The following is a 48,108-nucleotide window of genomic DNA, read 5'->3' on the forward strand; positions in this document are numbered from 1 at the left end:
GCGATCACGAACTGGAACAATAGCACGGTATCGACATGCGCGCCGAGCGGGGTTGCGATCAACCGTCCGGCAATGAGGCAGAAGCCGATCGAGCCCGAGGCGATCAGCCAGTCCTGCCAGAAATCGCGGAAGACGAGGCGCTGGTCGATCAGGTCGATCACGAAGAAGCAGAGAGTCCAGAGGAGCATTGCATTGCCGAGCGGCTGGCCGCTGAGCAGGTCGTCGAAGAAACCGAGCGGCAGGGCTGCCCAGATCGGGAAGACCGCCGGGCGAGTCAGCCGCCAGCCGAGCAGCATCATCAATGCGAGCGGCGGCAGGATCGGGAAGCTGGTGATGAACGGCCAGATGGTGACCAGCGAGGCGAGCATCACCGAGGCCGCGGGCAGCATCCGGGCGGCCGCGGGCGGCGGGGCTGCATCGAACGGGCCCCGTGTCGGCGCTCTCATGGCGCCGGCGCTGATTTGGACGGGGGCGCGGGGGCCGGTGGCTCAGGCGGCATGAAGGCCTGCTGGACAAGCGCGAAATCGAGCGTGTCGGGCTGCGCATAGGTCCGCGCCAATGCTATATCGCGCGACCGCCTGATCACCTGGGCGACCGGCACGTTGGGCGAGTAGATGCCGCCCGCGCCCGAGGTGACGAAGACGTCGCCGGGCTCGAAGGCAATCGCCGCAGAGGCGGCGGAGCGGATGTCGAGCAGTCCGTCGCCGCGCCCGGCGGCAAGCGCCGGCAGGCCGTCCCGGGTGCGACGGACGGGTACGATGCTCTCGGGATCGGAGAGGAGCAGCACGCGGGAGCTGTTCGGGCCGGTCTCGAGGATACGGCCGATCAGCCCTTCGGGGCCGCGCACCGGCTGGCCGACCCTCACGCCCTGCCACGATCCGGCGTTGAGCACGGCATAACGCCGCGTGCTGGCGGCCGACGAGCTGACCAGCCGCGCAGCGACGACCGGGCCGGCGATATATTCGCGCATGTGGAGCAGGCTCTTCAGACGGCGATTCTCATAGGAGAGCGAGCGTGCGCGCATCAGCATGGCGTGGATATCGTCGAGCTGCTTCTGGAGCGCGACATTCTTGTCCCGGACAGCGACATAGCTGCCGATCGAGGAGGGGACCGAGGCGATGCCGCGGCCGACGCCGGCGATGCCCGAGGAGACCGGCGTGGTCACCTCGGCCATGCTGGCGCGGAGCGCGGCGAAGGCGGGGGGGTCGAGCGTGGCGAGGGCGAGCAGGACCGCGCCGACGAGCGAACCCGCAACGGCGATCACATAACCCAGGAAGAGGCCGTATTGCGCCCGCCGCGAAAAACCCGGGCGCCGGTTGCGAGACGGCGCCATCATTCCCCCATCCAACTGCCCGGGAGCCCCCTATGGGCCCAAGGGCTCAACAAACCATCAAGCGCTATGCAGGACGCCACGGAAGACCGGGTCCTCGAGCGCACGGCCGGTGCCGAGCGCGACGCAGGTCAGCGGATCGTCGGCGATCGTCACCGGCAGGCCGGTTTCGTCGCGCAGCACTTCGTCGATACCCTTAAGGAGCGCGCCGCCGCCGGTGAGCACGATGCCCTGGTCGACGATGTCTGCCGCGAGCTCGGGCGCTGTGTTCTCGAGCGCGATGCGGACGCCCTCGACGATCTGGCCGACCGGCTCCGAGAGCGCCTCGGCGATCTGGCCCTGGTTGATCTGGATTTCCTTGGGCACGCCATTGACCAGATCGCGCCCCTTGACGTGGATGGTGAGGCCGATCCCGTCTGGTGGCGGCTTCGCCACGCCGACTTCCTGCTTGATCCGCTCGGCGGTCGCATCGCCGATCAGGAGATTGTGGTTGCGGCGGACATAGGAGACGATCGCTTCGTCCATCTTGTCGCCGCCGACGCGGACCGAGGTGGTATAGGCGAGGCCGCGCAGCGAGAGCACGGCGACCTCGGTGGTGCCGCCGCCGATATCGACGACCATCGAGCCGATCGGCTCGGTGACGGGCATGTCGGCGCCGATCGCGGCCGCCATCGGCTCCTCGATCAGCCACACCTGCGACGCGCCCGCGTTCGAGGCGGCATCGCGGATCGCGCGACGCTCGACCGAGGTCGAGCCCGACGGCACGCAGATCACGATCTGCGGCCAGCGCAGGAAGCGGCGCTGCCCGCCATGGACCTTGTGGATGAAGTGCTTGATCATCTGCTCGGCGACATCGATGTCGGCGATGACGCCGTCGCGAAGCGGGCGGATCGCCTGGATGCTGTCGGGGGTCTTGCCCATCATCAGCTTGGCGTCCTCGCCCACTGCCTTGACGCGCTTGACGCCGTTGATCGTCTCGACGGCGACGACTGATGGCTCATTGAGGACAATGCCTCGCCCGCGGAGATAGACGACGGTGTTTGCGGTGCCGAGATCGATCGCCATGTCGTGCGACATCATTCTGAAGAACCGCGAGAAGAAAGCCATTTGTCGTTCCGTTCCAGGCCGGCCCATGCGGGTCGCGGCAATTCGCACTGTCTCCCCCGACACATTCACGACCGGCCTGCCAGAGAGGGAATTCCACGCTCTGGTTTCCGGTAGATGCGGGTCGCGGGATGCCGTCGCTTGGGCTAGAGCACCAATCATGTCAATACGCCGCCTCCCTGAACATCTCGTCAATCGTATCGCTGCCGGTGAAGTGGTCGAACGGCCCGCCAGCGCGTTGAAGGAACTGGTCGAAAACGCGATCGACGCCGGCGCCCGGCGGATCGCGATTCGTCTCGTGGCGGGCGGCACTGAACTCATCGAAGTGACTGACGACGGGCATGGCATGAGCCCGGCTGAAATGGCGCTCGCGCTGGAGCGGCATGCAACATCCAAGCTCCCCGACGAGGCGATCGAAAACGTCACGACGCTCGGTTTTCGCGGCGAGGCGTTGCCGTCGATCGCGAGCGTCGCACGGCTGACGCTCGAGAGCCGGATGCGGGGGGCCGAAGGCTGGGCGCGCGTGGTCGACAATGGCGCGCTGGTCTCGGAGGGGCCGGCCGCGATTCCGCCCGGCACGAGGGTGCGCGTCGAGGCGCTGTTCGAGCGGGTGCCGGCGCGGCGCAAGTTCCTGCGCTCGGGCCGTGCCGAATATGCCGCCAGCCTCGACGTGGTGCGCAGGCTCGCGATGGCGCGGCCCGATATCGGCTTTTCGGTCGAGCATGACGGCAGGCGGTCGCTGACCGTGACGGGCGGGGAGAGCCTGCCCGAGCGGGTGGCTGCGCTCACCGATCGCGGGATGAGCGAGAATGGGGTGGCGATCGATCTCGAGCGCGAGGGGCTGAGGCTCGGCGGGATCGCCGGGCTGCCGACCTTCAACCGTGGGGTCGCCGATCATCAATATCTGTTCGTCAACGGCCGGCCGGTGAAGGACCGGCTGCTGGTCGGCGCGGTGCGCGGCGCCTATGCCGAAATGATGCCGCGCGACCGGCACGCGATGGTCGCCCTGTTCCTCGAAGTGCCGGCCGATGCGGTGGATGTGAATGTCCACCCCGCCAAGACCGAGGTGCGGTTTCGCGAGCCGGCGATGGTGCGGGGGATGATCGTGTCGGGCCTCAGGCGGGCGCTCGACGAAGCGGGCCATCGCAGCGTGCAGCGGCCGAGCGAGAGTGCGCTGGCGGCATGGACCCAGGAACCGGCCGCCGCCGCAGCGCCCGATTTGTGGGACGCGAGCGGGGACGGCCGCCAATGGGAGGCGCCACGGCCCGCAAATCAGCACGCCGTGTTCGATCGCCGCGCCAGCTTCATCGCGCCCCCGATGGCGCGAGCCGAGCCGGCTTATGCACCGCCGCCCGACACCGTCTCCTTCCCGCTCGGCGTTGCGCGGGGGCAGGTGGCGAAGACCTATATCGTTGCCGAGGCCGAGGACGGGCTGGTGCTGGTCGACCAGCATGCCGCGCATGAGCGGCTGGTGCTCGAGCGGATGCGCAAGGCAATGGCGCATGGCGGGGTCGCCTCGCAGGCGCTGCTGCTCGCCGAAGTGATCGAGCTCGACGAGCCCGCCTGCGACCGGCTCGAGGCGCGCGCCGCCGAGCTGAATGAATTCGGGCTCGACCTCGAACGCTTCGGCCCGCGCGCGATGCTGGTGCGCGGCGTGCCGGCGATGCTGGGGCAGGGGGATGTCGTGGGGCTCGTCACCGATCTGGCCGACGAGCTTGCCGCGTTCGACGAGGCGCTCTCCCTGCGCGAGCGGCTCGATCATATCGCGGCGACCATGGCGTGCCATGGCTCGGTGCGCGCCGGGCGCGTGCTGTCGGTCGCCGAGATGAACGCTTTGCTCCGCGAGATGGAGATCACGCCGCATTCGGGCCAGTGCAACCATGGCCGGCCGACCTGGGTGAAGCTTGCGCATGGCGATATCGAGAAGCTGTTCGGGCGGAAGTGACGGCGGGAGCTGCTGCCGTCGGCTCCCTGTTATGGCGCCATAACAGGGAGGAACAGGGAGGCATTCTTCTTTTCGGCCGTTTCTCTGGCCATTTCCAGCCGGTTTTTTTCCGAATTATGTCCTTTGTTTTCAGTGCTATGGAAGCCATTCTCCCTGTTATACGGAACAGGGAGCCGCACGTGTCGGAACAGGGAGGCGTGTTGGAGATAACAGGGAGGCGCGACGCCGGAACAGCGAGGGGCGGCTGGGCGGTGTTTTGAAACGGTTGGCGTGCGGTGCGCATCATGGGCGACGGCGCTGGCATGAATTGGCGTCGAGTTGAATCGCGCCACCTCGCAGCAGGGCAAAACCAGTGTAGATGACGGCCATGCCAAGGGCGTTCGAGCGATTGTACGGAAGGCGCGCTTATTTCGGCGCGAGCCTCGTGTTGCTCGCAGCCGCGCTGCTCCTGCCGTGCGGCGTGGCGGCTCTGGGTGGACCGGGCTGGCTGGGCGCCCTGCCTGCACTTGCGTTTCTGATCCTGCTGACGATCATCACCTATGGCCGGCTGCGGGATGCCGGGCTCTCGGGCAGCTGGATCGTCTTGATGCTGTTCACCTTCGGGGTCGGCCTACCTGGACTGGTCCGCCGCCGCTCATTTTCCACCTCGGCGATCTCGTTAACCTGATACCGGTGATCCTGGGTTGGGCGGTGGCTGCCCGCGCGGCGCCGGAGGCTGACCCCGAAGCAGCGCTTCCGACGAGTGGCTGATCGAGGCGCCGAAGATCGGGTGCGCTTTCCTGCCGGGTTGCGGCGGTTCGTTCGGCGTTGCGGTGAAGATAATCCTGTTCGCCTGCAGCCAGAACCGGCGGCGTGGTCCGACCGGCGAGCGAATTTCGTGCATCACGCCGATCATCGGGAGAATCACGTAATGCCCGGCAGTCGCGAATGCGGAATCATGCGTCATCGATTTCGGAGGTGGAAGGCACGATGATGCATGCAATCATAATTGGCCGCGAGGGCGCCGCTGCCAGCGCTGCGGTGAACCGTCTATGGGATGCCGGGTACCATTCGATCTTTCGCGTCGATGAGCCGAGCGAGGCACCCGCGCTGCTCGCATGCGTTCACCCCGACCTGATACTGGCCCTTCCGGATTCGGTCGTGCCGGATTCGATGAATATGCTGCGCAGGATCAGCAAGGCCGCCGACGCGCCAGTCGTTGTCGCGAAGCTCGATGTCGAGCATGCGCTCGGATGCCTGGGGCCAAGCGAGGTCGAGGAATCCACCTATCTGCCGCCGCGTCGGGAATATGCGCTGCCTCTGGCGGCGTGAGGAACCGGCGCCTGGGCGTTCCGGCGCTCAGTGCGACACCTCGGTTTTTCACCTGTCCTGCAGGCAAGGAGCTTGGCGAACGACGTGCTGCCGCGCGCCGGCGGGCAACAAGCGGAGCACTTTCCTTTTCTGCTGAGCAGCGCGGCTGCCAACGGGCGCGTTCGTCCCTCAGTTCGGCGCAAGTGCCGATTGCATATCTGTTGAATAGGAATAGCCTCGCGCGTTGGGGGGTGTGCCGGCTGGCGTCACCCTGATGCGCCCGTCGTTACACCTCAGCTCAGATGCGGGAGACATGCGATGCCGTCCTTTGCCCTGCCCAATGCCGAGCTTATCGATATCCTGACGCTTTCCGACAGCGGCGATCCGGCGCCTGGCTGGGCTCGGGCCTGGGCCGAATCGGTTGCCGTCCATGCCCATGTCGAGGTCGGGCCGCGCCGCGCCGCGCGCCGCAACCTCTGGGCGCTGCGACTCGACGAGGCGGTTCGGCGCACCGAGCGGCCGGCGGTGATCGTCGCCTATGGTGTCAGCTGCTTCGCGCTCGCCTGGTGGGCGCGACTTTCGCCCACATCCTATGTCGAGCGGGTCGCGGGCGCACTGCTCGTCAGGCCGTTCGGCGCGAGCGTCGCGCTCTCCTCGCAGGGCGCGCGCGACTATGCCGGGCCGCGCACGCGCTTCTCCTTCCCCTCGATCGTTGTCGGCGACGGCGAGAGCGACACGCGCGCACAAGGGCTGGCGTCGTCCTGGGGAAGCGCCTTTGTCGGGTTCGACGGGTTCGATCGCGAGGAGGAGGGGCTCGGCGCCCATGCGCTCGGGATCGGCACCGGGCTGATCGAGCGGCTGGCCGGCACCCGGGCGGCGGCGCCGCCTCCCAAGCGCAGCTTTACCCCGCCAAACGAGCAGGCCGATTGCCCAGCCGCCCTTCCGTGACGCACAGACCGGGCGTGGGATTGGGTGTGGAATTGGGGCGGGGGCATGGGAGAAGAAGGATGTCCACGGCCGCACCCTTTGTCCCTGAAGCCGGCTTGATCGGATTCCCCGGGCGGCAGCGCCGGCCGTGATCAACCCGCTTTATTCGCTTGCCGGCCTGTTCATCGGGCTGCTGGTCGGCTTCACCGGGGTCGGCGGCGGATCGCTGATGACGCCCCTGCTGATCCTCGCTTTCGGCTTCCACCCGATCACCGCGGTCGGCACTGACCTTCTCTACGCCTCGATCACCAAGACCGCCGGGACGGCGGTGCACGGCCTGAGCGGGACGGTCGAGTGGAAGATCGTCCGCCGCCTGGCGATGGGGAGCGTGCCGGCGACGGCGCTGACCCTGCTGGTGCTCGCCTTTGCCGGCCGACGCTTCGACGGGACCGAGCATGTCATCACCGTGGCGCTCGGACTGGCGCTGATCGCCACCGCCATCGCCATGCTGTGCCGCCGCCGGATCATGGCCTATTTCGAACGCGGGGTAGAGCGGCTGACGCCGCGGCGGATCGGGCGGTCGACGATCGTGCTCGGCGCCGTGCTCGGGGTGCTCGTGTCGCTTTCCTCGGTCGGCGCCGGCGCGCTCGGGATGACCGTGCTGCTGGTTCTCTATCCCAAGATGCCGGTCAACCGGCTGGTCGGCTCCGACATCGCGCATGCGGTGCCGCTGACGCTGATTGCCGGACTCGGGCACTGGGCGATGGGCTCAGTCGATTTCGGGCTGTTGCTGTCGCTGCTGATCGGCTCGATCCCCGGCATCATTGTCGGCAGCCTGTTGTCGAGCCGGGTGTCCGAGCGAATCCTGCGGCCGGTGCTTGCCGGCACGCTGGCGATCGTCGGCGGGAAGCTGATTTTCTGAAGCCGGACGGGATGCGGCTCGATCGTGGTACGCCCGACCAGGCCGGAGCGATCCGCGATCTCACCCTGCGCGCCTATGCGAAATGGCTGCCGGTCACGCAGCGCAAGCCGCGGCCGATGACGGCCGATTATGACCTCGCGCTCAGCGAGCACCGGTTCGATTGCCTGTGGAATGGAGAGCGGCTGGCCGGGCTGATCGAGACGGTGCCGGAGGGCGACGCGCTGCTGATCGTGAACGTCGCCGTCGAGCCCGACTATCAGGGCAGGGGCCTCGGCATGACGTTGATGCGGCATGCCGAAACTCTCGCTCGCGCGGCGGGGCTCAGCGGCACGCGGCTCTATACGAACAAGCTGATGACCGAGAATATCGCGCTCTATGAAGCGCTTGGCTATTCGTTCGAGAAAGAGACGATCCATGATGGCGGCGTGGTGGCCGTCCATATGGTGCGGGAGATCGATCTGCAGTCGATATCGTGATGATGGTTCGCGCCGAGGCGCAGAGAGATTTGCGCGCGGCAAGGTCGTGCTTCTTCAGTGTCAGTGCGGCCGACCGGGTCGCACGGGCGCGGGTCGGCCGGCACCGCGTCAGATTCGGCCGAGCAGCAGCAGGATGACGACGATCACGACGATGAGCCCGAGACCGCCCGACGGCACATAGCCCCAGTTGCGGCTGTGCCCCCAGGTGGGAAGCGCACCGACCAGGGCCAGGATAAGAATGATGATCAGGATGGTGCCGAGCATGTCCGTGCCTCTCCGATTTTGGTTCGGATAGAGAACGAGCCCGGGGCGCCGGGGTTCCTGCCGAGGCTGAACGCGCCTTAGCGGCGGGCCGCGACGAATTTCGGCAGGTTCGGTCCGCCGTCCGGCGAGGCGCTGTAATCGATGACGCACAGAAAGCGGTTGCGCGGGTGAACGCCGCAGCCGACGCCGGCGTACAGGCTGCCCGGGGAAAAGATCAGCGCGCGGTGCCCGCGGCCGGGAAGGCCGTCATCGATGATCAGCTGGCGAACCACCGCGACCGGATCGTCATAGCCATAGGAGATCGTCTCGCCGACAAAGATGCCGCCGCCGAGCCGCTTGACCCGATCGCCGGGCATTTCGCCGTCGGCCGAGCGATGCCCGGTATAGCCGCTCGCGCCCTGCTCGTCAGCGAAGCCCCGGGCAGCGCGCGCGAGCAGGGCGCCGGGTTCGAGCGCCGGCAGGGGCGCCTGGCGATCGAGAAAGTCGATTGCCTCATCGACCGCATCGGTGCCTTCGTTCGTCATCTCGCCGACCGGATCGCCCGGCAGATGGACGACCCGGCCGTCGAACAGGTCGCGGTACCGGCGCAGATCGTCGGCATAGTCGCGCGGATGGGTACGGACGAAGTTGATCTCGGCGAGGACCGCATCTTCGAGCGTGTCGGATGGGGGAGGCGGGGGCGCGCTCGTACCGGCCAGCGTAAGCCAGCACATAGCGAGCGCCGCAGCGCAACGACCCGGACCCATCATCATCTGGCCCCCCGCGGGCCGACTCGTCGCGTGATTGCGACCTATTTCAACGCGTTAAAGCTGCTAACTCAGGGCAGGGAGAATGCAATTGGCCCACGCGCCGGAAACCCTGTTCCAGCGCCGGACGGTGGCGGGAAAGCGCCGAATGGCCCCGGGGCGACCCTGCCAGTCTCCGCGCCGTGCACGCGGCGGGCTCAATCCGGCGGTGCTGCCGGAGGGCGAGCATGGCGCGACCTTACTCCGATCGTCGCGGAAAAGTTCCGGCTCGTCGCAGAAAAATTCCCGTTCATGATCTTGAAACTTTTTCCGCACGCCGCACGTATGGGGCAAGACCCCTCGCATACGAAATGACCAGTCCCATGAAAAACGTCGTCCCGCTCTTCTTCGCGCTGATCCCGCTGATCGCCGTGGTCGGCGCCTGCGTCGCGGTGCCGTAACAGCGTCCTCGCGCCTCCCGACAAGGGGGTGAGAGTAGAAAAAGAAAGGGCCGCCCCGATTGTTCGGGACGGCCCTTTTTTCTTGTCCTGGCGGAAGGATCAGCCTTCGCTGGGCTCTTCAGCTTCCGGTGCGGCCGAAACCTCGGCGGTGGCGCCGGGCTCAGCGTTCGGATCATAGGCCTCGACGAAGCCGGCTTCGTCCTTTTCGAACATCGCGCTCATCACGTCGACGCCCTTGGCCTGCATCTCGGCCTCTTCAGGCGAGCGCGCGACATTGACCTTGATCGTCACCGACACCTCGGGGTGCAGCGCGACCTTGACCTCATAGACGCCGATCGCCTTGATCGGCTTGTTGAGCACGATCGCCGACTTGGAGACCTTGTGGCCTTCCGCCTCGAGCGCCTCGAGCAGATCGCGGACCGCGACCGAGCCGTAGAGCTGGCCGGTGTTCGACGACTGGCGGATCAGCGTCAGCGTGATGCCGTCGATCGTCTTGGCTTCGACCTCGGCCTCGGCGCGACGGGTCGCGTTCTCGGCCACGATCTTCTCGCGGTTCTTCTCGAAGACCTTGCGGTTTGCCTCGTTCGAGCGAAGCGCCTTCTTGTTGGGGAGAAGGAAGTTGCGGGCGAACCCGTCCTTGACCTTCACCACGTCGCCGATCTGCCCAAGCTTCTCGACGCGTTCCAGCAGGATCACATCCATGCGTTCCGCTCCTTACTTAACGATATAGGGCAGCAGGCCCAGATGACGGGCGCGCTTGATCGCCTGGGCGAGCTCGCGCTGCTTCTTGCCGCTCACCGAGGTGATGCGGCTCGGGACGATCTTGCCACGCTCGGACACGAAGCCCTGGAGCAGCCGGACGTCTTTGTAATCGATCCGGGGAGCGTCTTTTGCCGAAAAAGGGCAGCTCTTGCGGCGGCGGAAAAATGGGCGTGCCATGGTCTATATGCTCCTTATTCGCCGTCGAAGTCGCGACGGGGGCGGTCGCCCCGATCACCACGGTCCGGACGGTCGCCACGATCGCCGCGCTCGCTGCGACGCTCACGATCACGATCGCTCTTGCGCATCATCACCGACGGGCCCTCTTCGAGGCCGTCGACCTTGACGGTCATGTAGCGGATGATGTCTTCGTTGATCTGGACCTGGCGCTCGAGCTCGGCGACCACGCCCGCGGGCGCGTCGATTTCGAGCATGACGTAATGCGCCTTGCGGTTCTTCGCGATCTTGTAGGCGAGGCTGCGCAGGCCCCAATTCTCGGTCTTGACGACCTTGCCCTTGTTGTCTTCGATGATCTTGGTGGCGGTTTCCGCCAGCGTGTCCACCTGCGCCTGTGCCAGATCCTGGCGCGCAAGGAACACATGCTCGTATAGAGCCATGCTGCTTTCTCTTCTCTTGGCCGATCGCTGACGTGCGCACCATGCGCATGCCCCTCCGGCTATCGTCTTCAATGCAAACCGGGGCGAAAAGCGTGTGCTCTCCACCCCGATGGGTGGTGCCTGTAGCGGAAATCGGGCGAAAGGCAAGGGAGACTAACTCTCCATCGGGCTCAATCGACCGGCGCGGGTGGTGATAGCCATTGAGATAGGAGGATTCACGCGAAGGCGCGAAGAGAAAGTGGAAAGGCCCGGCTATCGGCAGGTGCAAAATCGAGCCTTTTCGTCGGGCACAACCTCTTCGCGCCTTCGCGCCTTCGCGTGAATATTAAAGACGCCGGCGAAACCGGGCGTCGAACGTCGATCCTAGAGGATGGGTTTCGAAATCAACGCCTCTTCAGCCGCGCAATTCTGCGGCTTGGGCGTCGCCGGATCGGCGCGCAGGGCTGCCAGCTCGGCGCGGGCGGCGGCGACATCGGCCTGGAACGCAGCCTGCCCGTGATCGGCGGCGAGCGTCGCCGAGGCAGTGATGCGGCCTGCCTCGACGGCGCTGGCATTGTGCGAGCCGCAGACGATCCGGCTTTCGCCATAGGCGCGGCCACGGGTGAGGATCGCGGTCGAGCGATCGGGGGCGAGCTCGGCGAGCAGCAGGGCCCAGGTCCAGCTCCAGGTGGCGTGGCCCGAGGGATAGTCATAGCTTCCCGTCATGTTGGCGAGCGGCTCGCAGACCGGGCCCTTGTCGATCACGAAAGGCCGGTCGCGCTTGAAATAATTCTTGGCGGTGCCTGCCTGGGTGGAGGTGTCGATCGCCGCCTTGCCGATCAGGGTCATGGTTTTCGGCGCGGCCTGCGGCGTCAGCGACACGCCGAGCGCGCAGCTGAAGGCGCCGAGCATCGTTGCCGGATCGCTCCTGACGTCATGTGTCGCCAGGTCGCCGCGCGGGGTGCCAAGCCAGTGGCGGGTCGCCCTGAAGATCGCGCGATCGGCCTCATATTGCGCGTCGCCCTTGTGCGGGGCGGCCTGCAGGATTGTCGTGATGTCGATCGTGCCCGAGGGCAGATAGCCCGAACGCGCCTGGCTGAGGCCGAGCCGGGGCACCGCCGCGGTCGTCGCGATGGCGAGCGATGCCGCCATGATCCAGGTTCGTCCGTTCATGCTGCCCTTTCGCTCGCGGCGGCGAGTCGGACGAGCATGGCATGAGTGACGATGCCGATAAATAGAAACTGCTGGAAAACCGGGTCCGGTTCCCGCACGAGCCCGCCCGCCTGGCCGCTTGCGGGTTCGGCAGGTTCGGAACGACGCCCCGGATGGCGATGTTCGACGGGAAAGTCGCACGGGCGGTTCGGAGCGACTGCCGCTCAGCGCGCCGGCCGGATTGCAGTGCGAGACCGTTACCGCCCGACGAACACGCGCTTCGGCAGCACCACGTGCACCCCCTTGTTGCGATCGACCAGCTCGGTGATCTCGACATCGCCGGCGACGCTGACCAGCATATAGGCGTCGTCGCGGGTCATGCCCCTGGCGCTCACGAGCCAGTCGATCATGTTGCGCAGGGCCTTGCGGGTGGCGTTGCTGAGATTGTCGTCAAAGCCCATGGCGATATAGGCGTCAGGAGTCTCAGCGCGGGGATAGGACGTGTGCTCGCCCTTGTGCAGGATGAACTGGAAGGTGCCCGTCAGCGAGGTTTCGAGCGCGGTGATGTCGACTTCGCCATTGCCCTGCGCGGCATGGCCGTCGCCGGCCTGGAACAGCGCGCCGGCGGCATGGACAGGCAGGAACAGGGTGGTGCCGGCGACCAGCGCCTTGTCATCCATATTCCCGCCATTGATTGTCGGCGGCGCGCTGTCGTAGCGGCCGAAGGCGGGCGGCGGCGCGACGCCCATGCTGCCGAAGAACGGGCGGAGCGGAATCTCGATGCCGGGAGCAAAGCGCCCGACCATGCGCTCGCGGTCGAGCGGCACGATCTTCATGCGGGCATAGGGGAAGTCGTCGGTCAGGAAGCCCGCGCCGTAACGGGACGCGTTATAGGCATAGGGAATTGCCAGGTCGATGCTGAGGATACGCACTTCGAGCGTATCGCCGGGCTCGGCACCCTCGATCGCAATCGGGCCGGTCAGGATATGGCCGCCGGGGCCGCGTGCGGCCGCGGGCACGCCGTCGAACACCGCGCGCAGCTCGGGCTGGACGTCGGCGGGCGCGACACCCGCCTTTTCCAGGCCGGTCGGGCTGTTGGTCAGCAGGGTGTGCATCACCACCGTGTCGCCCGATCGGATTGTCAGCACCGGCTTGTCGCTGGCGTCGTAATGGCCCCAGGCGACGGTCTGCGGCGTGGCGGGAAGGTCCCAGGTCTTGGCGGAAGCCGGGGCGGCAAAGGCCAGCGCGATGATGGGCAACAGGATACGGATCGGATTTCCCCCTTCAATAAGCCAGTGCACAGCCATCGGCGCGCATCTCGCTTGCCGCGGCATAGACCCGGGTGCCGCGATCGACGCGACGCTCGACGCATTCATAGCGGCCGAATCCGCCATCGGGTTGACCGATGGTCCAGCCGATCTCGGCAAGCCGGCGTCGCGTCGCGAGCGGTACGCCCGTTTCCAGCCGCAACAGGCCAGTCGGCGACAGGCCGGGCGAATCCTCCCCCATTGACTGTGAGGATCCCTCATGGTGCCAGCGCGGCGCATCGCCGGCGGACTGCACCTCGAGCCCATAGTCGACCCGGTTGAGGATAATCTGGGTCTGCCCCTGGGGCTGCATGTCACCGCCCATCACGCCGAAGCTCAGCCACGGGTCGCGCCCGCGCGTCGCGAAGCCGGGGATGATCGTCTGGAACGGCCGCTTGCCCGGCGCATAGAGGTTGGGATGGCCGTCCTCGAGGCTGAACAGCTGCCCGCGATCCTGGAACATGAAGCCGAGCCCGTCGGCGACCAGCCCGGATCCCATGCCGCGGAAGTTCGACTGGATCATCGACACCATCATGCCGTCGCGGTCGGCGCAGGAGAAATAGGTGGTGTCGCCATGGCTCGGCGCCTGGCCCGGATAGACAGGGGTGAGAATGCGGTCCGGGCTGATCAGCTTCGCCCGCTGCGCCGCATAGTCCTTCGAGATCAGCCACTCGACCGGAACCTTGCTGAAATGCGGGTCAGCGTAGAAACGCGCGCGATCCTCATAAGCGAGGCGCTTCGCCTCGGCCTGGAGGTGGATCGAGAGCGGCGACTGGAAGCCGGCGCCGGCCATGTCGAAATGCTCGAGGATGTTGAGCATCTGCAGCGTGGCGATGCCCTGGGTATTGGCGCCCAGCGCGTGGACGGTGACGCCGCGATAGCCGGTCTGGTGGGGCTCGACCCATTCGCTGTGGTGCGCGGCAAGATCGGCGGCGGTCATCCAGCCGCCGATGCGCTTGAAATAGGCGTCGATCGTCCGGGCGGTCTCGCCGCCGTAAAAGCCGTCGCGCCCGCCCGCTGCGATGGCGCGATAGGTCCGTGCGAGATCCGGGTTTCGGAACACGCCGCCGGGTTCGGGCGACGCGCCGCCCGGCGCATAGGTCCGCATGGCGTTGGCGGTTTCCTCGATCATCCCGCCGGCGCGACGAAAGCCTTCGAGATTGCGCCGGACATAATAGGCGATGATGTCGGGCATCGGTGCGCCCGCCTCGGCGAGCTCGATCGCGGGGGCGAACAGGCCTGCCCAGGGAAGCCGGCCATAGCGCTTGTGCATGGTCCACCACGCATCGACCGCGCCGGGCACCGAGACGCTGACCGCGCCGAGCGGTGGCAGCGCACCGTTCGCCGCGCGGGCGCGCACCGTCTCGAGCGTCAATCCGCGCGGCGAGGCGCCCGATCCGGCGAGACCGACGACCTTGCCGGCGGCCGGATCCCAGATCATCGCATAGGCATCACCGCCAACGCCGCTCGAAGTCGGTTCGAGCAGGCCGAGACAGGCATTCATCGCGATTGCCGCATCGACTGCCGAGCCGCCGCGCCTGAGAATATCGATCCCGGCCTGGGTCGCCAGCGGATGCGCCGTGCCGGCCGCGCCGTTCAGCCCATAGACGGCGCTGCGTGAGGCGAAGCTCGCCCCGACCGGTCGGTCGCCTGGGCCGACATCAGGGCGCAGGAAGCTCGGTTCGCCCGCCGGCCACGCCTGCGGCAGCGCGCCCGGCACATTGCGGGCGAGCAACGGTGCGGCGAGGGCGGCGGCGGGAACGCCGGCGAGGAAATGTCTACGGTCCAAACGGAGGCCTCCGGCGTCGATCGCTTCAGCCCGAGCCTAATGCGCGGCGCGGCCGTGCGGAAGCGCGTTGTTGCACGGGCCGGAAGCGCCCGCTTCAAATCGCCATGCGGGCGACGTCGATTACCGCCGTCGCAAATTCCCGAGGCGCTTCCTGCGGAAGATTGTGGCCGATCCCGCCGCTGATCGTGCGATGCTCGTATTTTCCGGTGAATTTCGCGGCATAAGCGGATGGCGGCGGATGCGGCGCGCCGTTCGCATCGCCTTCCATGGTGATGGTGGGAACCGTAATCGCGGGGGCTGTCGCGAGGCGCTGTTCGACAGCGTCATAGCGGCGTTCACCGTCAGCGAGCCCGAGGCGCCAGCGGTAATTATGGACGACGATCGCGACATGATCGGGGTTTTCGAAAGCGGCCGCTGATCGATCGAAGGTCGCATCGTCGAACTGCCATTTCGGCGAGGCGAGCTTCCAGATCAGTTTCGCGAAGTCGTGGCGGTTCTTCTCGTAGCCGAGCCGGCCGCGCTCGGTCGCGAAATAGAATTGATACCACCATTGCAGTTCGGCCTCGGGCGGCAGCGGCATCTTCCCCGCCGCCTGGCTGCCGATCAGATAGCCGCTGACGGAGACCAGCCCCGTGACCCGTCCGGGCCATAAGGCAGCGACGATGTCAGCCGTCCGGGCGCCCCAGTCGAAGCCGGCAAGGACTGCCCGCTCGATATGGAGCGCGTCCATCAGGGCAATAGCGTCCTCCGCCAGGGCGGCGGGCTGGCCGTTGCGGAACGTCTCGGCGGCGAGGAACCGCGTGGCGCCATAGCCGCGCAGATAGGGTATGATCACGCGGTGGCCGCCGGCTGCGAGGATCGGCGCTACCTCGACGAAGCTGTAAATGTCGTATGGCCAGCCATGCAGGAGGATGACCGGCGGCCCCTTCGCCGGGCCGAGATCTGCATAGGCCACCTCGAGCAGGCCGGCATTGATGCGTTCGAGCGGCGGGTACCCCCCGGCGGCAGCCGTAACGGGTTGCGCGACCGGGGTCTGAGCCCCGCCAGGCGCGCCCAGCAGGCCGAGCCCGGATGCGGCGAGCGCGATACCCGCCGTGCCGCAAAGCTGTCGCCGTCGCGTGTCGATGCATTCCTTCGCTGGATTCATGGTCATGTGAGCCTTCCTTTCCTGGTCTGCGGCCGCGCGCTCAGCGCAACGGCCGGAACGCGTCCCTGAGCTCGCGCGCGAGGATTTCAGGTTGTTCCCACGCAGCGAAATGCCCCCCTTTCTCCGCCATATGAAAATAGGACAGGGTCGGGTAGGCGCGCCGCGCCCAGCTCTCCGGCGCATGGTAATATTCGTCCGGAAAGACCGTGATCGCGACCGGGAGGGCAATCTGGTCGGTCTTCTGCGCTGCCGCGAAGACGATCGATCGCCCGGCATTCTCCCAGTAGAGCCGCGCCGCCGAGGTCGCGCTGTTCGTCAACCAGTAGAGACTGATGTCGTCAAGCACATCGTCCCGCGCGAGCAGGCGCTCGGGTTCGCCGTCATTATAGTCGTAGATGAAGGCAGCGAGCCCGATGGGAGAATCAGCCAAGGCATAGCCGATCGTCTGCGGGCGGGTGCCCATCATCGCCGCATAGGCCCTTTTCTTCTTCAGCAGCGCGTCGATTCCGTCGAACGCGGCACGCTCCTGGTCGGTCAGCCCGGCCGGGGCCGGTCCGCCGCTCGAAAGCACCGCTGCCACGTCCGGCGGGACCGTCGCCGGCAGGTTGATGTGGATGCCGAGCAATCCCGGCGGCGCCTGACGCGCCATTGCTTCGCTGACCGGCGATCCCCAATCGCCCCCCTGGGCGACATAGCGGGTATAGCCCAGGCGTTTCATCAGCTCGGCCCAGGCGCGGGCGATATGGTCGGGGTCCCAGCCGACGCTGGCCGGCTTGCCGGAGAAGCCATAGCCCGGCATCGACGGGATAACGACGTCGAAGGCATCCTCGGCCTTGCCGCCATACGCGGTCGGATCAGCAAGCGGGCCAATGATCCCGAGCTGCTCGATCACTGAGCCCGGCCAGCCATGCGTCACGATCACCGGCAATGCGCGCGGGTGACGAGACCGGACATGGATGAAGTGAATATCGATACCGTCGATCGTCGTCACGAACTGCGGCAGGGCGTTCAGCCTCGCCTCCACCCGGCGCCAGTCATAGCCGCTGCCCCAATAACGGGCGATTTCCTGCATCCGGGCCAGTTGATTGCCCTGCGACCGATCAGCGACGGTTTCCTTGTCCGGCCAGCGCGTCGCGCGAATGCGCCGCCTCAGCTCGGCCAGCGCCTCGTTGGGGATATGGACGCGGAAAGGCCGGATCGACCTGTCCTCAGCCGGCTGTGCGGATGCCGCTGCGCCGTGCATTGCCGTCCCGATCGCGGCATCATGATGTGCGGGGTGAGCGGCCGCTACCGTCGCCGGGAGGGCGAGCAGCAGCGAAACGAGATATTTGCTGGTCATCGCGATCCTCCTTCCATCGCCGGGCAATCGCGTCGCGGGCGATCCCCAGAGGGACCGCCCGCGTTCGGTTCAGCGCAGCGTGCGGAAGCTTGCCCGGAGTTCTTCCGTAAAGACTTTGGGCTGTTCCCAGGCAGCGAAATGGCCGCCCTTGGCGAGGCGGTTATAATGGATGAGTTTGGGATAGGCCTTTTCGGTCCAGCTGCGCGGGGCTGTGTAGATCTCGTCGGGAAAGGCGCTGACCGCCGCCGGGATCGGCACGCCCTTCGGGGCGAAGAAGGGAAGCTTGCTTTCCCAATAGAGCCGCGCCGAGGAGACCGCCGTGTTGGTCAGCCAGTAGAGCGTGACGTTGTCGAGGATGTCGTCGCGCGTCAGTCCCTCGGGCTGGCCGTCGAAGACGCGGGTGATGAGCGCATAGCTGCGTGCATCATGGTCGAGCATCCAGGCGGCAAGCCCGATCGGTGAATCCTCGATTGCGTAGAGAGTCTGCGGGCGGCCGCCCATTTCCTGGGCGTAGGCGAGGCCGTGCTTGAAGAAGAAGTCGAGCTGGTCCCAGGCATATTGCTCGTCGGCCGAGAGGCCCGCCGGCGCCGGGCCCCCGGCCGAGAGCGCCTTCGAGACGTCATCCGGCAGGGTGGCGGGCATGTTGGTGTGGATGCCGACCAGGCCCGGCGGCTTCAACAGCGCCATCTGCTCGGTGACCGCATTGCCCCAGTCGCCGCCCTGCGCGACGTAGCGCGAATAGCCGAGGCGCTGCATCAGCACGATCCAGGCGTGGGCGATCCGCACCGGATCCCAGCCGAGCATTGTGGGTTTGCCTGAAAAGCCGTGTCCGGGCAGCGACGGGATCACGACGTCGAATGCATCAGCGGCAGTGCCGCCATGCGCGGTCGGGTCGGTGAGCGGATCGATGATCTTCAGCTGCTCGATGATCGAGCCGGGCCAGCCATGGGTGACGATGACCGGCAGGGCATGGTCGTGCTTCGAGCGGACATGGATGAAGTGAATGTCGACCCCGTCGATCTCGGTGATGAACTGCGGCAGGGCATTCAGCCGCGCTTCGATCTTGCGCCAGTCATGCGTCGTCGCCCAATAGTGCGCGAGAGCCTGCATCGTGGCGAGTTGAACGCCCTGCGTGGCATCCGGCACCAGTTCGCGACTGGGCCACTTCGTCGCCGCGACCCTGCGACGAAGATCGGCCAGCGCTTCATCGGACGCATGGAAATGGAAGGGCCGGATCGACGGGTCGCCGCTCGGCTGCGCCAGCGCTGCCGCATCGTCGCCATTGGCAACCGCACCGGGAGAGGCAATGGCGTGCGCCGGCGCCGCGGTTTCCACATGTGCCGGAGACGGCGCTGTGGTTTCGGCGTGCGCGGCAGCGGTGGGAAGAATGGCGCCGATGGTGCCCATCATGGCGGAAGTGACCAGGAAATCGCGCCTGCCAATCAGCGCGTGACGCTTGGACATAGTCGTTCTCCTCATTCGATACAGGGCAATGCTGGAGCGGCGATTGCCAGTGCGAATTAAGTCGACGATCAAAAGGCTGTGCCCGGCAGTCCCCTGCCTCCAGCGGCGGAGCCTGTATCAGAAATCTGCCCGGTTTTTGAGTCGCGCGCGTAACGCGCATCTTTCGTAAACCACGAAAAGCGGCGGGGCATCGCTGCCCCGCCGCCCGCTTGTCGAAAGATGGATCGCTTACCGAATCGCGCCTGCGATGATCCCGGCGATCACGCCGCTGGTGATGCCGACCAGCACTGCATCATTGCCCGAGCGGACATAATGATAGCCGCGCGGCGGGGCCTTCAGGCGATAGCCGCGATAGTCATTGATCACCCGATAGTTGCGCGCCCGGCGATAGTCGAAGCGCTCGCCGCGGCGCCAGTCGTTGCGGTACTCGGCGCGATCGTAGCGGCTCACCGTGCGGTCGACGACCACAGTGCGGCCCGGCTGATGGCGTACGACCGTCTCGTGGCGCTGCTGCTGATGCGGATAGTCCTGCGCTGACGCTTCGCTGGCAACCATCGGGCTGGCGACCATCGACGCCGCGATGGCGGTCAGGATGAACTTCTTCATGATACTCACTCCTCGGTTCGGCGCGCTGTTCGGCGTCAAGACCTATCTGGGAGGCGGTTGTCGCAGGCCCGTACCAAGGATCGGGCAAAATGGTCGCCATTTGTCGCGGCTTGCCTAAGTTCGTTCAGCTTTCTAGTCCGCCAGCCCTGAACTGAAGGAACCGACCATGCGCGCATTCATCTTTCCGGGACAGGGCAGCCAGGCTGTCGGGATGGGCAAGGCTCTGGCCGAAGCGAGCACGATTGCCCGCGCCGTGTTCGAGGAAGTCGACGAGGCGCTCGGTCAGCATCTCTTCAAGCTGATGAGCGAAGGCCCCGAGGACGAGCTCCAGCTCACCGAAAATGCCCAGCCCGCGATCATGGCCAACGCAATCGCGACCTTGCGGGTGCTCGAGAAGGAGGGCGGCATCCGCCTCGCCGACAAGGCCGATTATGTCGCGGGGCATTCGCTCGGCGAATATAGCGCCCTGTGTGCCGCGGGGTCGCTTGATCTCGCGACGACGGCCTTGCTGCTCAAGCATCGCGGGCTGGCGATGCAGGCGGCGGTTCCGGTCGGTGTCGGCGCGATGGCGGCGCTGCTCGGCGCCGATGTCGAGAAGGCGCGGATCATCGCCAATGCAGCGGCCGAGGGCGAGGTGTGCACTGTCGCCAACGATAACGATCCATCGCAGGTCGTGATTTCGGGCGCGCGCGAAGCGATCGAGCGGGCGGTGAACATCGCCAAGGAATATGGCGCCAAGCGCGCAGTGCTGCTGCCGGTCTCGGCGCCGTTCCACTGCCCGTTGATGCAGCCTGCCGCCGACGCCATGGAAAAGGCGCTCGCCGAAGCGCGGATCGACTCGCCGCTGGTGCCGGTGTTCGCCAATGTCACCGCGCAGCCGGTCAGCGACCCAGACACGATCCGGCGGCTGCTGGTCGAGCAGGTGACCGGCATGGTGCGCTGGCGCGAATCGGTGCTGGCGATGGCCGACACCGGGGTGGAGAGCTTTGTCGAATTCGGCGGCAAGGTGCTGGCACCAATGGTTCGGCGGATCGTGGCCGACGTCGACGCAGTGAGCGTGATCACGATGGAGGATATCGAGGCTTTCGCGAAAAGCCTGTAATTCCCCCTCTCCCCTTGTGGGAGAGGGAAGGGGCCCGCGCCGTAGGCGTGGGAAGGGTGAGGGGGACACATGTCGTTGTCTCGAACCTCACTCCCCCTCATCCGGCGCTTCGCGCCACCTTCTCCCACAAGGGGAGAAGGGAAAGAGGAGAGAAGAATGTTCGACCTGACAGGCATGACAGCGCTGGTGACCGGCGCTTCCGGGGGGCTCGGCTCGGCGATCGCCGAGGCGCTGGCGGGGCAGGGGGCGCGGCTGGCGGTTTCCGGCTCGAATGTGGCCAAGCTCGAGGCGTTCCGGGCCGGGCTGGGTGGCGATCATGTCTCTTTGCCCTGCGATCTCTCCGATGCGGCCTCAGTCGATGCGCTGGTGCCGCAGGCGGTCGAGGCGCTCGGGAAGCTCGATATCCTGGTCAACAATGCCGGCGTCACGCGCGACAACCTCGTCATGCGGATGAAGGACGAGGAATGGGATCTGGTGATCCGGGTCAATCTCGAGGCCGCCTTCCGCCTCGCCCGCGCCGCCGCGCGGCCGATGATGAAGGCACGGTTCGGACGGATCATCTCGGTGACCTCGGTCGTGGGGACGACGGGCAATCCGGGCCAGGCGAATTATGCCGCGTCCAAGGCGGGGCTGGTGGGCATGTCAAAGGCGCTCGCGCAGGAACTGGCCTCGCGGGGCATCACCGTGAACTGCGTCGCGCCTGGCTTCATCGCCTCGCCGATGACCGACGTGCTGCCCGATGCCCAGAAGGAAGCGCTCAACGCGCGCATCCCGGCGGGGAAGATGGGCGAGGGCAGCGATATCGGCGCGGCGGTGGTCTATCTCGCCAGCAAGGAAGCGGGCTATGTCACGGGGCAGACGCTGCACGTGAACGGCGGCATGGCGATGATCTGATCGCGCCGATCACGGCTTCACCCCCTTGCAAGGGCACCACACGCGTTCTACGTGCGTTCAGGAATTCAAAACCCCCAGCGATAGAGGGACGATACAATGAGCGAGACCGCAGACCGGGTGAAGAAGATTGTCGTCGAGCATCTCGGCGTCGAGGCCGACAAGGTGACCGAGGACGCGAGCTTCATCGACGATCTGGGCGCGGACAGCCTCGACATCGTCGAGCTGGTGATGGCGTTCGAGGAGGAATTCGAAGTCGAGATCCCCGATGACGCCGCCGAGAAGATCACGACCGTCAAGGACGCGATCACCTTTATCGACGAGCACAAGAGCTGAGCTATGGTGATGGCGCATGCTGCGCCGGAACCAGCCCGAATTCGGGCCGGCACTGAATGATCGGCTCCCCGTCCCCGGGTAACCAAGTGGGTCGGGGAGCCGTTTCTATTTGAAGAATTGAAGAACGGAGATGGCCATGCGCCGTGTTGTCGTAACCGGGCTGGGGCTTGTGACGCCGCTGGGCGCCGATGTCGAAACCGCCTGGGCGAACATTCTCGCCGCCAAATCGGGCGCCGGCACAATCACGCGTTTCGACGCGACCGATTATGCCTGCACCATCGCCTGCGAGGTGAAGCCGGCCGACCATGAATATGGCTTCGACCCGGGCAAGCGCGTCGATCACAAGGTGCAGCGCCAGGTCGATCCGTTCATCATCTACGGCATCGACGCCGCCGGCCAGGCGCTCGAGGATGCCGGGCTCACCGAGATGACCGAGGCAGAGCGCTTCCGCGCCGGCTGCTCGATCGGATCGGGGATCGGCGGCCTGCCGGGCATCGCCAGCGAATCGATCGTGCTCCATGAAAAGGGCCCGCGTCGCGTCTCCCCCCACTTCGTCCATGGCCGTCTGATCAACCTGATCACCGGCCAGGTGCAGATCAAATATGGCCTGATGGGGCCGAACCATGCGGTCGTCACTGCCTGTTCGACCGGCGCGCATTCGATCGGCGACGCTGCGCGGATGATCGCGATGGACGATGCCGATGTGATGCTCGCCGGCGGTGCGGAGGGCGCGATCTGCCCGCTCGGCATTGCCGGCTTCTCGCAGGCGCGGGCGCTTTCGACCAATTTCAACGCGACCCCCGAAAGGGCCAGCCGGCCCTATGACAAGGATCGTGACGGCTTCGTGATGGGCGAGGGCGCGGGCGTCGTCTGCCTCGAGGAATATGAGCGGGCCAAGGCGCGCGGCGCGAAAATCTATGCCGAAGTGATCGGCTATGGCCTGTCGGGCGATGCCTATCATGTGACGGCGCCGCATCCCGAAGGATCGGGCGCGTTCCGCTCGATGGAAATGGCGATGAAGAAGTCGGGCCTGGCGCTGTCCGATATCGACTATATCAACGCGCACGGCACGTCGACGCCGCTCGGCGACGAGCTCGAATTGAACGCGGTACGGCGGCTGTTCGGCAACAATATCGACACGCTGTCGATGAGCTCGACCAAATCGGCGATCGGGCATCTGCTCGGCGGCGCGGGCGCGGTCGAGAGCATCTTCTGCATCCTCGCGCTGCGCGACCAGATCGTGCCCCCGACGCTCAACCTCGACAATCCGAGCGACAATTGCGCCGGCGTCGATCTCGTGCCGCATGTCGCCAAGAAGCGCTCGGTGAAGGCAGTGCTCAACAACAGCTTCGGCTTCGGCGGGACCAATGCCAGCCTTGTGATGCGAGCCATATAAGAGCGTGCGCAGGCTCGGTTGCTTCGCGCTGCTCCTGATATTGGCGGCGATCGCGCTCGGATTCGCCGGACTGCAATATTGGAGCTGGCACGGGCCGCTGAAGCATAACATCACGATCGAGATCGCGCCCGGCACGTCGCTGGCCACCGCTTCGACTCAGCTCGAAAAGGCCGGGGCGATCAGGTCGGCTCAGCAATTCCGGCTGTTCGCCAAGGTGCTCGGCTCGGATGCGCCGATCAAGGCAGGCGAATACCGGATCCCGGCGCATCTCAGCCAGTCCGACATCCTGAAGGTGCTGCAGGGCAGCAAGACGCTGCAGCGCTTCGTCACCATCCCCGAAGGCTGGCCATCAGTGATGGTGAAGGACGCGCTCGACAAGACGCCCGGGCTTAAGGGCAATGTGCAGGTGCCGCTCGAAGGCACGATCCTGCCCGACAGCTACAGCTTCCAGCGCGGCAATACGAAACAGTTCATGGTCGATCGCATGCAGCGCGCGATGGTGAAATATCTCGCTGATGCCTGGGAGAAGCGCAAGCCGGGCCTGGCGGTGACAACGCCGCGCGAAGCGCTGATCCTCGCCTCGATCGTCGAGAAAGAAACCGGCAAGCCAAGCGAAAGACGGCTGGTCGCTGCGGTCTATTCGAACCGGCTGAAGCGCGGCATGATGCTCCAGGCCGATCCGACGATCATCTATCCGATCACCAAGGGGCGGCCGCTCGGTCGCCGTATCCTCGAATCCGAGGTGCATGCGGTCAACGCCTACAACACCTATGCCATGACCGGGCTGCCCGCGGGGCCGATCTGCAACCCGGGGCGGGCGTCGATCGACGCGGTGCTCGATCCGGCACCATCGAACGCGCTGTATTTCGTGGCAGACGGGACGGGCGGGCATGTGTTCGCCGACACGCTCGAGCAGCACAACGCGAACGTGCAGAAATGGTATGCGATCAGGAAGTCGCGCGGGGAGATGTGACCTTCTCAAGTCCCTCCCCTGCAGGGGAGGGACTTTTAGCGGCGCAAGCCAGCCGCGGCCCGCGCCCTGGCTTCGACCTCGGCCATCGTCCCGCCGGTCACCCAGCTTCCGCCGACGCACAGCACGGGCGCGAAGGCGAGCCATTCAGGCGCGCTTGCCTCGGTGATGCCGCCGGTCGGGCAGAACTGGCATTGATAGAAGGGTGCGGCGAGGGCTTTCAGCGCCTTCAGCCCGCCCGATGCTTCCGCCGGGAAGAATTTGAAATGGCTGAGCCCGAGCTCGAGCCCGAGCATGATGTCGGCCGCATTGGCGATGCCGGGCAGGAAGGGAACGCCGCTCGCGATGATCGGCGTCGCGAGCCGCTCGGTGAGGCCGGGCGAGACGATGAATTCGACGTCGGCGTCCATCACCTGCTCGAACTGCTCGGTCGAGACGACCGTCCCGGCACCGACGATCGCGCCGGGGACCTTCTTCATTTCGCGGATCGCATCGAGCGCGGCCGGGGTGCGCATCGTCACTTCGAGCACCTTCAGGCCACCGGCGACCAGAGCTTCGGCCAGCGGCCGGGCGGTCGAGGCATCGTCGATCACCAGCACGGGAATCACGGCGCTGGTCCGCATGATCGCTTCGATACCGCTCATCGGGCATGCTCCTGGGCAAAGGCGGCCGCGGCGCCGAACAGGCCGGGCTGGGGATGGGTGATGAGCTTCACCGGTATCGCCTCCATCCGCGTCCGGAAACGCCCTTTCGCCGCGAAACGCTCGGCAAAGCCCGAGCGCGCCAGATGATCCTTGAGGCGGAGGCCAAGTCCGCCCGCGATCACAACGCCCTTTGCGCCATGCGCCAGCGCCAGATCACCCGCGACGGCGCCAAGGCTGAGGCAGAAACGGTCGAGCGCGGCGAGCGCGAGGCTGTCGGCGCCCTCGAGCGCCATCAGCCAGATCGCCTTGTCATCCAGCCGCTGCACCGCGCGGCCCTCGATCTCGGCGAGCGTCTCGTAGATGGTGATGATCCCGGGGCCGGCGACGATCCGCTCGGTCGACACCCGGTTATATGTGCGCCGTAGCCGCTTGAGCATCGTATCCTCGAGCGCATCGAGCGGGGCGAAATCGACATGGCCGCCCTCTGTCTCGATGACATGATAGCCGTGCGCCTGACATAATATCTGCGCGACGCCGAGCCCGGTGCCTGGGCCGCAAACCGTCAGCACACCCTGCTTTTCAAAAGGCTCGTCGGGGCCGCAGAGATGCAGGAAATAGTCGTTGGGGAGCTGGGCGGCGGCATGGCCGACCGCGCCGAAATCATTGATCAGGACGAAGGTATCGACATCCAGCCGTTCCTTGACCAGCGCCGGGCGGATGATCCAGGGATTGTTGGTGAGCTTGATGAGCTCGCCTCCCACCGGCGATGCGACGGCGATCGCCGCGGCGCGCGGCATCGGGCGGTCGAGCGACGCGGCGAATGCCTGCCAGGCGGTCTGCAGACTCGCATGCTCGGCGGTCTTCTGCATCGAGGTTTCGCCGAGCGAGACGACGCGGCCATTGGCGATTTCGGCGATGGCGAAACGCGCATGGGTTCCGCCGATATCGACCGCGACGACTTCCATGCTCACCATCCCATTGCGGCCATCACGGCGGATGCGCCTTTTTCGGCCTCGTTCGCTGACGCGCGGAACAGCGAGAACAATTCGCGGCCCATACCCTCGGCAGCCGGCGGCGCCTCGGCGGGAAGACGCGCGTTCCACTCGACCTCGTCGACCAGGGCGACAAGGTCACCGGTGTCAGCCGACATGCGGATCACATCGCCGTCGCGTACCCGGGCGAGCGGGCCGCCGCCGAGCGCCTCGGGGCTGGCATGGATCGCGCAGGGGACCTTGCCGCTCGCGCCCGACATGCGGCCATCAGTGACCAAGGCGACGCGGAAGCCGCGATTCTGGAGCACGCCGAGCGGCGGGGTGAGCTTGTGAAGCTCGGGCATGCCGTTGGCGCGCGGACCCTGGAAGCGGACGACGACGACGACGTCGCGATCGAGCTCGCCGGCTTTGAAGGCGGCCTGCACTGCTGCCTGATCGGAAAAGACGCGGGCGGGCGCCTCGATCGTCCAGCGGTCGCGCTCGACGGCGCTCACCTTGATGCAGGCCCGGCCGAGATTGCCGGTGAGAATGCGAAATCCTCCCTCGGCGGCGAAAGGCGCTGATGGCGCACGCAGGATACTATCGTCTCCACTGGCCCCCGGATCCCCCCACACAAGCGCTTCGCCCTCGATCGAGGGACGTTTGGCATACGTTGTCATGTCACTACCGCCGACAGTCTTCAAGTCCCGGTGAAGAAGCCCCGCCCCGAGCAGCTCGCTGATCACCCAGGGCATGCCCCCGGCATCCTCGAACGCGTTCACGTCTGCGGCGCCATTGGGATAGACCCGGGCGATCAGCGGGACGGCTTTTGAAAGCCGGTCGAAATCTTCCCAGTCGATGACGATCCCGGCGGCGGCGGCGATGGCGGGGAGGTGGAGCAGGTGGTTGGTCGAGCCGCCGGTGGCGAGCAGGCCGATCGCTCCGTTGACGATCGCCTTCTCGTCGACGCATTCGCCCAAGGGGCGATATTGATCGCCGTTCCAGCCGATCTCGGCGAGGCGGTGGACCGCGGCGCGGGTCAGCTCCTGTCGCAGCTTGGTACCCGGATTGGCGAAGGCGGCGCCGGGCATGTGGAGACCCATGATCTCCATCATCATCTGGTTGGAATTGGCGGTGCCGTAAAAGGTGCAGGTGCCCTTGGAGTGATAGGCCGCGATCTCGGCGTCGAGCAGGTCTTCGCGGCTTGCCTTGCCCTCGGCGAACTGTTCGCGGACGGCGGCCTTTTCCTTGTTGGGGAGGCCGGAACGCATCGGGCCGCCCGGGATCAGGATCATCGGGAGATGGCCGAAGCGCAGCGCCCCCATCAGCAGGCCGGGGACGATCTTGTCGCAGATGCCGAGCAGGGCGGCGCCCTCGAACATGCCGTGGCTGAGCGCGATCGCCGTGGAAAGCGCGATCGTGTCGCGGCTGAACAGCGAGAGCTCCATGCCGGGATAGCCCTGGGTCACGCCGTCGCACATCGCCGGCACGCCGCCCGCGACCTGCGCGGTGGCGCCGGCCTCGCGCGCCCAGACCTTCATCTGCTCGGGGTAGCGATAATAGGTCGCATGCGCTGAGAGCATGTCGTTGTAAGAGGTTACGATGCCGATGTTCATGCCGCGTCCGGCCTTCATCGCATCGCGATCCTCCTCGGTGCCGGCATAGCCATGGGCGAGGTTGGCGCAGCCGAGCGTGGGCCGCTCGATATGCTGGTCGCGCTCGCGCCGGATCAGCGCCAGATAGGCGTCACGGGTCGGCTTCGACCGGGCGATGATCCGGTCGGTGACGGCGCTCACATCGGGGTGAAGGCTCATGCGGGGCTCCAATGGATATCGACGGGCAGCTCGGCATCAGCGAGGACGCGGCCGATCGGATAGGAGGAAGACGGACCCTGCTTGATCGCCGCCTCGATCACCTTGCGCTTGGCGTCGCCCGTAACGGCGATCATCAGTGCCTTGGCCGAGACGATCGCGGCGCGGCTGAGGGTCACTCGGGCTACCGGCGCCTCGGGCGGCAACGGATCGGGCATCACGCCGAGCGCGCGGCGCTCGCGCGGGCCGTTGATCGCTTCGTCGAAATCGGGGCCGGGGAAGATCGAGGCGGTGTGGCCGTCGGCGCCGACGCCAAGCAGGCAGAGATCGAGCGGCCAATGGAGGTCGCCGAGCCGCGCATCAGCCGCCTTGCCGGCGGCGCGGTAATCCTTGGCCGCCTCGCTGACGATCGGGATCACGCGTGCGCCCTTTGGCAGGAAGGCCTTGCCGATCGCAGTGATATTCGACAGCGGATCGCCCAGCGGCACGATCCGCTCGTCGGTCGGGATGATCGTGACGCGCTTCCAGTCGAGCTTGGTCGCTGCGAGCTTTTCGTAGATCGGCAGCGGCGTCTTGCCGCCCGAGAGCGCAATCACGCACCCGCCGCGCGCATCGATCGCGCTTTCGATCACGAAACCGATGTCGCCCGCGACGGCGGCGGCCATTTCGGCCGCGTCGTCATAATCCCACCATTCGATTTCGTCGCTCATGCACTATCCTTGCTTCAAAACTGCCGTTCGTCCCGAGTAGCCATTGAGCTTGTCGAAATGGCGTATCGAAGGACAAGCCCAAACGCCTATGCTTCGATACGGGTCTTCGACAAGCTCAGCCCCTACTCAGCACGAACGGGAGGAGGGATTCAGTCGCTCCATTAATTCTCAATCGTCCTGCCACGTAACCCCATCGCGTTCGGTCAGCGCAATCGCGGCCGAGGGGCCCCAGGTGCCTGACCCATAGGGCTTCGGCTTCATGTCGTTCGCGACCCAGCCGGCGCGGATTGCGTCGATCCATTCCCATTGCGCCTCGACCTCGTCGCGGCGGACAAACAGGGTCGGGTCACCCTCGATCAGGTCGAGCAACAGCCGCTCATAGGCGATGCGCCGCCTCGTGCCCGCGAATTCGGCGTCGAGGCTGAGGTTCAGCGGCACTTCGCGCAGGCGGATGCCGTCGCGATCGAGGCCGGGCTCCTTGGCCATCACCAGCAGCTGGACATATTCCTCGGGCTGAAGACGGATGATCAGCATGTTGGGCTGGAGCAGGCCGCCGCGGCTCGCGAACATCGAATGCGGGACCGCCTTGAACTGGATCGCGATCTCGGAATGGCGGGTCGGCATGCGCTTGCCGGTGCGCAGGTAGAAGGGCACGCCCTGCCAGCGCCAGTTATCGACATGCGCCTTGATCGCGACGAAGGTCTCGGTGGTCGACGGCTTGCCGAGCTCGTCGATATAGGATTTCACGATCTCGCCATTGACCGCGCCCGCACCGTATTGGCCGGTGACGGTGACGTGCGGCGCTTCCTCGGGCTTGATCCGGCGGAGCGAGCGGAAGACCTTGGCCTTCTCGTCGCGGATCGCGGTGCCGTCGAAGCGGGCGGGGGGCTCCATCGCGATCAGCGCGACGAGCTGGAGGATATGGTTGGCGACCATGTCGCGCAGGGCGCCCGCCGTATCGTAATAGCCGGCGCGCTCCTCGAGGCCGACCGTCTCGGCGACGGTGATCTGGATGTTGTCGATGCCCTGCGCGTTCCACACCGGCTCGAAGAAGCTGTTGCCGAAGCGCAGCGCCAGGATGTTCTGGACGGTTTCCTTGCCGAGATAATGGTCGATCCGGAAGGTACGATCCTCGGGAAAGGCGATCGCGACCGCGTCGTTGATCTCCTTGCTCGAAGCGAGATCGTAGCCGAGCGGCTTTTCCAGGCCGATCCGGGTCCTGGGGCCTGCGAGACCGGCGGATTCGAGGCCCTTGATGGTCGGCTCGAACAGGAAGGGCGCGGTCGAGAGGAAGATGGCGAGGCCGCCCGACACGTCGCCGACCTTCTCGGCGAGCGCGGGAAAGCCCTCGACCTTCGAGGCGTCGAGCGCCTGATAGCCGATCCGGTCGAGGAAGGTCTTGACCGCCTTGTCGTCCTTGCGGTCCTCGGGCAGGAACTCGTCGAGCGCGTGCTTGGCGAACTTGCGATAGCTCACATCGTCATGGTCGGAGCGCGCGGTGCCGGTGATCGTCAGGCCTTCGGGCAACAGGCCATCGGCGTGGAGACCGTAAAGCGACGGCAACAGCATGCGCTGCGCCAGATCTCCCGTCGCGCCGAACAGCAGCAGCTTGCCCACCGGGTCGCGCATAATGTCTCCTGGATCATTCGTTCGGCGGTGCGCCTACCAGAGGCGGGGGCGGGCGGCCAAGGTGAATATGTCGGCGCGGCGCCGGTTTAAAGCACCAATCCCGCCGTCTGGTCGAACCCGGCCATGATATTGAGGCTCTGGACGGCAGCGCCGGCGGCGCCCTTGCCGAGATTGTCGAGCGTCGCGATCAGCCGGGCCTGGCCGGTTTCCGGATTGCCGCAGACCCGCAAGGTCAGCCGGTCGGTGGCGGCATCGTCGCCGATATCGACCGTCGTCGCATCACCCGGCGCGACGGTGACGATCGGCGAATCCTTGTACGCCTCGCGCAATGCCGTCTCGCAGGCAAGCAGGGTCGGGCGCCGCACGAACAGATGGAGCGGCAACGGCACCTCGACGATCATCCCGCGATAGATGTTCACGACCGTCGGCGCGAAGATCGGCGGATGTTCGAGCCTGGCATGCTTCTGCATCTCGGGCACATGCTTGTGGGCGAGGCCGAGCGCATAGGCGCGGGCGGCGGGCGCGGGGCCCCCACCTTGAACCTTAGGGCCCTCATACTCGGCGATCATCGACTTGCCGCCGCCCGAATAGCCCGAGATCGCGTTGACGGTGATCGGCCAGTCGGCCGGGACGAGCCCGGCGCGGACCAGCGGCCGGACCAGCGCGAGGAAACCGGTCGGGTAGCAACCCGGGTTCGACACCCGCATTGCCTCGGCGACTGCCGCGGTCTGGCCGGGCTCGAGCTCCGGAAAGCCATAGGTCCAGCCATCGGCGACGCGATGCGCGGTCGAGGCGTCGATCACGCGGGTATGCGCGTTATCGATCAGCGTTACCGCTTCGCGCGCTGCGTCGTCGGGCAGGCAGAGGATCACGAAGTCGCTTGCGTTGATCGCCTCGGCGCGCGCCGCAACCTGCTTGCGCTTCTGTTCGTCGAGCGTGAGGAGCTGGATATCATGCCGTCCCGAGAGCCGGTCGCGGATCTCGAGGCCGGTCGTGCCCTCGGCGCCATCGATGAAGACAGTGATGGTCATTGCGCCAACTCCAGCGCCCCGGCATCGACATAGCCGACCAGATTGTGCGCGACCGCAATCCCCCAGGCATTGCCGCCGGCGAGATCGAGCACTTCGAAGATTTCGCCGGGCCTGAGCATGGCGAGGATCGGGGCTTCCTGCTCCGTCGAACCGAGCAACGACGCCTCGACGGCGACCCGGCGCGGCATCGGCGCCGCATAATGCGGCGCGAACACGCGGTCAGCGAGTCGGATATCGGCGACATCGCGCCGGACGGCATTGGTCAGCGGATCGAACACGACCGACGGGCCGAGAAGCGCAAAGCTCCTACGCGGTGGCCCGCCGGGCAACGGGCTGCTCGGCGTCGATGAACTGACCAAATTCTTCAAGAAATTCTGCCCCTTCAGACGTGCGCGCGACAAAGATATTGCGCTTGTCGGTTTCGTCCCGCTGCCGGCGCAGATAGCCCAGCGACCCGAGCCTGTTCAAGGCGCGCGTGACAACCGGCTTGGAAACGTTGAGGATTCGCGCCAGCCCGCGCACCGTATGCGGTCCGGGGTTAAGATATACGACCAGCAGAAGGGCCATCTGGCGATTGGTGAGATCGGGCTCGCCCGACCGCACATAATCGACCAGGGTCTGCTTCCAGCCGTTCAGGGATTGATCTGCTAAAGTGGCCACGAAAACTTCCAGCTCTATTTTACCCGGGCCCCCGAAGATGGAGCTTCCAGGCCTGTAACGTTCATTGTGGCCGCTTTGTTTCAGTGCGCAGGCGAAATGTTCGGCCATCGTGGCCGGCCGTGGTTGATCGGAACGGCCGCCTCGCCTATGTGCCCGCTTTCCCCAGCCACAGGTTACGCCTTTTCATGTTCACCTTCCTGCTCGTTCTCCACGCATGCATCGCGACCGGTCTGGTCGGGGTGATCCTGGTTCAGAAGTCCGAAGGCGGTGGACTTGGCATGGGCGGCAGCCCGTCCGGGCTGATGTCGGCACGCGGCGCCGCCGATTTCCTGACGCGCGCGACGACGATCCTTGCCACGCTGTTCGTGGCGCTGAGCATCGTGCTCGCCATGCTCGCCTCCTCGGGCCACACCAGCAAGATCGATTCGTCGCTGGCGACCAAGGCACCGCAGGGCGGCGCGATCCCGGCCGGGCCTGCGCCCGCCCAAACGGCGCCGCAGCAGACAGCGCCGCAGCCTGCGGCCCCTGCGCCCGCCAGCAACGGCGCGGTTCCGCTCGCCCAATAAGCCGCCGGGGCGACGTTCCGGCTTTTTTCTGATGTGCATGGAGTCGCGCGCTTGTCGTGCGACCCCTGATGACGCTAGGCATTTCCTCCCATGGCGCGGTTTATCTTTATCACCGGCGGCGTGGTCTCCTCGCTCGGCAAGGGTCTCATGGCAGCGAGCCTCGCTGCTCTTCTGCAGGCGCGCGGTTATCGCGTGCGCATCCGCAAGTTCGACCCCTATCTCAACGTCGATCCCGGCACGATGTCGCCCTATCAGCATGGCGAAGTCTATGTGACCGACGACGGGGCCGAGACCGATCTCGATCTCGGCCATTATGAACGCTTTACCGGCGTTGCCTCACGCCAGTCGGACAATGTCACCTCGGGGCGGATCTACCAGCAGATCATCACCCGCGAGCGCAAGGGCGACTATCTCGGCGCCACCGTCCAGGTGATCCCGCACGTGACCGACGCGATCAAGGAGTTCGCCCAGGCCGAGACCGACGATCTCGATTTCGTGCTGTGCGAGATCGGCGGCACCGTCGGCGATATCGAGTCGCTGCCGTTCATCGAGGCGATCCGGCAACTGCGCAACGATCTCGGCCGCGGCCAATCCGTCAGCATCCATGTCACGCTCGTCCCCTATATCGCCGCGGCGGGCGAGCTGAAGACCAAGCCGACCCAGCACTCAGTCCGCGAGCTGGCCGCGCTCGGCGTCCAGCCCGACGTGCTTGTCTGCCGCTCCGAGCAGCCCTTGCCCGCGAGCGAGCGGGCCAAGATCGCCCTGTTCTGCAATGTCCGCCCCGAAGCAGTGATCCCGGCGCTCGACGCCAAGAGCATCTATGCGGTGCCGACCCAATATCATGCCGAGGGCCTCGATTCGGAGGTGCTGAAGGCATTCGGGATCGAGCCCGGCCCGGCACCGAGGCTCGACCGGTGGGAGGATATCCTCGACCGGCTGCACAATCCCGAAGGCGAAGTGACGATCGGCGTGGTCGGCAAATATGTCGGCCTGCCGGACGCGTACAAGTCGCTCCACGAGGCGCTGGTGCACGGCGGCATCGCCAACCGGGTGAAGGTCAACATCCAGTGGCTCGACGCCGAATTGTTCGAGCAGGATTCCGAGGACGTCGCCGCGCGGCTCGAGCCGATGCACGCGATCCTCGTGCCCGGCGGGTTCGGCGAGCGCGGCAGCGAAGGCAAGATCGCCAGCGTCCGCTTCGCGCGCGAGCGCCGCGTGCCGTTCTTCGGCATCTGCCTCGGCATGCAGATGGCCTGTATCGAGGGTGCGCGGGCAGGGGGCGTCGAGCATGCCTCGACAACCGAGTTCGGCCCCACCGATGAGCCGATCGTCGGCCTGATCACCGAGTGGATGGCCGACGGCGAACTGCAGAAGCGCGAGGAAGGCGGCGACATGGGCGGCACGATGCGGCTCGGCGCCTATCCGGCGGTGCTGACCGGCAACAGCGTGGTCGCCTCGGTCTACAAGACCGATGTGATCAGCGAGCGGCACCGGCACCGTTACGAGGTGAACACCCATTATCGCGACATGCTCGAGTCCGGCGGGCTGGTGTTCTCCGGCATGTCGCCCGACGGGAGCCTGCCCGAGATCGTCGAGCGCCCCGACCATCCCTGGTTTATCGGCGTCCAGTTCCACCCCGAGCTGAAGAGCAAGCCGTTCGACCCGCACCCGCTGTTCGCGAGCTTCGTCGGCGCCGCGGTACGACAGAGCCGGCTGGTCTGAGGCAGGCCGGGGCGCACCCCGCTCCTCCGGACTCAATGCGCGGCGAGCGGTTTCTCCGCTGTTATTTGCTGTTCCTGGCGAATAATCTTTTTCCCCGCTGTTATGTTGGATTTTCGGGGAAAAGTTCCTTAGTAATATCAGTTATTTGCCGGGAATCTCGCTGTTATTGAATAACAGCGGGGAACAGCGGAAATAACAGCGGGGACGTCGCGTCGTAACAGCGGCCGAACAGCGAGGAACAGCGGCGGATCAGCGGAGCGGGTCGCTGCACCTGAGGCGAGCCCAGCGGCCGACAGATATCCAGTCATGTCAAAGAGCGGGATGGGAAGCGGAAAACCGCCCTGTCCAATCCACCCCTGCCACGCGCCGTCATAGGGTTGAATCATCGCGATCGCCTTGGCCACTTCCTGCGCGCGCCTGCCGACATGAGCTGCGTTGCCCAAGCGGGCGGGGCCTTGGCTCCTTTATTCACTAACAACATAGCGAGTATTGACAGGGAGCCGCCTTTGATGCCAGATCGAGGCGAACACACGCCATAGAGCGTGCAGGATGAGGGGGTGAATGATGCGCAAATACCTGTTTTCGGTGTCGATAGTTGCTCTGATGAGCGCCGGGGAAGCCTGCGCCCAGAGTGCCCCGGCGGTGACGTCGCCGACAGAAGCCGGATCGCAGGCCGGCGATACCGCGCCAGTGAAGCCCGCAGCCGCGTCGCAGTCCGATGATCAGGCTGCGGAGGTCGTCGTCACGGCCGAGCGGCGCGCGACCAGCCTGCAGCGCACCTCTGTCGCCGCCACGGTGCTGACCGCGCAGGACCTGGTCAAGAAGAGCGTCAACAGCGTCGAGCAGCTGCAATTTTCGACTCCCTCGCTGACGGTCAATACGTCGGGCCAGGCCAACAGCTTCAACATCCGCGGTATCGGCAAGGCGGAGATCAGTTCCTCGGTCGGCGTGGGCGTGATCACCTATCGTGATGGCGTGGCGACGTTTCCCGGATATTTCCAGCGCGAGCCTTATTACGACATCGCCAGCGTCGAGGTGCTGCGCGGACCGCAGGGAACCTTTGCCGGCGGCAATGCGACCGGTGGCGCGGTGTTCATCAACGAGGCGAACCCGAATTTCGACGGCGTTCACGGCTTCGCGACGGGCCAATATGGCAATTACAACGACGTGAAATTCCAGGGCGCGATCAACCTGCCGCTCAGCGATACGCTGGCGCTGCGGTTCGCGACGAACGTCGAGCGGCGCGACACCTTCTTTCACGTGTCCGGACCCTGGACGGGCAATCCCGGCGACCTGCGCTCGTATAGTGGCCGCGCCAGCCTGTTGTGGCAGCCGACCTCGCAGCTCCGCGTGGTGCTGAAGGGCGATTACAATAATATCGATGTGGGCGGCTATCCGGGGAGCCCGGCGGCCGCGACCTATGATCCGTTCGAGGTTTCGGCCAATGCCGATCTGTCGGGGCGCGACGAGTTCGGCCGGATTTCGCTGAATGTGAGCTACGACTTCGACAGCGGCATCGTCCTGCGGTCAATCTCTGGCTATCAGCACGGCACGCTGCAGGAGACGCTGGACTATGACGGCACCAGCACGACGAGCTATTTCTTCAAGGATTTCGTGCACGAGCGCATCTGGTCACAGGAGTTCAACCTCCTGTCGCCGTCGACGGGCCCCTTCACCTGGCTGGTCGGCGCCTATTACCAGAACGACAAATTCATCTTCCCGGTCGGCGGCTATCTTCTCCAGCAGCCAGCCGGTGGTTTCGATTACTCGCTCGAAGGCAACAACCCGCACACCTCGCTGGCAGGCTTCGGGCAGGTCGGTTACCAGTTGACCAGCAGGCTGCAGGCCACCTTCGGCCTCCGCTATTCGCGTATGACCACCCGTAACAATTTCGCCTTCCATGTTCCGGAATACGGTATCAACAAGACGCAGAATGATTTCTATGCCTACAAGAAAGCGACCGGCAAGATTGCCCTGAACTGGACGGTCGACAGCAATAATTTCCTTTATGCCTTCGTCGCCACGGGCAGCAAGTCGGGCGGGCTGAACGGGCCTCCGCTCTTCGACAACGTCACCCCGCCGGCCTTCAAGGCCGAGGAAGTGACTGATTACGAGCTCGGCTGGAAGGCGACCTTGCTGAACGGGCATTTGCGAACTCAACTTGGCGGCTATTATAATCGCTACAAGAATTTCCAGGTCACCATTTACGACCCGAGCGGAAAATCGGTCTCGGCCTTTTACAATGTCACGACGCCCACAGCGCTTTACGGCGTCGAAGCCTCGGCGCAGGGTTCTTTCGGCGCGTTCGGGTTCGATTTCGCGAGCGCGTTTTCGCATTCGAGCCTGGGCACGTTCTTCGCGTTCGATCCGCGCGTTGCCCATACCGGCGTGTGCGATTCCACTACCGGCCCCGCCACCTCGACGGGCTGTATCGATTTGACCGGGCGCTCCCAGACCTATGCGCCGCGCTTCACCCTGAGCGTCGGCGCGCAATATGCCTTCCCCCTGAGCGACGGGGCCTCGCTCACGCCACGCGTCGATTTTGCGCACATCTCCTCAGCCTGGGGCACGTTGTTCCAGAAGGCCGAGCGCGGCGACTATCTTGCCGAGCGCAACATCGTGAACGCGCAATTGACCCTCCAGAAGGGGGGCTGGACGATTGCCGGCTTCGGGACCAACCTGACCGACCAGCATTATATCGGCTCCATCAACGGGTTGCGCCGCTTGCCCGGGTCGCCGCGCCAATATGGTGTGCGCGTGACCCGCAACTTCTGATCGACGGATGCGCCCCTCGGAAGGGGCGCATCCCGTCACCGACGATCACGATTTGGGACATCGTCGCTCGGCGGCGCCGGCCGGGAAGGGCAAAAGCATGACTGCCGGGAATGTCGTCAATCGCTCGAAAGGCCGCGCGGCGCTGATCCGGTGGATCGGCCTGGCGGCGTGTGCGGCGATAATGGCGGGGCGCGCCGAGGCGGCGCCACCTGGCGATCAGTCCGAGAAGACGGCGGCTCCGCAGAACGACTATTCCCGCGATGATTTCTGGCTTTGCCGCCCCGGCCGCCCCACTGATGTCTGCGGCCGTTCCGATCAGGACGCCACCGTGCTTCAGGCCGACGGATCGGCCCGTATCGAGCGCTTCCACCAGGATCCGAAAGCGCCGGTCGACTGCTTCTACGTCTATCCGACCGTGTCCACCGCTCCCGGGGGCAATGCCCCGATGACGGTGGAAAAGGCGGAGGTTTCGGTCGTGAACCAGCAGTTCGCCCGCTTCGCCGCGGTCTGCCGGCCGTTCGCGCCGCTCTATCGCCAGGTCACGCTGACCGCGCTTCGCGCCGGCCTAAAGGGCGCGCCGATGCCGGTCGATCGCCCGCTCGCCTATGCCGACATCAAGGCAGCATGGGATTATTATCTTCACCACGACAATCATGGCCGTGGTGTCGTGCTGATCGGCCATTCGCAGGGCTCGCTTCTCCTTGCCGAACTGGTGCAGAAGGAGATTGACGGCAAGCCAGTCCAGCACCGCATCCTGTCGGTGATCCTGGCCGGCTATCGGCTGCAGGTGCCGACGGGGCGCGATATGGGCGGCGATTTCAAGGCGATGCCGTTGTGCCGCGCCGCCGGGCAGATCGGTTGCGCGATCAATTTCGCGTCGTTCCGCGCGGACAGCCCGCCGCCGGCCGACGAGCGGCTGTTCGGCATTTCAACCGCCCCCGGGCTCGAGGCGGCCTGCGTGAACCCGGCGGCGCTGGGCGGCGGCCCGGGCCCCTAGCATGCCTATCTCGGTGCAGGGCCGGATTCGGTCGTTGCCGACGGGGTGGCACCCGGGCCATGGACGAACCCGCCCAGGCCGATCCCGACACCGTTCGTTGCAGTGCCGGGGCTGCTCAGCGCAGAATGCCGCACCGACGGCCAACATCATTATCTCGCGGTCACGATCCATCCCACGCCCGGCGCGGCCCGCACCAACGTCATCACCGGGGATGTCGTCATCGATGGCAGCGTGCGGCGGGAATGGGGCCTCCACATCGTCGACCTGAATCTGACAATGGGCAATTTGATCGATATCGTCCGCGCTCAGGCGCTGACGTACCGGAAAACGGCGCGCTAGGCCGTCGAGCGGAAATCAAAACCTAGCGGCGAGCGTTAAATCAGGATCGCCACCCCGTTCGTCCCGAGTAGGGACCGAGTAGCCGAAGGCGTATCGAGGGCCCGTATCGAAGGACAGGTTGTCGCTCGCGACCTGTCCTTCGATACGCCCTCTCAATACGCCGCTGCGCGGCACCTCGATGGCACCTCAGGACGAACGGATCAGATTTAACGCTTGCTGCTCTTCTTCTTTTTACTTCCTGGGGAAGGGAAGAGGAATGTGGTGCAACCTGCCCAACCAGCCGACGGATCAGATGAGCGCGTTCCGGCCTAGTTCGGCAGGGGGAGACGGTCCGCCTGGGCGTCATATTCGATCGCCATCGCCGTCAGCGTCTCGACCGTCTGCCGATCGCCGATCGACATGGCCAGCCGGCGGCAGCGCGCGGCCTGGCCGCGCAGCGTCTCCATCTTGCGCTCGTCCGTCACGTCGAGCAGCAGATTGATCGCGCCGGCGAAATTGCCGTCGGCATCGAACCAGGGCGTGGGGAACGGGATGAACCGGACGCGGGTGCCGTCGGGGCGCTCGGCTATCGCCTCCGCGTCGCGGACCCGGCGCTGCTCGCGGATCGCGATCGCCATCGGGCAGTCGGCATGGGGCAGGGGCTCGCCGCCCAGCGTGAAGAGCCGCCAGGTGACGCACCAGCGATCATGCCGCAGATCCGGCGTGCGTCCGGCGAGATCGACACAGGCGCGATTGTAGAAGGTTATCGTGCCGTCGGTAGCGGTAACATAAATCGGTGCGGGAAGTGCGTCGAGTATGTCGGGGAGAGTCTCCGCGGCGTCGCAGGACATGGCCGACAACGCCCTGTCGATCAGTTTCTCCGCGAACTGCATGCGCTGGTTCATGACGCCCCCTCAGTCGCGACTTACGACCATTTTATTGTGCGGCTCAACGCAGATCGGAAACAAGAGTTCCGCAGGGTATAGGATAAATACGCCGGAATGCAAAAGGGCGCCCGGGCCGACGGCCCGGACGCCCGATGATATTATAGCGCTACCGCCAAATCAGGCAGCGGCGCTTTCGTCGCGGCCGCCTTCGATCGCGGCGAGCGGCGCGCCCGTCTTGATCGCGACCGTCTTCGGCTTCATCGCCTCGGGGACTTCGCGGACGAGCTCGATCGTCAACAGGCCGTCATTGAGCCGCGCGTCGTCCACCCGGACGAAATCGGCGAGCTCGAACCGGCGCTCGAAGCTGCGATTGGCGATGCCGAGATGGAGGAAGGAGGCGTTGGAGCCTTCCTTCTCGGCCTTGTTGCCCTTCACCTGGAGCAGGTTCTGCTGCGCGGTGATCTCGATCTCGTCGCGGCTGAAGCCGGCCACGGCAAGCGTGATCCGGTAGCGGTCGTCAGCGAGCCTTTCGAGATTGAAGGGCGGATAATTGTCCGCAGCCGACTGGCGCGCGCTGGTTTCGAGCATGTCGAACAGGCGGTCGAAGCCGATCGTCGAGCGGCGGAAGGGGGTCAAATCGAACTGACGCATATTCAAGTCTCCTTCATCAAGCGAGATGGTCGTCAAAAGGGTGCCCGCAACTGCGCCACACCCCGGTTTCACGCGGCCCCGAAGGCACCGCGCACCGCAGATCTGGGGCGTTTCGCCGGTGTTTCAAGAGGCAAAACGGCAGATTTGCGTGGGTGAAAGCTGAACTTTCGTGCCGCCAAGTTCTTGGGGGGATGAAACCATATCAATTTAGTAGGCATTATAGTCGCGACTCGAAATATCCGAGCCTGAAGGGGACCATGATGCTCGCTCACCTGCCCATGCTGCTGCTTGCCCAGACAGCGCTTTCCACCCAGACAGTGGTGCCTGAACCGGTCAGCGTCGCGGCCGTCGACCCCCAGGGCGGCCAGATCGTGACCAACCAGCCGGGCCAGGCGGAGGCAGCGCCCGCCGATGCCGTTCCCGCCGCGCCCGCCGATGTGGTCGTGACGGCGCGGCGCCGAGAGGAGCGGGCGCAGGAAGTCCCGCTCGCGCTGACCGTGGTCAGCGGCACCGATCTTGCCGCAACGGGCGCGTTCAACGTCAACCGGCTTCAGCAGCTCCAGCCGACGCTGCAATTCTATTCGAGCAACCCGCGCAACTCGGCGATCAACATCCGCGGCCTGGGCGCGCCGTTCGGCCTCACCAATGACGGCATCGAGCAGGGCGTCGGCTTCTATCTCGACGGCGTCTATGTCGGCCGGGCGGGCGCGGCGACCTTCGATTTCGTCGATGTCCAGCGAATCGAAGTGCTGCGCGGCCCGCAGGGGACGCTGTACGGCAAGAACACCACGGCGGGCGCGATCAACGTGACGACACGGGCGCCGAGCTTCACGCCCGAGGCGCGTTTCGAGGTGAGCGGCGGCAATGACGATTTCGTGCAGGTCAAGGGCTCGGCCTCCGCGCCGATCATCGCCGACAAGCTGGCGGTGCGGGTGTCGGTCTCACGGACCAGCCGGGGCGGAACGATCCATGACGTGGCGAGCGGTATGGACGTGCATCGGCAGGACAATTTCAGCGCGCGCGGGCAGTTGCTGTGGCGCGCGACGCCGGATCTCAGCTTCACGCTGGCCGGTGACTTCAACCTGCAGAACCCGTTGTGCTGCGTGCAATATTATGCGCGCGTCGCGCCGACCCAGCGCCCGCTGAACCGCCAATATGCAGCGCTTGCCGCAGCATTCAACTATGCGCCGCCCAGCACCGACCCGTTCGATCGGGTGACCGACCTCGATGCCGACCTGAACGCCAAGCAGGAAATGGGCGGCGTGTCGCTGGTCGGAAACTGGGACATCGGACCGGCCACGATCACCTCGGTCAGCGCCTGGCGCTACTGGGACTGGAAGCCGGCAAACGACCGCGACTTCACCGGCCTGCCGATCACCACCGTGTCCGCAAACCCCTCGCACCAGACCCAGAAGTCGCAGGAGTTCCGCATCGCGTCGAACGGCAAGCAGCGCCTTCAATATACCTTCGGTATCTTCCTGTTTAACCAGAAGATCCATACCGACGGCCTGCAGGTCCAGGGCCCGGCGGCGAGCCGCTGGCTGCTCAACCCGGGCGCGTCGGTGCCGGCGGGATCAAGCGCCTGCGCGCCGGTGACCGCCAATGCGTGCAATCCGGCGATCCTCAACGGCCTGACGAGCACCAACACGATCGACTTCGACAACACCAGCTTCGCGGTGTTCGGCAAGCTCAACTGGGAAGCGTTCCACAATTTCCACATCCAGCCCGGCCTTCGCCTCAACTACGACAAGAAGAGCGGCTCCTATGTGGCGGTGGTCACCACGGGCACGGGCAGCACGGTGCTCAACCCAGACCAGCGCGGGGTGCTCGCGCCGCAAAGCTATGATCCGCGATTCAGCGCGTGGAACGTGTCGGGGGACGTCACCTTGTCCTACGATTTCACGCCGGACGTCCATGCCTATGCGACCTATGCGCGCAGCTTCAAATCGGGCGGCATCAACCTTTCCGGCCTGCCGCTCGACGCGAGCAACAATCCGATCCTGAGCGCAGCCACGGTCAAGCCGGAGAAGGTCAATCACTTCGAACTGGGCCTCAAGACCCAGTTCGCCGACCGCAGGGTAACGCTCAATCTGGCTGCCTTCTGGGACGACATCTATGATTATCAGGCGACCGTCACCAACGGTCAGCTCGGCGTGATCAGGGGTTACCTCGCCAATGCGGACCATGTCCGCGTGCGCGGCGTCGAATTCGACTCGTCGTTCCGGCCGAGCGCCCGGTTCAACATTTACGGCAACGGCGCCTATACCGACGCGAAATATGTGAAATTCCCCGATGCGCCTTGCCCCCCCGAACTGTCGGGCGGCACGATCGCAACGGGCGCGCAGACGCCCGCCGCGCCGGGGACGCCGGGCCTCAGCCCGGCTTTCTGCGACATTTCGGGCCAGGTGATGCCGGGCATCTCGAAATGGTCCTTCTCCTACGGCGCCGAATATAATGTGCCGGTCGGCGCCGGGCAGGTCTATCTCGGCTATGATGGCAGCTATCGCTCGAAATTCTCGTCGAACCCGTCCTATTCGGCCTATATGAATATCGACGGCTATTCGCTGTCGAACTTCCGGCTCGGCTACCGGCATGACGACTTCAATATCTATGCCTGGGTGCGCAACGCGTTCGACCAGCATTATTTCGAGCTGCTGAGCGCACAGTCGGGGAGCACCGGGCTGATCGTCGGGCAACCGGGCGATCCGCGCACCTTCGGGGGGACGATCACCAAGTCGTTCTGATGGGATCCGTTGCTTGCCGTGCCGTTCCCGCGAAAGCGGGGACGGCAAGGTCGGGGCGGCCGCCACTGGCGAGCGCGCGCTTGTCGGAAGAGACCCCGGCCTTCGCCGGGGCGCGGAAGCGCGGCCTCGGCGGAATCGGAAACGCCCGGACCGTTTCCAGCCCGGGCGCCTGCGTGACGACTGCTCGTCAGCCCCCTTGACCGCTTCCGCTACCAGGCTCGTTTTCCGAGCGGCGCTGAAAGCATTCCCCGAACCACGGCCGTTGCCTGTGTGTCAGTGGCTTGTTGCTAGGTGCGGACCCGGCTTTTGTCACCGGGAATGTGGCGGGGCCGAACGGATTGCGGCAACCCTGTGGCGATTGCGCAACAGGGAGCGGTCGGTTGCCAGCGCGGTATCCCGGTCCTAGAGCTTTGCCGTCATTCCACGGACGGGTTGTTTCCGATCATCATGATCCTGTCGCGCTACGAACGCATGATTGCCCGCCGCTATCTGTTGCCGGGCAAGGGCGAGGCTTTCATCCTCGTGGTCGCGGCCTTCAGCCTGGGGGCGGTGATGCTCGGCGTCTTCGCGCTCGTCGTGGTGATGAGCGTGATGAACGGCTTCCGCGCCGAGCTGTTCGACAAGATCGTCGGGCTCAACGGCCATGCGGTGGTGCAGGGGTTCGGCGGCCAATTGCCCGACTGGCGCAATATCGTGACGATCGCCAGGGCGACGCCGGGCGTCACCAGCGCCACGCCGCTGATCGAGCAGCCGCTGATGGCGAGCTTCAACGGCCGGGTCGAGGGCGTGCTGCTGCGCGGCATGCAGGTGAAGGATATCCGCGACAACCCGACCATCAACACCAATGTCGTGATGGGCTCGCTCGCCAGCATCACGCCGGGCAGCGGCAGGATCGCGATCGGCTCGGGCCTGGCCGATGCGCTGGGGGCGCAGGTCGGCAGCCAGGTGTCGCTGATCATCCCGCAAGGCCAGACGACGCCGTTCGGCACGATGCCCCGAATCGTCAGCTATACGGTCGGCGCGATCTTCAAGATCGGCGTGTACGATTACGACAAGGCCTATGTGATGATCCCGATGGAGGACGCCCAGACCGCGCTCCTGATGGGCGATTCGGTCGGCATGGTCGAGATTCAGACGAACAATCCGGACAATGTCGGCCCGATCCTCGCGCCGCTTGCCGAGAAGGTGGGGGACAGGGCGGTCATTTCCGACTGGCGGCAGCTGAACGCTCAGTTGTTCGAGGCGCTCGCGGTCGAGCGGGTGGTGATGTTCTGCGTGCTGAGCCTGATCATCCTGGTCGCCGCCTTCAACATCGCCTCGTCGCTGATCATGCTGGTGCGCGCCAAGACCCGCGACATCGCGATCCTGCGGACAATGGGTGCGACCCGGGGCGGGATGATGCGGATCTTCATGACGGTCGGCACCACGATCGGGGTGCTCGGCATCGTGCTCGGGCTGATCCTGGCGTTCATCGCGCTCTATTTCAGGCAACGCGTGGTCGATTTCGTCCAGGTGATCAGCGGGCAGAATCTCTGGGATCCGTCGATCCGCTTCCTTGCCGAGCTGCCCTCCAAGACCAACCCGGTCGAGGTGATCGCGATCGTGCTGATTTCGCTGCTGCTCACCTTCCTCGCGACGCTCTATCCGTCATTCAAGGCGGCGAGCACTGATCCTGTCCAGGTGCTGCGTTATGAGTGAGCCCATTCTCGCCGTTGCCGGCCTGACCCGGAGCTTCGTCCAGGGCGGCGTGACGATCGAGGTGCTGCGCGGCATCGACCTCACCGTCGGCGCCGGCGAAATCGTGGCGCTGCTCGGGCCGTCCGGATCGGGCAAATCGACCCTGCTCCAGGCGGTCGGGCTGCTCGAGGGCGGCTTTGGCGGGTCGATCCGCATCGCCGGCGAGCAGGCGGCGAAGCTCGATTCGGCCGGGCGCACGCGCGTCCGCCGCGACCAGCTCGGGTTCGTGTACCAGTTCCATCATCTGCTGCCCGATTTCAACGCGATCGAGAATGTCGTGCTGCCGCAGCTGATCCAGGACCGCAGCCGCAAGGAAGCCGATGAGCGTGCCGCCGCGCTGCTCACCGCGCTTGGGCTCGGCCACCGGCTGACTCACCGGCCGAGCGCCTTGTCGGGCGGCGAGCAGCAGCGAGTCGCCGTCGCCCGCGCGCTCGCCAACCGGCCGGCGCTGGTGCTGGCCGACGAGCCGACCGGCAATCTCGACGAGGCGACCGCCGATGTCGTGCTCGCCGAGTTCCTGCGCCTCGTGCGCGGGGAAGGCTCGGCGGCTCTGGTCGCGACTCATAACGAGCGGATGGCGCTGAAGATGGACCGGGTGGTGCGGCTGCACGACGGCCGGCTGGCGTGAGCGCCTGGCGCGAGACGCCGACCCTGACCGGCCGGCATGTCACGCTCCGCCCGCTGGCGCGCGATGACCGCGATGCGCTGGTCGAGGCGATGGCTGACGGCGATCTTGCATCGCTTTTCTACACCTTCGTGCCGACGCCCGAGACGGCCGATGGCTGGTTCGACAAGCTGTTTGCCGAACGCGACGCCGGGCGGGCGCTGCCCTTCGCGGTGATCGCGGCGAATGGCCGGCTGTCGGGCACGACGCGATTCATGCGGATGAGCGAGGCCGACAAAAGGCTCGAGATCGGCGGCACGCTGTATGCGAAAAGCGTCCAGCGCACCGGGCTCAACACCGAGGCGAAGCGGCTGCTGCTCGGGCACGCCTTTGACGTGCTCGGCTGCCGCTGCGTCCAGATCCGCACCGGCTGGCACAATCGCGCCTCGCGCGCTGCGATCGAGCGGCTCGGCGCCAAGCTCGACGGGGTGTTGCGCAACCACAAGATCATGCCCGACGGGCATTTGCGCGACACGGTGGTTTACAGCATCATCACCGAGGAATGGCCCGGGGTGCGCGCCAATCTCGATTGGCTGATGGCGCGGCATGAGGAGAAGAGCGCATGACGGCGATCACCGAGATGAGCGTCAAGGCGGCCGATGGCTCGACCGTCGATCTGTCGGTCTATGCCGGCAAGGTGCTGCTGATCGTCAACACGGCCTCGAAATGCGGCTTCACGCCGCAATATGAGGGGCTCGAGGCGCTTCACCGCAGATATGCCGATCGCGGCTTCGAGGTGCTCGGCTTTCCGTGCAACCAGTTTGGTGGGCAGGAGCCGGGCGATGCGGCTGAGATCGCCAATTTCTGCACGCTGTCCTATGACGTGACCTTCCCGGTCTTTGCCAAGATCGACGTGAATGGCGACAACGCCGATCCGCTGTTCGAGAGACTGAAGAGCGAGGCGCCGGGGCTGCTTGGCTCGAAGGCGATCAAGTGGAACTTCACCAAGTTCCTGGTCGACCGAAGCGGCAAGACGGTCGCGCGGTACGCGCCGACGACCAAGCCCGGGGATATCGAGGCTGATATCCTGAAGTTGCTGGGATAGGGAAGGCCGATCGGCTTCAGGCGTCACGCCGGACCTGTTCCGGCGTGACGCTGTGCTTCAGGCCGCGCTCGCCTCGGCAATCGCAGTGACGCCGGTCATCAGGAAGCTGATGCCCAGGAGATAGCCCGGCAGGGTCAGCGCGCTCAGCGGGATCGTCCAGATGATGAAGATGGCGAGCAGCAGGTTGATGAGGCCGAGAGCGATCATCAGCGCCCGGCCGATCGGGAAGCGATAGCCCCAGAAAAGTTCGAAAATGCCGCGCATCGCGAGCCAGAAGGCGACCAGCAGGGTGATCGAGATCGCCCCGGTCGCCGGTTCGAGCAGGATGACGAGGCCGACCAGGATCGAGAGGATCCCGTAGACGATCCGGTAGGTCGACGCGTGATGCGCACGGCTGCGAAACCCGGTGGCGAGTGCCATTATGCCTGCCACGAAGAGGAAGGAGCCGAACAGCAGCGTCGCGGTGATCGTGGCCGACACCGGCCAGACAAAGGCAGCGACGCCGATGGCGGCCGAAAGGATTCCATAGGCGAGAACCCAGCCCTTGCCATGGGATGAGTCGGGTGATGCCGAGCTTGCCATGATGATTTTCCTCGTCCAGCCGATAGGAACACAGATTCCTGCGCCGCCTTTATGCACCTGCCCGCGCTGATCCGGAATGCGCAGTTTTCCCCATTGACGCCCTAATTTTCCGCCGGCCGGTGGCCGAGATCACGCCGCAACCAGACATCGTCCGGCTTGATCCCTGCCGGCTGGAGCAGCTTCGCCAGCGTCAGCTTATATTGCCGCAGCTCCGAATAGCTCAGCGCGCCGAACCAGGCGCGTTCATGCGCATCGGCTTCGGCATCGAGGACCGGCACCAGCGCGGCGCCTGCTTCAGTCAATGACAGCCTGACCGAGCGGGCATCGGTCGGGTCCGGCGCACGCGCGACGAGTCCCTTGGCTTCGAGCCGATCGGCGAGCCTGGTCACCGCGGCGCCGTCGAGCCGCAGCGCGGTGGCGAGGCCGCGAACCGTGTCCGATTCGCCGCGCCCAAGGGCCGCCAGAAGACGGAATTGCGCGGGTGTCGCGCCCTTCGCGGCGAAGCGGCGCTCCAGATCGGCCTGCAGGACCTGCGACACCCGATCATGCCATGGCGGCACCCGATCGGCCTCATTTTTGATATTTCTGTGGATAGTCGTTGCCATGACAATAAATTACATTGTCGCGACATCGATTGCAATTAATTTCCCCGTTTCGGCCTTTCCAGAATCGCGCCGGGCTTCCATAGTCGCTCGATGCCGCATTCAGCGTTCGTGCCCCTGCGAATCTTCTCGTCCTACACGATGCTCGACGGCGCGATCGAGCCCAAGGCGATCGCCAAGCGCGCCAAGGAGCTCGGCTTTCCCGCCGCGGCGCTGACTGACCGCAACGGCCTGTATGCGGCGATGGCTTTCTCCGATGCGTGCAAGGCAAGCGGCGTCCAGCCGATCATCGGCGCGATGCTCGGAGTGGCGCGGCCCGACATGCCCGAGGGCGTGGAGGTGCCGCTCGACTGGCTGGCGCTCTATGCGCAGGACGAAACGGGCTATCAGAATCTCTGCGCGCTGGTGTCGCGCGCGCATCTCGACCGGCCGCTCGAACTCCTGCCGCATGTCGATTTCGCTGCGCTCGAAGGGCGCACCGACGGCCTGATCGCGCTGACCGCGGGCGGGGAAGGGGGGCTCACCCGGCTGTTCGCCGAGGGGCAGACCGACCGCGCCTTTGCCTATGCCGACCGGCTCCAGGCGCTGTTTCCCGACCGGCTCTATATCGAGCTGGTGCGCCGCCTCGACGAAACCGAGGGCAGGGCAGAGCCCGGCTTGCTCGACCTCGCCTATGCGCGCGACCTGCCGATCGTCGCGACCAATCCGTGCTGCTTTGCCGAGCAGGAATTCGGCGACGCGCACGACGCGATGCTGTGCATTGCCCATTCGACCTACATCACCAGCACCGAGCGCCCGCGCAGCTCGCCCGATGCGTGGATGAAGCCGGCGAAAGACATGCGGTTGCTGTTCGCCGACCTGCCGGAGGCGATCGCCAATACCCTGGTGGTCGCGCAGCGCTGCGCGGTGATGGCACCTTACCGCAAGCCGATCCTGCCGAGCCTCGCCGGTGATCCGGAGGCGGAGGCCGAAGCGCTGCGCGTCGATGCGCGGGCCGGGCTGGAAAGGCGGCTGAAGCGGATCGAGGAGCTTTCGGTTTCTTCTTCTCCCCTCCCGCGAGCGGG

General features: G+C 65.7%; 49 protein-coding genes (1 of these 49 cut by a window edge). 22 read left to right on the forward strand and 27 right to left on the reverse strand.

Translation table 11 applies throughout. The annotated features are described in order from the left end of the window. The 3 genes in view from mreD to ABD050_RS27905 are tightly spaced (at most 57 nt apart) and all read right to left on the reverse strand, a layout consistent with a single transcriptional unit that may run on beyond the window. Positions 1-389, reverse strand: the 5' portion of a protein-coding gene (mreD, locus tag ABD050_RS27895; RefSeq protein WP_343892853.1) for a rod shape-determining protein MreD. Its footprint begins 67 nt before the window's first position; the window shows 389 of its 456 coding nt (coding positions 1-389); its start codon is at positions 387-389; its stop codon lies off the left edge, out of view. 53 nt (positions 390-442) lie between these two features. Continuing rightward, the gene (locus ABD050_RS27900; protein ID WP_343892926.1) at positions 443-1,333 is read right to left on the reverse strand and encodes a rod shape-determining protein MreC; all 891 of its coding nucleotides are present in this window, start codon (positions 1,331-1,333) and stop codon (positions 443-445) included. 57 nt (positions 1,334-1,390) lie between these two features. Beyond that, positions 1,391-2,437: a rod shape-determining protein gene (locus tag ABD050_RS27905; protein WP_343892854.1), complete on the reverse strand. Its 1,047-nt coding sequence runs from the start codon at positions 2,435-2,437 to the stop codon at positions 1,391-1,393. 157 nt (positions 2,438-2,594) lie between these two features. Here ABD050_RS27905 and mutL point away from each other — a divergent pair, with 157 nt between their 5' ends. The 6 genes from mutL to ABD050_RS27935 all read left to right on the forward strand — a co-directional run bounded on the left by mutL (position 2,595) and on the right by ABD050_RS27935 (position 7,994). Then, complete coding sequence (gene mutL / locus ABD050_RS27910) at positions 2,595-4,379, forward strand: DNA mismatch repair endonuclease MutL (RefSeq protein WP_343892855.1); 1,785 nt, start codon at positions 2,595-2,597, stop codon at positions 4,377-4,379. Between the two features lie 358 nt (positions 4,380-4,737). Next, a complete protein-coding gene (locus ABD050_RS27915; protein ID WP_343892856.1) occupies positions 4,738-5,046 on the forward strand; it encodes a hypothetical protein in 309 nt (102 codons plus the stop codon). A gap of 302 nt (positions 5,047-5,348) precedes the next feature. Continuing rightward, positions 5,349-5,690 carry an ANTAR domain-containing protein gene (locus ABD050_RS27920; RefSeq protein WP_343892857.1) on the forward strand — a complete coding sequence of 114 codons (342 nt, stop codon included), beginning with the start codon at positions 5,349-5,351 and terminating at the stop codon, positions 5,688-5,690. A 297-nt stretch (positions 5,691-5,987) separates the two neighbouring features. After that, the gene (locus ABD050_RS27925) at positions 5,988-6,617 is read left to right on the forward strand and encodes an alpha/beta hydrolase (RefSeq protein ID WP_343892858.1); all 630 of its coding nucleotides are present in this window, start codon (positions 5,988-5,990) and stop codon (positions 6,615-6,617) included. A 127-nt stretch (positions 6,618-6,744) separates the two neighbouring features. Then, on the forward strand, positions 6,745-7,518 hold the full coding sequence (locus tag ABD050_RS27930) for a sulfite exporter TauE/SafE family protein (RefSeq protein ID WP_343892859.1): 774 nt from the start codon (positions 6,745-6,747) through the stop codon (positions 7,516-7,518). A gap of 11 nt (positions 7,519-7,529) precedes the next feature. Then, positions 7,530-7,994 (forward strand): GNAT family N-acetyltransferase, encoded by a 465-nt coding sequence (locus tag ABD050_RS27935; protein ID WP_343892860.1) that lies wholly within the window; start codon positions 7,530-7,532, stop codon positions 7,992-7,994. Between the two features lie 108 nt (positions 7,995-8,102). Here the strand turns inward: ABD050_RS27935 and ABD050_RS27940 are convergent, their stop codons facing one another. The 12 genes from ABD050_RS27940 to ABD050_RS27995 form a co-directional block, all read right to left on the reverse strand. Beyond that, on the reverse strand, positions 8,103-8,258 hold the full coding sequence (locus ABD050_RS27940; RefSeq protein ID WP_343892861.1) for a DUF3309 family protein: 156 nt from the start codon (positions 8,256-8,258) through the stop codon (positions 8,103-8,105). A 77-nt stretch (positions 8,259-8,335) separates the two neighbouring features. Next, a complete protein-coding gene (locus ABD050_RS27945; protein WP_343892862.1) occupies positions 8,336-9,010 on the reverse strand; it encodes a CAP domain-containing protein in 675 nt (224 codons plus the stop codon). A 533-nt stretch (positions 9,011-9,543) separates the two neighbouring features. Then, the gene (rplI, locus tag ABD050_RS27950; RefSeq protein ID WP_343892863.1) at positions 9,544-10,146 is read right to left on the reverse strand and encodes a 50S ribosomal protein L9; all 603 of its coding nucleotides are present in this window, start codon (positions 10,144-10,146) and stop codon (positions 9,544-9,546) included. A gap of 12 nt (positions 10,147-10,158) precedes the next feature. Further along, positions 10,159-10,383: a 30S ribosomal protein S18 gene (gene rpsR / locus ABD050_RS27955; protein WP_034158365.1), complete on the reverse strand. Its 225-nt coding sequence runs from the start codon at positions 10,381-10,383 to the stop codon at positions 10,159-10,161. Between the two features lie 14 nt (positions 10,384-10,397). Beyond that, complete coding sequence (gene rpsF, locus ABD050_RS27960; RefSeq protein WP_343892927.1) at positions 10,398-10,820, reverse strand: 30S ribosomal protein S6; 423 nt, start codon at positions 10,818-10,820, stop codon at positions 10,398-10,400. Positions 10,821-11,183: 363 nt separating this feature from the next. Next, on the reverse strand, positions 11,184-11,972 hold the full coding sequence (locus ABD050_RS27965; protein WP_343892864.1) for an acid phosphatase: 789 nt from the start codon (positions 11,970-11,972) through the stop codon (positions 11,184-11,186). A 236-nt stretch (positions 11,973-12,208) separates the two neighbouring features. Next, on the reverse strand, positions 12,209-13,258 hold the full coding sequence (locus ABD050_RS27970; protein ID WP_343892865.1) for an acetamidase/formamidase family protein: 1,050 nt from the start codon (positions 13,256-13,258) through the stop codon (positions 12,209-12,211). Then, positions 13,236-15,047: a gamma-glutamyltransferase family protein gene (locus ABD050_RS27975; protein ID WP_343892866.1), complete on the reverse strand. Its 1,812-nt coding sequence runs from the start codon at positions 15,045-15,047 to the stop codon at positions 13,236-13,238. The genes ABD050_RS27970 and ABD050_RS27975 overlap by 23 nt, the downstream gene beginning before the upstream one ends. A gap of 94 nt (positions 15,048-15,141) precedes the next feature. Then, complete coding sequence (locus ABD050_RS27980; protein WP_425542522.1) at positions 15,142-16,194, reverse strand: alpha/beta fold hydrolase; 1,053 nt, start codon at positions 16,192-16,194, stop codon at positions 15,142-15,144. A gap of 40 nt (positions 16,195-16,234) precedes the next feature. Beyond that, entirely contained in the window at positions 16,235-17,533 is a 1,299-nt protein-coding gene (locus ABD050_RS27985) for an epoxide hydrolase family protein (RefSeq protein WP_343892868.1), read from the reverse strand. 69 nt (positions 17,534-17,602) lie between these two features. Continuing rightward, positions 17,603-18,997, reverse strand: a complete 1,395-nt coding sequence (locus tag ABD050_RS27990; RefSeq protein ID WP_343892869.1) for an epoxide hydrolase family protein — start codon at positions 18,995-18,997, stop codon at positions 17,603-17,605. A 228-nt stretch (positions 18,998-19,225) separates the two neighbouring features. Next, positions 19,226-19,606 carry an RcnB family protein gene (locus tag ABD050_RS27995; protein WP_343892928.1) on the reverse strand — a complete coding sequence of 127 codons (381 nt, stop codon included), beginning with the start codon at positions 19,604-19,606 and terminating at the stop codon, positions 19,226-19,228. 163 nt (positions 19,607-19,769) lie between these two features. Here ABD050_RS27995 and fabD point away from each other — a divergent pair, with 163 nt between their 5' ends. From fabD to mltG, 5 genes are all read left to right on the forward strand, one after another. Next, positions 19,770-20,705 carry an ACP S-malonyltransferase gene (gene fabD, locus ABD050_RS28000; RefSeq protein WP_343892870.1) on the forward strand — a complete coding sequence of 312 codons (936 nt, stop codon included), beginning with the start codon at positions 19,770-19,772 and terminating at the stop codon, positions 20,703-20,705. A gap of 156 nt (positions 20,706-20,861) precedes the next feature. Beyond that, complete coding sequence (gene fabG / locus ABD050_RS28005) at positions 20,862-21,599, forward strand: 3-oxoacyl-[acyl-carrier-protein] reductase (protein WP_343892871.1); 738 nt, start codon at positions 20,862-20,864, stop codon at positions 21,597-21,599. A gap of 96 nt (positions 21,600-21,695) precedes the next feature. Then, on the forward strand, positions 21,696-21,932 hold the full coding sequence (locus ABD050_RS28010; RefSeq protein ID WP_010186338.1) for an acyl carrier protein: 237 nt from the start codon (positions 21,696-21,698) through the stop codon (positions 21,930-21,932). Between the two features lie 136 nt (positions 21,933-22,068). Further along, positions 22,069-23,328, forward strand: coding sequence for a beta-ketoacyl-ACP synthase II (gene fabF, locus ABD050_RS28015; protein ID WP_343892872.1), 1,260 nt, complete (start codon positions 22,069-22,071; stop codon positions 23,326-23,328). A 4-nt stretch (positions 23,329-23,332) separates the two neighbouring features. Beyond that, on the forward strand, positions 23,333-24,301 hold the full coding sequence (mltG, locus tag ABD050_RS28020) for an endolytic transglycosylase MltG (protein WP_343892873.1): 969 nt from the start codon (positions 23,333-23,335) through the stop codon (positions 24,299-24,301). Positions 24,302-24,336: 35 nt separating this feature from the next. Here the strand turns inward: mltG and eda are convergent, their stop codons facing one another. From eda to ABD050_RS28060, 8 genes are all read right to left on the reverse strand, one after another. Next, a complete protein-coding gene (eda, locus tag ABD050_RS28025) occupies positions 24,337-24,942 on the reverse strand; it encodes a bifunctional 4-hydroxy-2-oxoglutarate aldolase/2-dehydro-3-deoxy-phosphogluconate aldolase (protein ID WP_343892874.1) in 606 nt (201 codons plus the stop codon). After that, positions 24,939-25,907 (reverse strand): glucokinase, encoded by a 969-nt coding sequence (gene glk, locus ABD050_RS28030; protein WP_343892875.1) that lies wholly within the window; start codon positions 25,905-25,907, stop codon positions 24,939-24,941. The genes eda and glk overlap by 4 nt, the downstream gene beginning before the upstream one ends. A 2-nt stretch (positions 25,908-25,909) precedes the next feature. Then, positions 25,910-27,727 carry a phosphogluconate dehydratase gene (gene edd, locus ABD050_RS28035; RefSeq protein WP_343892876.1) on the reverse strand — a complete coding sequence of 606 codons (1,818 nt, stop codon included), beginning with the start codon at positions 27,725-27,727 and terminating at the stop codon, positions 25,910-25,912. Further along, positions 27,724-28,434 carry a 6-phosphogluconolactonase gene (pgl, locus tag ABD050_RS28040; protein ID WP_343892877.1) on the reverse strand — a complete coding sequence of 237 codons (711 nt, stop codon included), beginning with the start codon at positions 28,432-28,434 and terminating at the stop codon, positions 27,724-27,726. Before pgl ends, edd begins: the two co-directional genes overlap by 4 nt. 168 nt (positions 28,435-28,602) lie before the next feature. Next, positions 28,603-30,063, reverse strand: coding sequence for a glucose-6-phosphate dehydrogenase (gene zwf, locus ABD050_RS28045; RefSeq protein WP_343892878.1), 1,461 nt, complete (start codon positions 30,061-30,063; stop codon positions 28,603-28,605). Positions 30,064-30,149: 86 nt separating this feature from the next. Then, on the reverse strand, positions 30,150-31,094 hold the full coding sequence (gene argC / locus ABD050_RS28050; RefSeq protein ID WP_343892879.1) for an N-acetyl-gamma-glutamyl-phosphate reductase: 945 nt from the start codon (positions 31,092-31,094) through the stop codon (positions 30,150-30,152). Continuing rightward, on the reverse strand, positions 31,091-31,372 hold the full coding sequence (locus ABD050_RS28055; RefSeq protein ID WP_343892880.1) for an SH3 domain-containing protein: 282 nt from the start codon (positions 31,370-31,372) through the stop codon (positions 31,091-31,093). Before ABD050_RS28055 ends, argC begins: the two co-directional genes overlap by 4 nt. A gap of 28 nt (positions 31,373-31,400) precedes the next feature. Continuing rightward, on the reverse strand, positions 31,401-31,754 hold the full coding sequence (locus ABD050_RS28060) for a MarR family transcriptional regulator (RefSeq protein WP_343892929.1): 354 nt from the start codon (positions 31,752-31,754) through the stop codon (positions 31,401-31,403). A 185-nt stretch (positions 31,755-31,939) separates the two neighbouring features. On the opposite strand from ABD050_RS28060, the gene secG reads away from it, so the two are divergent. From secG to ABD050_RS28085, 5 genes are all read left to right on the forward strand, one after another. Beyond that, entirely contained in the window at positions 31,940-32,320 is a 381-nt protein-coding gene (gene secG / locus ABD050_RS28065) for a preprotein translocase subunit SecG (protein WP_343892930.1), read from the forward strand. A 90-nt stretch (positions 32,321-32,410) separates the two neighbouring features. Next, positions 32,411-34,042, forward strand: a complete 1,632-nt coding sequence (gene pyrG, locus ABD050_RS28070) for a CTP synthase (RefSeq protein WP_343892881.1) — start codon at positions 32,411-32,413, stop codon at positions 34,040-34,042. A 603-nt stretch (positions 34,043-34,645) separates the two neighbouring features. Further along, a complete protein-coding gene (locus ABD050_RS28075; protein ID WP_343892882.1) occupies positions 34,646-36,817 on the forward strand; it encodes a TonB-dependent receptor in 2,172 nt (723 codons plus the stop codon). A 97-nt stretch (positions 36,818-36,914) separates the two neighbouring features. Then, positions 36,915-37,814 (forward strand): DUF3089 domain-containing protein, encoded by a 900-nt coding sequence (locus tag ABD050_RS28080; protein ID WP_343892883.1) that lies wholly within the window; start codon positions 36,915-36,917, stop codon positions 37,812-37,814. Between the two features lie 45 nt (positions 37,815-37,859). Then, positions 37,860-38,153, forward strand: a complete 294-nt coding sequence (locus ABD050_RS28085; protein WP_343892884.1) for a hypothetical protein — start codon at positions 37,860-37,862, stop codon at positions 38,151-38,153. Between the two features lie 308 nt (positions 38,154-38,461). Here the strand turns inward: ABD050_RS28085 and ABD050_RS28090 are convergent, their stop codons facing one another. Both ABD050_RS28090 and ABD050_RS28095 read right to left on the reverse strand, forming a co-directional pair. Further along, positions 38,462-39,037: a PAS domain-containing protein gene (locus ABD050_RS28090; RefSeq protein ID WP_343892885.1), complete on the reverse strand. Its 576-nt coding sequence runs from the start codon at positions 39,035-39,037 to the stop codon at positions 38,462-38,464. A gap of 159 nt (positions 39,038-39,196) precedes the next feature. Continuing rightward, the gene (locus ABD050_RS28095; protein WP_343892887.1) at positions 39,197-39,670 is read right to left on the reverse strand and encodes an Hsp20 family protein; all 474 of its coding nucleotides are present in this window, start codon (positions 39,668-39,670) and stop codon (positions 39,197-39,199) included. Positions 39,671-39,930: 260 nt separating this feature from the next. Between ABD050_RS28095 and ABD050_RS28100 the strand changes: the two genes are divergently transcribed. From ABD050_RS28100 to ABD050_RS28120, 5 genes are all read left to right on the forward strand, one after another. Then, the gene (locus ABD050_RS28100; protein WP_343892888.1) at positions 39,931-42,414 is read left to right on the forward strand and encodes a TonB-dependent receptor; all 2,484 of its coding nucleotides are present in this window, start codon (positions 39,931-39,933) and stop codon (positions 42,412-42,414) included. Between the two features lie 447 nt (positions 42,415-42,861). After that, the gene (locus ABD050_RS28105) at positions 42,862-44,112 is read left to right on the forward strand and encodes a lipoprotein-releasing ABC transporter permease subunit (protein WP_343892889.1); all 1,251 of its coding nucleotides are present in this window, start codon (positions 42,862-42,864) and stop codon (positions 44,110-44,112) included. Next, complete coding sequence (locus ABD050_RS28110; RefSeq protein ID WP_343892890.1) at positions 44,105-44,779, forward strand: ABC transporter ATP-binding protein; 675 nt, start codon at positions 44,105-44,107, stop codon at positions 44,777-44,779. The genes ABD050_RS28105 and ABD050_RS28110 overlap by 8 nt, the downstream gene beginning before the upstream one ends. After that, complete coding sequence (locus ABD050_RS28115; protein WP_343892891.1) at positions 44,776-45,381, forward strand: GNAT family N-acetyltransferase; 606 nt, start codon at positions 44,776-44,778, stop codon at positions 45,379-45,381. The genes ABD050_RS28110 and ABD050_RS28115 overlap by 4 nt, the downstream gene beginning before the upstream one ends. Further along, positions 45,378-45,860 (forward strand): glutathione peroxidase, encoded by a 483-nt coding sequence (locus ABD050_RS28120; protein ID WP_343892892.1) that lies wholly within the window; start codon positions 45,378-45,380, stop codon positions 45,858-45,860. Before ABD050_RS28115 ends, ABD050_RS28120 begins: the two co-directional genes overlap by 4 nt. A 57-nt stretch (positions 45,861-45,917) precedes the next feature. On the opposite strand, the gene ABD050_RS28125 is transcribed toward ABD050_RS28120, so the two are convergent. Both ABD050_RS28125 and ABD050_RS28130 read right to left on the reverse strand, forming a co-directional pair. After that, complete coding sequence (locus tag ABD050_RS28125; RefSeq protein WP_343892893.1) at positions 45,918-46,442, reverse strand: HdeD family acid-resistance protein; 525 nt, start codon at positions 46,440-46,442, stop codon at positions 45,918-45,920. 101 nt (positions 46,443-46,543) lie between these two features. After that, the gene (locus ABD050_RS28130; protein WP_343892894.1) at positions 46,544-47,047 is read right to left on the reverse strand and encodes a MarR family winged helix-turn-helix transcriptional regulator; all 504 of its coding nucleotides are present in this window, start codon (positions 47,045-47,047) and stop codon (positions 46,544-46,546) included. 90 nt (positions 47,048-47,137) lie between these two features. Here ABD050_RS28130 and ABD050_RS28135 point away from each other — a divergent pair. After that, positions 47,138-48,108: PHP domain-containing protein (locus ABD050_RS28135; RefSeq protein ID WP_343892931.1), on the forward strand; the 971-nt coding region annotated here is incomplete at its 3' end.

This window comes from Sphingomonas oligophenolica (genome assembly GCF_039522915.1).
GTDB classification, from domain to species: Bacteria; Pseudomonadota; Alphaproteobacteria; order Sphingomonadales; family Sphingomonadaceae; genus Sphingomonas; species Sphingomonas oligophenolica.

What these genes read in the sequence shown, in the direction of transcription:
- ABD050_RS27900 (WP_343892926.1), bottom strand. Translation starts at nt 1,333, where the DNA reads ATGGCGCCGTCTCGCAACCGGCGCCCGGGTTTTTCGCGGCGGGCGCAA.
- ABD050_RS27905 (WP_343892854.1), bottom strand. Translation starts at nt 2,437, where the DNA reads ATGGCTTTCTTCTCGCGGTTCTTCAGAATGATGTCGCACGACATGGCG.
- mutL (WP_343892855.1), top strand. Translation starts at nt 2,595, where the DNA reads ATGTCAATACGCCGCCTCCCTGAACATCTCGTCAATCGTATCGCTGCC.
- ABD050_RS27915 (WP_343892856.1), top strand. Translation starts at nt 4,738, where the DNA reads ATGACGGCCATGCCAAGGGCGTTCGAGCGATTGTACGGAAGGCGCGCT.
- ABD050_RS27920 (WP_343892857.1), top strand. Translation starts at nt 5,349, where the DNA reads ATGATGCATGCAATCATAATTGGCCGCGAGGGCGCCGCTGCCAGCGCT.
- ABD050_RS27925 (WP_343892858.1), top strand. Translation starts at nt 5,988, where the DNA reads ATGCCGTCCTTTGCCCTGCCCAATGCCGAGCTTATCGATATCCTGACG.
- ABD050_RS27935 (WP_343892860.1), top strand. Translation starts at nt 7,530, where the DNA reads ATGCGGCTCGATCGTGGTACGCCCGACCAGGCCGGAGCGATCCGCGAT.
- ABD050_RS27940 (WP_343892861.1), bottom strand. Translation starts at nt 8,258, where the DNA reads ATGCTCGGCACCATCCTGATCATCATTCTTATCCTGGCCCTGGTCGGT.
- ABD050_RS27945 (WP_343892862.1), bottom strand. Translation starts at nt 9,010, where the DNA reads ATGATGATGGGTCCGGGTCGTTGCGCTGCGGCGCTCGCTATGTGCTGG.
- rplI (WP_343892863.1), bottom strand. Translation starts at nt 10,146, where the DNA reads ATGGATGTGATCCTGCTGGAACGCGTCGAGAAGCTTGGGCAGATCGGC.
- rpsR (WP_034158365.1), bottom strand. Translation starts at nt 10,383, where the DNA reads ATGGCACGCCCATTTTTCCGCCGCCGCAAGAGCTGCCCTTTTTCGGCA.
- rpsF (WP_343892927.1), bottom strand. Translation starts at nt 10,820, where the DNA reads ATGGCTCTATACGAGCATGTGTTCCTTGCGCGCCAGGATCTGGCACAG.
- ABD050_RS27965 (WP_343892864.1), bottom strand. Translation starts at nt 11,972, where the DNA reads ATGAACGGACGAACCTGGATCATGGCGGCATCGCTCGCCATCGCGACG.
- ABD050_RS27970 (WP_343892865.1), bottom strand. Translation starts at nt 13,258, where the DNA reads ATGGCTGTGCACTGGCTTATTGAAGGGGGAAATCCGATCCGTATCCTG.
- ABD050_RS27980 (WP_425542522.1), bottom strand. Translation starts at nt 16,194, where the DNA reads ATGAATCCAGCGAAGGAATGCATCGACACGCGACGGCGACAGCTTTGC.
- ABD050_RS27985 (WP_343892868.1), bottom strand. Translation starts at nt 17,533, where the DNA reads ATGACCAGCAAATATCTCGTTTCGCTGCTGCTCGCCCTCCCGGCGACG.
- ABD050_RS27990 (WP_343892869.1), bottom strand. Translation starts at nt 18,997, where the DNA reads ATGTCCAAGCGTCACGCGCTGATTGGCAGGCGCGATTTCCTGGTCACT.
- fabD (WP_343892870.1), top strand. Translation starts at nt 19,770, where the DNA reads ATGCGCGCATTCATCTTTCCGGGACAGGGCAGCCAGGCTGTCGGGATG.
- fabG (WP_343892871.1), top strand. Translation starts at nt 20,862, where the DNA reads ATGTTCGACCTGACAGGCATGACAGCGCTGGTGACCGGCGCTTCCGGG.
- ABD050_RS28010 (WP_010186338.1), top strand. Translation starts at nt 21,696, where the DNA reads ATGAGCGAGACCGCAGACCGGGTGAAGAAGATTGTCGTCGAGCATCTC.
- fabF (WP_343892872.1), top strand. Translation starts at nt 22,069, where the DNA reads ATGCGCCGTGTTGTCGTAACCGGGCTGGGGCTTGTGACGCCGCTGGGC.
- eda (WP_343892874.1), bottom strand. Translation starts at nt 24,942, where the DNA reads ATGAGCGGTATCGAAGCGATCATGCGGACCAGCGCCGTGATTCCCGTG.
- glk (WP_343892875.1), bottom strand. Translation starts at nt 25,907, where the DNA reads ATGGAAGTCGTCGCGGTCGATATCGGCGGAACCCATGCGCGTTTCGCC.
- edd (WP_343892876.1), bottom strand. Translation starts at nt 27,727, where the DNA reads ATGAGCCTTCACCCCGATGTGAGCGCCGTCACCGACCGGATCATCGCC.
- pgl (WP_343892877.1), bottom strand. Translation starts at nt 28,434, where the DNA reads ATGAGCGACGAAATCGAATGGTGGGATTATGACGACGCGGCCGAAATG.
- zwf (WP_343892878.1), bottom strand. Translation starts at nt 30,063, where the DNA reads ATGCGCGACCCGGTGGGCAAGCTGCTGCTGTTCGGCGCGACGGGAGAT.
- argC (WP_343892879.1), bottom strand. Translation starts at nt 31,094, where the DNA reads ATGACCATCACTGTCTTCATCGATGGCGCCGAGGGCACGACCGGCCTC.
- secG (WP_343892930.1), top strand. Translation starts at nt 31,940, where the DNA reads ATGTTCACCTTCCTGCTCGTTCTCCACGCATGCATCGCGACCGGTCTG.
- pyrG (WP_343892881.1), top strand. Translation starts at nt 32,411, where the DNA reads ATGGCGCGGTTTATCTTTATCACCGGCGGCGTGGTCTCCTCGCTCGGC.
- ABD050_RS28075 (WP_343892882.1), top strand. Translation starts at nt 34,646, where the DNA reads ATGAGCGCCGGGGAAGCCTGCGCCCAGAGTGCCCCGGCGGTGACGTCG.
- ABD050_RS28080 (WP_343892883.1), top strand. Translation starts at nt 36,915, where the DNA reads ATGACTGCCGGGAATGTCGTCAATCGCTCGAAAGGCCGCGCGGCGCTG.
- ABD050_RS28090 (WP_343892885.1), bottom strand. Translation starts at nt 39,037, where the DNA reads ATGAACCAGCGCATGCAGTTCGCGGAGAAACTGATCGACAGGGCGTTG.
- ABD050_RS28095 (WP_343892887.1), bottom strand. Translation starts at nt 39,670, where the DNA reads ATGCGTCAGTTCGATTTGACCCCCTTCCGCCGCTCGACGATCGGCTTC.
- ABD050_RS28100 (WP_343892888.1), top strand. Translation starts at nt 39,931, where the DNA reads ATGCTCGCTCACCTGCCCATGCTGCTGCTTGCCCAGACAGCGCTTTCC.
- ABD050_RS28105 (WP_343892889.1), top strand. Translation starts at nt 42,862, where the DNA reads ATGATCCTGTCGCGCTACGAACGCATGATTGCCCGCCGCTATCTGTTG.
- ABD050_RS28110 (WP_343892890.1), top strand. Translation starts at nt 44,105, where the DNA reads ATGAGTGAGCCCATTCTCGCCGTTGCCGGCCTGACCCGGAGCTTCGTC.
- ABD050_RS28120 (WP_343892892.1), top strand. Translation starts at nt 45,378, where the DNA reads ATGACGGCGATCACCGAGATGAGCGTCAAGGCGGCCGATGGCTCGACC.
- ABD050_RS28125 (WP_343892893.1), bottom strand. Translation starts at nt 46,442, where the DNA reads ATGGCAAGCTCGGCATCACCCGACTCATCCCATGGCAAGGGCTGGGTT.
- ABD050_RS28130 (WP_343892894.1), bottom strand. Translation starts at nt 47,047, where the DNA reads ATGGCAACGACTATCCACAGAAATATCAAAAATGAGGCCGATCGGGTG.